At 28.4% G+C, this 41,646-nt stretch carries 42 protein-coding genes, 1 pseudogene and 1 riboswitch; of the genes and pseudogenes, 12 read left to right on the top strand and 31 right to left on the bottom strand.

The features are described from left to right. Window positions 1-55 precede the first annotated feature (55 nt). The gene (gene ppsA / locus AVBRAN9331_RS07825) at window positions 56-2,416 is read right to left on the bottom strand and encodes a phosphoenolpyruvate synthase (RefSeq protein WP_336612751.1); all 2,361 of its coding nucleotides are present in this window, start codon (window positions 2,414-2,416) and stop codon (window positions 56-58) included. 55 nt (window positions 2,417-2,471) lie between these two features. On the opposite strand from ppsA, the gene ppsR reads away from it, so the two are divergent. Continuing rightward, window positions 2,472-3,290 (top strand): posphoenolpyruvate synthetase regulatory kinase/phosphorylase PpsR, encoded by an 819-nt coding sequence (ppsR, locus tag AVBRAN9331_RS07830; RefSeq protein ID WP_214120410.1) that lies wholly within the window; start codon window positions 2,472-2,474, stop codon window positions 3,288-3,290. Window positions 3,291-3,371: 81 nt separating this feature from the next. Here the strand turns inward: ppsR and AVBRAN9331_RS07835 are convergent, their stop codons facing one another. The 5 genes and pseudogenes from AVBRAN9331_RS07835 to AVBRAN9331_RS07855 form a co-directional block, all read right to left on the bottom strand. Then, window positions 3,372-4,544, bottom strand: coding sequence for an NRAMP family divalent metal transporter (locus AVBRAN9331_RS07835; RefSeq protein WP_336612752.1), 1,173 nt, complete (start codon window positions 4,542-4,544; stop codon window positions 3,372-3,374). Further along, entirely contained in the window at window positions 4,544-5,281 is a 738-nt protein-coding gene (locus AVBRAN9331_RS07840; protein WP_214118341.1) for a 5-oxoprolinase subunit PxpA, read from the bottom strand. The genes AVBRAN9331_RS07835 and AVBRAN9331_RS07840 overlap by 1 nt, the downstream gene beginning before the upstream one ends. Beyond that, a complete protein-coding gene (locus AVBRAN9331_RS07845; protein ID WP_214120412.1) occupies window positions 5,271-6,194 on the bottom strand; it encodes a biotin-dependent carboxyltransferase family protein in 924 nt (307 codons plus the stop codon). Before AVBRAN9331_RS07845 ends, AVBRAN9331_RS07840 begins: the two co-directional genes overlap by 11 nt. Then, a complete protein-coding gene (pxpB, locus tag AVBRAN9331_RS07850) occupies window positions 6,191-6,850 on the bottom strand; it encodes a 5-oxoprolinase subunit PxpB (protein ID WP_214120413.1) in 660 nt (219 codons plus the stop codon). Before pxpB ends, AVBRAN9331_RS07845 begins: the two co-directional genes overlap by 4 nt. A gap of 29 nt (window positions 6,851-6,879) precedes the next feature. Next, window positions 6,880-7,656: pseudogene (locus tag AVBRAN9331_RS07855) on the bottom strand (putative hydro-lyase); the annotation flags it as partial. 216 nt (window positions 7,657-7,872) lie between these two features. Continuing rightward, window positions 7,873-7,973, top strand: a riboswitch (TPP riboswitch). Window positions 7,974-8,018: 45 nt separating this feature from the next. Between AVBRAN9331_RS07855 and AVBRAN9331_RS07860 the strand changes: the two are divergent. From AVBRAN9331_RS07860 to thiD, 5 genes are read left to right on the top strand one after another with little or no spacing between them, the layout of a single operon-like run. Then, entirely contained in the window at window positions 8,019-9,152 is a 1,134-nt protein-coding gene (locus AVBRAN9331_RS07860; RefSeq protein ID WP_336612753.1) for a cytosine permease, read from the top strand. Further along, complete coding sequence (gene thiM / locus AVBRAN9331_RS07865) at window positions 9,115-9,909, top strand: hydroxyethylthiazole kinase (RefSeq protein WP_336612754.1); 795 nt, start codon at window positions 9,115-9,117, stop codon at window positions 9,907-9,909. The genes AVBRAN9331_RS07860 and thiM overlap by 38 nt, the downstream gene beginning before the upstream one ends. Next, the gene (locus AVBRAN9331_RS07870; protein ID WP_214150602.1) at window positions 9,893-10,507 is read left to right on the top strand and encodes a thiamine phosphate synthase; all 615 of its coding nucleotides are present in this window, start codon (window positions 9,893-9,895) and stop codon (window positions 10,505-10,507) included. The genes thiM and AVBRAN9331_RS07870 overlap by 17 nt, the downstream gene beginning before the upstream one ends. Next, window positions 10,483-11,037 (top strand): hypothetical protein, encoded by a 555-nt coding sequence (locus AVBRAN9331_RS07875; protein WP_336612755.1) that lies wholly within the window; start codon window positions 10,483-10,485, stop codon window positions 11,035-11,037. The genes AVBRAN9331_RS07870 and AVBRAN9331_RS07875 overlap by 25 nt, the downstream gene beginning before the upstream one ends. Beyond that, window positions 11,006-11,761: a bifunctional hydroxymethylpyrimidine kinase/phosphomethylpyrimidine kinase gene (gene thiD / locus AVBRAN9331_RS07880; RefSeq protein WP_336612756.1), complete on the top strand. Its 756-nt coding sequence runs from the start codon at window positions 11,006-11,008 to the stop codon at window positions 11,759-11,761. Before AVBRAN9331_RS07875 ends, thiD begins: the two co-directional genes overlap by 32 nt. Window positions 11,762-12,049: 288 nt before the next feature. Here the strand turns inward: thiD and motB are convergent, their stop codons facing one another. From motB to polA, 4 genes are read right to left on the bottom strand one after another with little or no spacing between them, the layout of a single operon-like run. Next, a complete protein-coding gene (gene motB / locus AVBRAN9331_RS07885) occupies window positions 12,050-12,778 on the bottom strand; it encodes a flagellar motor protein MotB (RefSeq protein ID WP_214150479.1) in 729 nt (242 codons plus the stop codon). 2 nt (window positions 12,779-12,780) lie between these two features. Continuing rightward, entirely contained in the window at window positions 12,781-13,554 is a 774-nt protein-coding gene (gene motA, locus AVBRAN9331_RS07890) for a flagellar motor stator protein MotA (RefSeq protein WP_214118320.1), read from the bottom strand. A gap of 35 nt (window positions 13,555-13,589) precedes the next feature. After that, a complete protein-coding gene (locus AVBRAN9331_RS07895; protein ID WP_336612757.1) occupies window positions 13,590-14,732 on the bottom strand; it encodes a GGDEF domain-containing protein in 1,143 nt (380 codons plus the stop codon). A gap of 11 nt (window positions 14,733-14,743) precedes the next feature. Next, entirely contained in the window at window positions 14,744-17,350 is a 2,607-nt protein-coding gene (gene polA / locus AVBRAN9331_RS07900) for a DNA polymerase I (protein ID WP_336612758.1), read from the bottom strand. 130 nt (window positions 17,351-17,480) lie between these two features. Here polA and AVBRAN9331_RS07905 point away from each other — a divergent pair, with 130 nt between their 5' ends. Beyond that, a complete protein-coding gene (locus AVBRAN9331_RS07905) occupies window positions 17,481-18,401 on the top strand; it encodes a bile acid:sodium symporter family protein (protein WP_336612759.1) in 921 nt (306 codons plus the stop codon). Window positions 18,402-18,482: 81 nt separating this feature from the next. On the opposite strand, the gene AVBRAN9331_RS07910 is transcribed toward AVBRAN9331_RS07905, so the two are convergent. Genes AVBRAN9331_RS07910 through AVBRAN9331_RS07920 form a run of 3 tightly spaced genes read right to left on the bottom strand, consistent with a single transcriptional unit; the run spans window position 18,483 to window position 19,392 of the window. Beyond that, on the bottom strand, window positions 18,483-18,614 hold the full coding sequence (locus AVBRAN9331_RS07910; RefSeq protein WP_275591981.1) for a hypothetical protein: 132 nt from the start codon (window positions 18,612-18,614) through the stop codon (window positions 18,483-18,485). 46 nt (window positions 18,615-18,660) lie between these two features. Continuing rightward, on the bottom strand, window positions 18,661-18,816 hold the full coding sequence (locus AVBRAN9331_RS07915; protein WP_214120529.1) for a CstA-like transporter-associated (seleno)protein: 156 nt from the start codon (window positions 18,814-18,816) through the stop codon (window positions 18,661-18,663). Window positions 18,817-18,870: 54 nt separating this feature from the next. After that, window positions 18,871-19,392, bottom strand: a complete 522-nt coding sequence (locus AVBRAN9331_RS07920; protein WP_336612760.1) for a thermonuclease family protein — start codon at window positions 19,390-19,392, stop codon at window positions 18,871-18,873. A 54-nt stretch (window positions 19,393-19,446) separates the two neighbouring features. Here AVBRAN9331_RS07920 and AVBRAN9331_RS07925 point away from each other — a divergent pair, with 54 nt between their 5' ends. Continuing rightward, entirely contained in the window at window positions 19,447-20,055 is a 609-nt protein-coding gene (locus AVBRAN9331_RS07925) for a LysE/ArgO family amino acid transporter (RefSeq protein ID WP_239802922.1), read from the top strand. Window positions 20,056-20,235: 180 nt separating this feature from the next. Here AVBRAN9331_RS07925 and AVBRAN9331_RS07930 read toward each other — a convergent pair whose 3' ends face one another. The 10 genes from AVBRAN9331_RS07930 to napA all read right to left on the bottom strand — a co-directional run bounded on the left by AVBRAN9331_RS07930 (window position 20,236) and on the right by napA (window position 29,630). Beyond that, complete coding sequence (locus tag AVBRAN9331_RS07930) at window positions 20,236-20,550, bottom strand: hypothetical protein (RefSeq protein WP_336612761.1); 315 nt, start codon at window positions 20,548-20,550, stop codon at window positions 20,236-20,238. Window positions 20,551-20,731: 181 nt separating this feature from the next. Then, the gene (locus AVBRAN9331_RS07935) at window positions 20,732-21,109 is read right to left on the bottom strand and encodes a TM2 domain-containing protein (protein WP_336607417.1); all 378 of its coding nucleotides are present in this window, start codon (window positions 21,107-21,109) and stop codon (window positions 20,732-20,734) included. A 178-nt stretch (window positions 21,110-21,287) separates the two neighbouring features. Beyond that, window positions 21,288-21,446, bottom strand: coding sequence for a CstA-like transporter-associated (seleno)protein (locus AVBRAN9331_RS07940; RefSeq protein WP_214118306.1), 159 nt, complete (start codon window positions 21,444-21,446; stop codon window positions 21,288-21,290). Next, window positions 21,427-23,511, bottom strand: a complete 2,085-nt coding sequence (locus AVBRAN9331_RS07945) for a carbon starvation CstA family protein (RefSeq protein WP_336608798.1) — start codon at window positions 23,509-23,511, stop codon at window positions 21,427-21,429. Before AVBRAN9331_RS07945 ends, AVBRAN9331_RS07940 begins: the two co-directional genes overlap by 20 nt. Before the next feature lie 133 nt (window positions 23,512-23,644). Continuing rightward, window positions 23,645-23,956, bottom strand: a complete 312-nt coding sequence (locus tag AVBRAN9331_RS07950; RefSeq protein ID WP_214118302.1) for a chaperone NapD — start codon at window positions 23,954-23,956, stop codon at window positions 23,645-23,647. Then, window positions 23,956-24,783: a hypothetical protein gene (locus AVBRAN9331_RS07955; RefSeq protein ID WP_214118300.1), complete on the bottom strand. Its 828-nt coding sequence runs from the start codon at window positions 24,781-24,783 to the stop codon at window positions 23,956-23,958. The genes AVBRAN9331_RS07950 and AVBRAN9331_RS07955 overlap by 1 nt, the downstream gene beginning before the upstream one ends. Beyond that, window positions 24,780-25,301, bottom strand: coding sequence for a nitrate reductase cytochrome c-type subunit (locus tag AVBRAN9331_RS07960; RefSeq protein ID WP_336612762.1), 522 nt, complete (start codon window positions 25,299-25,301; stop codon window positions 24,780-24,782). Before AVBRAN9331_RS07960 ends, AVBRAN9331_RS07955 begins: the two co-directional genes overlap by 4 nt. Next, window positions 25,298-26,101 (bottom strand): quinol dehydrogenase ferredoxin subunit NapH, encoded by an 804-nt coding sequence (gene napH, locus AVBRAN9331_RS07965; RefSeq protein ID WP_336612763.1) that lies wholly within the window; start codon window positions 26,099-26,101, stop codon window positions 25,298-25,300. Before napH ends, AVBRAN9331_RS07960 begins: the two co-directional genes overlap by 4 nt. Beyond that, window positions 26,101-26,853 (bottom strand): ferredoxin-type protein NapG, encoded by a 753-nt coding sequence (napG, locus tag AVBRAN9331_RS07970; RefSeq protein ID WP_214118289.1) that lies wholly within the window; start codon window positions 26,851-26,853, stop codon window positions 26,101-26,103. Before napG ends, napH begins: the two co-directional genes overlap by 1 nt. A gap of 5 nt (window positions 26,854-26,858) precedes the next feature. Then, window positions 26,859-29,630, bottom strand: coding sequence for a periplasmic nitrate reductase subunit alpha (gene napA, locus AVBRAN9331_RS07975; RefSeq protein WP_214118288.1), 2,772 nt, complete (start codon window positions 29,628-29,630; stop codon window positions 26,859-26,861). Between the two features lie 279 nt (window positions 29,631-29,909). Between napA and nrfH the strand changes: the two genes are divergently transcribed. From nrfH to AVBRAN9331_RS07990, 3 genes are all read left to right on the top strand, one after another. Then, a complete protein-coding gene (gene nrfH / locus AVBRAN9331_RS07980) occupies window positions 29,910-30,377 on the top strand; it encodes a cytochrome c nitrite reductase small subunit (protein WP_214118286.1) in 468 nt (155 codons plus the stop codon). Window positions 30,378-30,388: 11 nt separating this feature from the next. Then, window positions 30,389-32,068, top strand: coding sequence for an ammonia-forming cytochrome c nitrite reductase subunit c552 (locus tag AVBRAN9331_RS07985; protein WP_336612764.1), 1,680 nt, complete (start codon window positions 30,389-30,391; stop codon window positions 32,066-32,068). A gap of 406 nt (window positions 32,069-32,474) precedes the next feature. After that, window positions 32,475-32,795, top strand: coding sequence for a hypothetical protein (locus AVBRAN9331_RS07990; RefSeq protein WP_336612765.1), 321 nt, complete (start codon window positions 32,475-32,477; stop codon window positions 32,793-32,795). Between the two features lie 1,320 nt (window positions 32,796-34,115). Here the strand turns inward: AVBRAN9331_RS07990 and hemH are convergent. Genes hemH through AVBRAN9331_RS08025 form a run of 7 tightly spaced genes read right to left on the bottom strand, consistent with a single transcriptional unit; the run spans window position 34,116 to window position 39,991 of the window. Continuing rightward, window positions 34,116-35,045: a ferrochelatase gene (hemH, locus tag AVBRAN9331_RS07995; RefSeq protein ID WP_214118279.1), complete on the bottom strand. Its 930-nt coding sequence runs from the start codon at window positions 35,043-35,045 to the stop codon at window positions 34,116-34,118. Between the two features lie 42 nt (window positions 35,046-35,087). Next, on the bottom strand, window positions 35,088-36,023 hold the full coding sequence (locus tag AVBRAN9331_RS08000) for an acetyl-CoA carboxylase carboxyltransferase subunit alpha (protein ID WP_214118277.1): 936 nt from the start codon (window positions 36,021-36,023) through the stop codon (window positions 35,088-35,090). 5 nt (window positions 36,024-36,028) lie between these two features. Next, window positions 36,029-37,282 carry a beta-ketoacyl-ACP synthase II gene (locus AVBRAN9331_RS08005; RefSeq protein ID WP_214118274.1) on the bottom strand — a complete coding sequence of 418 codons (1,254 nt, stop codon included), beginning with the start codon at window positions 37,280-37,282 and terminating at the stop codon, window positions 36,029-36,031. A gap of 9 nt (window positions 37,283-37,291) precedes the next feature. Beyond that, complete coding sequence (gene acpP, locus AVBRAN9331_RS08010) at window positions 37,292-37,525, bottom strand: acyl carrier protein (RefSeq protein ID WP_214118272.1); 234 nt, start codon at window positions 37,523-37,525, stop codon at window positions 37,292-37,294. A gap of 55 nt (window positions 37,526-37,580) precedes the next feature. Further along, window positions 37,581-38,324 (bottom strand): 3-oxoacyl-ACP reductase FabG, encoded by a 744-nt coding sequence (gene fabG / locus AVBRAN9331_RS08015; RefSeq protein ID WP_214118270.1) that lies wholly within the window; start codon window positions 38,322-38,324, stop codon window positions 37,581-37,583. An 8-nt stretch (window positions 38,325-38,332) separates the two neighbouring features. Continuing rightward, window positions 38,333-39,583, bottom strand: a complete 1,251-nt coding sequence (locus AVBRAN9331_RS08020; RefSeq protein ID WP_214118268.1) for an MFS transporter — start codon at window positions 39,581-39,583, stop codon at window positions 38,333-38,335. A 9-nt stretch (window positions 39,584-39,592) separates the two neighbouring features. After that, window positions 39,593-39,991 carry a MarR family winged helix-turn-helix transcriptional regulator gene (locus AVBRAN9331_RS08025; protein WP_336612766.1) on the bottom strand — a complete coding sequence of 133 codons (399 nt, stop codon included), beginning with the start codon at window positions 39,989-39,991 and terminating at the stop codon, window positions 39,593-39,595. A gap of 112 nt (window positions 39,992-40,103) precedes the next feature. Here AVBRAN9331_RS08025 and AVBRAN9331_RS08030 point away from each other — a divergent pair, with 112 nt between their 5' ends. Further along, entirely contained in the window at window positions 40,104-40,772 is a 669-nt protein-coding gene (locus tag AVBRAN9331_RS08030) for an HAD family hydrolase (protein ID WP_214118264.1), read from the top strand. A gap of 375 nt (window positions 40,773-41,147) precedes the next feature. Here AVBRAN9331_RS08030 and AVBRAN9331_RS08035 read toward each other — a convergent pair whose 3' ends face one another. Next, complete coding sequence (locus AVBRAN9331_RS08035) at window positions 41,148-41,549, bottom strand: putative quinol monooxygenase (protein WP_336612767.1); 402 nt, start codon at window positions 41,547-41,549, stop codon at window positions 41,148-41,150. Window positions 41,550-41,646: the final 97 nt, after the last annotated feature.

Raw genomic sequence — 41,646 nt, forward strand, 5'->3', positions numbered from 1 at the left:
AAAAAAAATAAATTTACATTGCTTTTTTGTTTTTAGCAATGTAAATTAACTATTTTTAAATACTAGCTAGGCGTTTTGAAGTGCTAATAACACTATCAGGATTAAGCGACATTGAGCTAATGCCTTTTTGTTTTAGCCAAACAGCTAAATCTATATGATCACTTGGACCTTGACCACAAATTCCTACATATTTGTTTGCTTTTTTGCAAGCTGTAATTGCTCTTTCTAACATAAATAAAACCGCTTCATCTCTTTCATCAAAATCAGCCACTAAAATATCCATTCCACTATCTCTATCAAGTCCTAAAGTAAGCTGGGTTAAATCATTGCTACCTATACTAAAACCATCAAAATATTCTAAAAACTCATCGCATAAAATAGCATTACTAGGCACTTCGCACATCATAATCACTCTTAAGCCATTTACACCACGCTTTAAGCCATTTTTTGCCAATAGATTTATAACTGAATTTGCTTGTGATAAAGTCCTTACAAAAGGCACCATAATTTCAATATTATTTAGCCCCATTTCATCTCTTGCTATTTTTAAAGCTTCACATTCAAGCTTAAAGCATTCCGCAAAACTAGGAGCTAAATATCTACTTGCACCTCTAAATCCTAGCATAGGGTTTTCTTCGTGCATTTCGTAAAATTCTCCACCTAATAATTTTCTATATTCATTAGTCTTAAAATCACTAAGTCTAATAATCACAGGCTTGGGATAAAAAGCAGCTGCAATTGTAGCTATACCTTCGGCTAATTTTGATACAAAAAATTCTCTTGCATTAGCATAGCCTTTACTAGCTTCATTTATTTTATTTCTTAAATCATCATTTATATTGCCGTAATCTAAAATAGCATTAGGATGAATGCCTATGTGATTATTTATAATAAACTCAAGTCTAGCAAGTCCTACACCATCATTTGGCATTTGTGCGAATTTGAATGCTAATGCAGGATTTCCCACATTCATCATTATTTTTACACCGCAATTTTGCATTTCAAATTCTTCATTTTCAATTACTTCGTATTTTAATGCCCCTTCATAAACCCTACCTTCATCTCCATGAACACAACTAACGCTTACTAAATCTCCATCTTTTAATATAGTTGTAGCATTACTAGTGCCAACAACTGCACCAATTCCTAGCTCTCTTGCAATAATTGCTGCATGACAAGTCCTACCACCCCTATTTGTAACTATTGCTGCGGCTTTTTTCATAACAGGCTCCCAGTTTGGATCGGTCATATCAGTAACTATTACATCTCCAGCATTTACACGAGAAATCTCACTAATATCATTTATAACCTTAACTACCCCAACGCTTATTTTTTGTCCTATTGCTCTACCTGTTATTAGGACTTTTGATTCTTCTTTTAATTTATAGCTTATATCTTTTTTCTTTTGAGATTGAACGGTTTCAGGTCTTGCTTGAAGTATATAAATCTTACCATCTAATCCATCTAATCCCCATTCAATATCCATAGGTCTTTTATAATGCTCTTCTATAATTAAAGCATATCTTGCAAGTTCGTTTATTTGCTCATCATTTAGGCTAAATTTATCTTGCATATTTTTAGCTACATCTACTACTTTTACGGCATTTTCTCCTGCTTTTCTTTCTTCTTTAAATTCCATCTTAATTAACTTTGAGCCAATTTTTCTTGAGATTATTGCTTTATTATTGTTTTTTAGGCAAGTTTTTGATACATAAAACTCATCAGGATTCACCGAGCCTTGAACCACACATTCGCCTAATCCATAAGATGAAGTGATAAATACAACATCTTTAAATCCACTTTCAGTATCAAGGCTAAACATAACCCCGCTACTTCCTTTATCGCTTCTTACCATACGCTGAATACCAGCACTAAGCGATACTTCAAAATGTGAAAAACCCTTATGCACTCTATAAGAAATCGCCCTATCATTATAAAGTGATGCAAAAACCAAACGGATTTTATCCAATACATCATCAATTCCACTAACATTCAAAAAAGTTTCTTGCTGACCAGCAAAAGAAGCATCAGGCAAGTCTTCTGCGGTAGCTGATGAGCGGACAGCAAAAGCGCCTAATCCATCGCTATCTAATTCTTTATAAAACTTAGTGATTTGCTCTAAAAATAAAGGCTGAAAATTAGCTTTAGTTATTAAGCTTCTAATCCTTGCTCCACACTTAGCAAGTGCATCTAAATCATCAGGATTTAGATTTCTTAATTCATTATTAATTATTTCATCTAAATTATTGTATTTTAAAAAATCCCTAAAAGCTTGTGCTGTAGTTGCAAAACCATCAGGCACTCTAACCCCACTACTAGCAAGATTTGAAATCATCTCGCCTAAACTAGCATTTTTACCACCAACTATTTCTACATCGCTCATTCTAAGTTTTGAAAAAGCTAAAACATATTCCATTTTCACACTCCTTTTTGATAGAATTATTTTATTTTAACAAGCAAGGATAACTTAAATGAAACAATTAAATAAAAAAATTGTGTTTTTTATAAGTGATGGAACAGGAATAACCGCTGAAACATTTGCTCACTCGGTATTAGCTCAATTTGAAGATGAATATGTTTTCACACAAATTAGAGAACCTTTTATAAATACTGAAGAAAAGGCGATTAAGGTTGCAAATAAAATTAATGAATTAGCAAAAACCGATATTCCGCTAGCATTTAGCACTTTAATTAATGTAAATATTGCTAATCATATTAAGAATTCTAATTGTGTTTTTATAGATTTATTAGAGCCTTTTGTTAGCTTAATTTCAAATAAATTAAATGTAAAACCAAGCATAAAACAAGGTCTATCTCACTCAAACACTCATAATAAAAATTATCAAAATAGAATAGAAGCTATTAATTTTACTTTAGAGCACGATGATGGGCAATTCATCTACGCACTTGATAATGCTCAAATAATTTTAATAGGGGTTTCAAGATCAGCAAAAACACCAACTAGCCTTTATCTTGCTATGCAATATGGAATTAAGGTAGCAAATTATCCACTAACTCCTGATGATTTTAAGGCTTGTGCTTTGCCTAATGCTTTAAAGCCTTATAAAAACAAGCTTTTTGGTCTTAGCATAGACCCATATCGCCTAAGTGAAATACGCAACGAAAGGCTGCCTAATTCTGAATACGCAAGTATAATTAATTGTAAAAATGAAGTAAAAAATGCAGAATTTTTAATGAAGATAAACAATATCCCATTTTTAAATATCACAAATAAAAGCATAGAAGAAGTAACTTCTACTTTATTAGATATATTTGATATACATAATTAAATAAAATAATTATTTTTAGCTATAGACAATAAGCTAAAGGGGTTTTAGAATTTGAAATATTAATTTCAAATTCTAATTATTTTAAGAGTTTATATATTTCATTAAAGTTACATAGCACAAATACGCCATAGCAATGGTAATTAACCAACCTATTAAAGCAAGTAGTTTAGAGTGTTTATAATCTCCTACTATGTTTTTCTTATAAGCTGCAATTAATATCACACATAAAGCAATAGGCAATATAAAACCATTTAAAGTCCCTACCAAAATTAATACTGCAGTTGGTTTTCCTATAGTTGAAAATACTAAAGTAGAAAATATAATAAAAGCTATTATTATATTGTTTTCATTCTTTTTAAGCCAAGGACTAAAGCTTGATATAAAACTAACTGATGTATAAGCACAACCAACCACTGAAGTAATAGAAGCAGCCCAAATTACAATACCAAAAACAACACTACCAAAATTACCCAAAATATATTCAAAAGGAGTAAGAGCTGGATTGTTAGGATTTAAACTAACGCCTAAAGAAATAACACCTAAAACTGCTAAAAATAAAAATACCCTAATAATACTAGCTATAATTATTCCTGAAACCGAACTTTTACTAACTTCTTTTAGATTTTCAACACCACAAATACCCGCATCAAGTAAGCGATGAGCACCTGAAAAAGTAATATATCCGCCAACCGTTCCGCCTATTAAAGTAACCAAGCTTAAAGCATCAAATTTTGATGGAGCAAATGTCTCAATAGCCACTTCTTTTAAAGGTGGATTTGATTTAAACACAATATAAATTATTATAAGTATTAATATAGTACCTAAAATCTTAGCAAATCTATCCATGTGTGCACCTGCGTCTTTATTAATGAAAATACCTATAGCAATTACTGCACTAATACAAGCTCCTAAAATAGGATTTATCCCAAAAATAGTCTCAAATCCAAGTCCAGCACCTGCAATATTACCTATATTAAATGCAAGTCCACCTAAAATTATCAAAAATGATAATAAATATCCTACACCTGGAAAGACCTTATTAGCAATATCTTGAGCTTTTAATTTACTAACTGCAATAATTCTCCATACATTAAATTGAACCCCAATATCCATTAAAACCGACATTAAAATAATAAAAGCAAAACTAGCCCCTAAGCTTTGCGTAAAGCTAGCAGTTTGAGTTAAAAATCCAGGTCCAACTGCTGAAGTAGCCATTAAAAATGCAGCACCTAATATAGCTTTATTATTTTTCATTAATTACTCCTTATGCTTATATTGTTTTCTTCTAAAGTTTTTTTGATTTTTTGTGCGAATAAAAGTGCTTTTTTGCTATCTCCATGAACGCATAAACTATCAGCTTTTATATTAATTTTTTTACCATTTTCACTGATTACATATGAATGTTTTATCATATTTAATACTTGATTTATTGCTTCATCTTCATTTTCAATTAAAGCATTTTCTTTAGTTCTTGATACTAATAAACCATCATCTGTATATCTTCTATCAGCAAAAACTTCACTAATACTATTAATGCCTACATCATTTGCTGCACTAATTAAACAAGAATTGCTAAGCCCCATTAATGCTATATCTTTGCCTAATTTTGCAACTTCTATTGCAATATTTTTTGCTAAGTCTAAATCAACACAAGCCATATTATATAAAGCTCCGTGCGGTTTAACATAGCTTAATTTTACCCCTACTAATTCGCACATTTGCTTAATCGCACCAAATTGATAAGCAAGTAGTGCTTGTAATAATTCTTTATTTAAATTCTCATTAGTTCTTCCAAAATTTGCCCTATCATTAAAGCTTGGGTGAGCTCCTATTCTTAGCTTATATTCTTTAGCTTTAATTAAAGTATTATATATTTCTTTATATCCGCCAGCGTGAAGCCCACAGCATACATTAACAGAGCTTATTAAAGCTAATATCTCATCATCATTTTGCATACCTTCAGCTAAATCTGAATTAAAATCAATTCTCACTTGCATACTCCTTTATTTGATTTATATGTGAAATTCTTTCTTTTTTTGCCATTAGAGCTTCTTCAATACTTACTAATTCAAAACTAATCTTAGAATTAATTCTACTTTGAGCAAAAAGCCCTAAATCAGCTTCAATTACTTGAGCAATTTTTGGATAACCGCCTGTTGTTTGTGCGTCTTTTAATAAAACTATAGGCTCTCCACTACTTGGCACTTGAATAGTTCCTGCACTAACTCCGTGAGATGGCAAGCTTAATTCATTGATTAAATTAAGTTTAAAATCACTATTTAGCCTATATCCCATTCTATTACTTGAGCTTGATATATTAAATTCTTGATTTAATAAATTATGCTTTGCTTCATCACTAAAAAGCTCCCATTCAGCACCTTTAATTATTCTTATTTTATCTCTTGGTTTTATCCTAGATACTGCTATTTGAGATAAATTCATTCTTGAACCTATGCTTAATTCATCGCCTACTTTTAATGCTCTACCATTAAATCCACCAAAAGATGCGCTAAGATTTGTAGAAGCTGAATTAAGAACAAAATCAGCACTAAAACCACCATAAGCACAAATATAAGCACACATTCCTGACATAGCTCTTATTAATCTAAGAGTTTTTCCTGCTTCAATTCTAATTCTATAATTATTATGAATTGGCTTTTCATCTATGAATGCTTCATAATTTGCCCCTGTGATACAAAAAGTCATTGCCTTATTACAATATATTTCTATCCCACCTAAAATCACTTCAATTGCAGGTGCATTTAAGTCATTTCCTAATAAAGCATTACCTAACATAAAGCTCCACTTATCTAAAGCCCCACTCTCATTTACCCCATAACCTTTATACGAAAACCTACCTAAATCTTGGATAGTTGCAATTGATGATATTTTTGTAATTTTCATAATCTCTCCTTAATGCTATTGATTACAAATTTTAATCTATCACCTGCTTTTAAAAGGCTCGGATTTTCGCTATTTACATCAAATAATTTTGCCTTTGTATTTCCTATGATATTCCATCCACCTGGACTTTGATAAGGATATATTCCTGTTTGAGCTCCACCTATACCAACCGAACCTGCTGGAATTTTAAGTCTTGGGGTGCTAAGCCTTGGAGTGTGTAAAATCTCATTTAATCCACCCAAATATGCAAATCCTGGTTGAAAACCTATAAAATAAACATCATAAATAGGCTCGGCGTGTAATTTAGCAAACTCACTCATACTCATACCTTTAGCCTTTGCAATTACTTTTAAATCAAGTCCTAAATCCCCACCATAATCAACAGGAATTTCAATCAATCTTCCTGATAGCTCTAGTGGTTTAGTGCTAGTAATTAACTCATTTAATTTACTTTGTAAATCTAATAAATCTTTATAATTTAAATCACTTGTTAAGACATAAAGAGTATTCATTCCGACCACTACTTCTTTTATATAAGGCATATCTTTAATTACTAAATTAAGTGCATAGCATAGGCGTTGTTTTTCTATGCTTATTGGAGGCTCAAGATATAAAAGCAATGAAGTTTCGCTTGTAATTTTAAATTTGTTATACATAATCATCCTTTAAATTTATTTTTTTAATACTAAAACACACTATATTCGCTATCTTTTCTATCCGTTACAAACATATATCCAGGAGAATGAGTTATCATAATATCAGGCTTACTAGTAAGTGCTATGCTTTGCGGAGTTACCCCACAAGCCCAAAATACACATTCTTCATCAGGATAAATAGTAGATGCGTCTCCAAAATCAGGATTATTAATATCTTTAATACCTATTACACTAGGATTTCCTATATGAACAGGTGCTCCATGCACGCTAGGATAAAGAGCAGTTGCAGTTGTAGCTTTGATTAAATCTTTATGTTTAATTGGTCGCATTGAAACAACCATTTTTCCATAAAACTTACCAGCACTTGCACAATCAATATTTGTAATATACATAGGCACATTATGATCTTCATCAATATGTCTTAAAGGTATATTATGATTTAATAAAGCTGCTTCAAATGAAAACGAACAACCTATTAAAAAACTCACATAATCATCTTTAAAATGATTAATAATATTACTTGTTTCTTCTACTAATTCGCCTTTTTTATATATTCTATATTTAGGAATACTCGTTCTAATATCTGCATTATTTGCACTTGTTTTTGTAAGATATTCTCCCGCGTCTAAGACTTCAATTAAAGGACAAGGTTTAGGGTTTCTTTGACAAAATAATAAAAAATCATAAGCATCACTTTTAGGCAAAATCGCAAGATTAGCTTGAACATAACCTTTACAAACCCCTGCTGTAGGTTTATTGAATTCATTTTTAGAAATTAAAGCTCTTAACTCTTCTGGTCTCATTTTTTCTCCTTTTTGAAATTGTAGTGTGAAAAAATGTGAAGAAAAGTAAAAATATAAAAAACTTAACTAAAATTGTTACAAAATTACACAATTAATTATATATAAAATAAGTATTAAATATATTGATTATTTATATTAAAAATTAAGAAATTATTGCAATATAACAAATAATTATTGTAATATTTTATATATCTATTTCATAACTAATTTTAATTAGAATAATGATTTTAGGGGAGCGAAAGCTGAGAGTAGGCGTAATAGTCTTGACCCTTTGAACCTGTTTGGGTAATGCCAGCGTAGGGAGATGCAAAATTTTTTCTAATCCTTTCTTAGCATTCCCATAAATTAATTTTATGGAGAGTTGTATGAGTAATTTTTTCTTGTGGCTTGGAGCTAGTATTTCGCTAGCTGAAATTGAAGCCGGTAGTTTATTTTCAGGTCTTATTTTAAGTGATTCTTTATTTGCTATATTTTTTGGACATTTTTTAGGTGGAATTTTATTTTTTGCTATGATGTATATTAGCACTAAACTAAAATACAATGCTATGGGTAGTCTTAAATATTTTTACTCACAAAATGGCAAAATATTCTTTTCATTTTGCAATTTTCTAGCTTTAATTTGCTGGAGTGCAGTTATGATTATGAGTGCAGCAATACTACTAAATGGACTATATCCAAATACAAATTTTAACTTAGTAGCAATTTTGTTATCATCACTTTTAATAATATGGCTATTATTAAAACAAAATTTATTAATGTTAATAAATAATTTTATAGTTTGCATACTTTTTTTGATAGTAATTTATATTTTTTATAACTTAATTAATCTTAATTTAAACCAAATAGAAGTTAATAAAATAAACTTAATAAATGCTATTGAACTAAGTATTGCTATGCCAATTTCTTGGCTTGCATTAGTTGGTGATTATACAAAATATTTTAAAAATCCAATAAAAGATAGTTTAGTAGCTTCAGTTGCGTATTTTCTAGGAAGTTCGCTTATGTATATAATTGGATATTTAACTATGAAATACTATAGCGACCTTTCTAGTTTTTTAATCACTTTAAAATTATCAATGTTAATAATATTTTTGATTATTTTTTCAACAATAACAACAACATATTTAGATATTTTTTCAGCTAATGAAAGTATTAAAAATATAAATAATAAATTTGGTAATAAAATTACAATTTTATTAATAATCTTTATTGCTTTATTAATAGCTATTTTTATACCTTTTTCTTTATATGAAAATTTTTTATATACATTAAGTTCAGTATTTTTACCTATGGCATCGGTTATGGTATGTGTATATTGTTTTAAACTCAAAAATTCAGCTAAATTAAATTTTTTAATTTGGTTTATTGGATTTTTAATTTACCAAATACTGATTTATTTTGATTTTTTAGCATCAATTTTAACTTTTTTAATCATTTTAATTTTAACCTTAGGAGGAGAATATGTATCAAAACATTATGCAAAAAACAAGAAATCATAAAACTTTAGTAGAAAGTATTACAAATTATGTAACGATAAATGACTCAGCTAACGCTATTTTAGCTGTTGGTGGCTCACCTATTATGGGAGATTTTTATGAAGAAGTTGGCGAAATTGTTACAATTAGTAATGCGGTTTTGCTAAATATCGGGCAGTTAAACGACAATCTAATAAAAGCCCATAAAAACGCAGCCTTAAAGGCAAATGAATTAAATATTCCTATTGTTTTTGACCCCGTTGCAGCAGGAGTTAGTAATGCAAGAAATAATTTATGTAAATATTTAATGCAAAATATAAAGTTTTGTGTAATTAAAGGCAATGCAAGCGAGATAAATTATCTAGTAAATAAGACATTAAATACAAGTGGCTGCGATAGTAGTGATGAAATAAATCAAAATGGTTTAGAAAAATACATTGATTTTGCTAAAAAACATAAAACTATTTTGGTAATCACAGGTAAAAATGATTTTATCATCAATAAAACAAATGTTTTTATGCTAAGCAATGGTTCGGCAATGCAGACGAAAATCACAGGTGCAGGTTGTATGCTAGGCAATATCTTAGCCGTTTTTGTAGGGGCAAATGATGATAAATTAAATTCTGTAATCACAGGTATAAGTGCATTTAACATAAGTGCTGAAATAGCCGAAACTAAAGCAAATGGCACTATGTCGTTTAAAATGCACTTAATTGATGAGTTAAGCAAAATTGATGGAACTACCATAAAAGAAAGGATAAAAATTGAAAAACTTAGATGAAATTTTAAGATTTTATGCAATTAGTGATGATATATACACTAAAGAAGATGAATTATTAGATATTTGTGAGATTTTATTTGATTATGTAACTTGCTTTCAAGTAAGAAATAAAGCGAACAATTATAGCCTTAATACACTTTTAAAATTAAAAAATCTTTGTGAAATAAAAAAAGTAGCTTTAATAATAAACGATGATTTAGAACTTGCAATTAAGCTAAATGCTGATGGTATTCATCTAGGACAAAGTGATATAAACAAAAATCTAAAAATACCAAAAAATATGTTTTTAGGAATAAGTGCAAGTAATTATGAAGAAGCGTTAAAGGGCTTAAAATTAGGAGCAAATTATCTAGGCATTGGAGCAATTTATGAGAGCAATACTAAAAAAGATGCAAAAATGCTAAGCAAAAATGACCTAATAAAAATAGTGCAAGAAATAAACATTCCTAAAGTGGCAATAGGAGGATTAAATTATCAAAATATAGACAATTTAAAAGAATTTAAAATAAAAAATATAGCTTGTATAAGTGCGATTTATGAAAATCAAAATTATAAAGCAAATTGCGAAAAATTATGGAAAAAGATTTCTCTTTTATAATTGACCTTGATGGCGTAATCATTGATAGCGTTGGCTTTTGGCAAGAATTAGCTAATGGATATAATTTAGATGATTTAAGTTTTTATGATGGGCTTAAAAAAATTGATGAATTAAACAAAACTAAATTAAGTAAAAAAATCATTAAAACTTGCATTGATTTTTATAGCAAAGAAGCTAATTTATGTATAGGTGTAAATGAGTTTTTAGCCAAATTTAAAGCTTATAAAAAGTGTATTTATACAGCTAGTCCATTTGCAAAACTTGTTTTAAAAAGATTTGATATTTTAGATAAATTTGTTTTCATTCAAGATGAAAGAAAATATTTAAAAACTACTCAAATAGCTTTAAAAACTTGTATGAATAAGCTAAATACTAATAAATTTATTTTAATTGATGATAGCTCTAAAATAATTGATTTAGCTAATAAAAACGACATTTTTAGCATTGGAATCAATTGCAAAAATGCAACAATAAATATTAAAAACATAGGAGAATTAAATGAAAAAGATATTAAGTATAGCTGGAAGTGACCCGTCTGGTGGGGCTGGGTTGCAAGCTGATATAAAGACAATTCAAGCTCATAAAATGTATGCAATGAGTGTAATTACAGCTCTAACTGCTCAAAATACTAGCGGAGTTTTTGGCATTTTAAGAGTTGATGCAGATTTTATAAAAGCTCAAATAAAAGCTTGTTTTGATGAATGCGAAATAGATTTTATAAAAATCGGAATGCTTTATGATGAAGAAATTATAAATTGTGTTAAAAATACTCTAAATGGATATAGTAAAATCGTATTAGATCCAGTAATGGTATCTACAAGTGGTGCGAGATTGCTTGATGAAAGGGCAATTAATGCTATAAAAGGTTTTGCAAAAAATGTTTATTTGATTACTCCAAATTTATATGAAGCTGAAGTTTTGTTAGGCGAAAAAATCACAAATGAAAAAGATGCAATAAATGCAGCAAAAAGTCTAGAAAAAACTCTAAATTGTAAGGTTTTGTTAAAAGGTGGACATTTAAAAGCAAGTGATTTTTTAAGCGAAAATGGTGAAATTACGATTTTTAAAGGCAAAAAAATAAAAAATATTGTAACTCACGGCACGGGTTGCACTCTAAGCTCTGCAATTGCTTGTAATTTAGCTTTAAACGAAGATATTAAAACAGCTTGTAAAAATGCAAAAGATTATGTAAGTAATGCTTTAAAAAATAGCTTTAACTTTAATTACAAAGTAAAATTATTAAATCATTTTTAGCATTATAGTTTTAAGCTTTAATTTTAAAATATGTTTTTTGAAATTAAAGCTCTTAACTCTTCTGGTCTCATTTTTTCTCCTTTTTGAAAATGTAGTGTGAAAAAAATGTGAAGAAAAGTAAAAATATAAAAACTTAACTAAAATTGTTACAAAATTACACAATTAATTATATGTAAAATAAGTATAAAGTTTTTATTATTAATTTATAAAAGATAAAAATGGTAAAAATGTAATATTTAAAGCTTTAAAAGAATTTGAAATTCCTTAAAACTTTAAATATATATAAAATTATTTAACTTTTTCTACTGCATCAAGTATTGTTTTTTGAGATTTTATATCGTTTATATCAGTTTTAAAATATAATTCAACTCTATTATTTTTGATAGATTCTAAACTATTATTATCAAATCTAGGATTGTTTGCTCCATAGCTTTTGATACTAAGTTTTGATGAATCAACCCCGCTTTTAATAAGTATCTCAAGGACTTCTCTAGCTCTTGCAGTCGCTAAATCAAAACTTGTTAAATAACTATCATCATTATCGCTAAATCCACGAATTTCAAGCTGAACCCCATCTCCTAAGCCTTGCATAATCATTTTAATTCTTTTAAGATATAAAATATCATCACTATTTGCAACTCTAGTTTCATCTTTATTAAATAACAATATTGAAGGAAGTTCCATATAAAATTGGTTTTCTCTTTGATCTAAGATAGCTTTTAGTTTTTCTATACTTTCTTGCTGATTTATATTTTGAGCTTGTAAAGCACGAGATTCTTCGTTATTTGATGGACTATGTTTGCCATCTGTTTTACTCTCTTTTTCTACCACCTGCGTGCTTGGAAAATCAAAAATCTTTACAAATTCTTTAGTTAAAGCCTTTGCTTTATCAGTATTTACCGAAGCAATAGCGTAAAGTGCAATAAATAACGCTAGTAATAATGAGAAAAAGTCTGCTAAAGGAACAGCCCATTTCTCGCATGCTGGTATTGGTGGGCACTTTTTTTTCTTAGACATTATTATTCACCAAATTGTGATTTAGGCACTAAACCATGTGGGAAATATAAAAATAGCTTTTGCTCTAAATCTCTTGGATTTGCACCTTCTGCTATACCAACTACCCCAGCCATCATAAGCTCTTTTTCTACTATTAAATCATGTCCGTTACCTTTGATTTTGTTTCCCCAAGGCACAAACACTCCATAACAACAATAAATCCCTGTAACCGTAGCCGTAAATGCACCCGCAATACCCATCGCCATTGCTTGCGGATTATCAAGTAATTGAAGTGCTAGCATAAGACCGCACACCGCTCCAACAAGTCCGAATGTAGGACAAGACTCACCTACACGACAAAAGAATTCCCTACACTCATCATAATAAGTTTCTGAATGAGAAATATCAAGCTCCATACTTTCTTTTATCTCTTCAACATCTTTACCATCAACCATCATCATCATTGCTGATTTTAAGTAGTGATTATCTATTTCAGCTACTTTTGGTTCAAGTGCTAAAAGCCCATCTTTTCTAGCAATAGAAGCAAATTCTATTAACTGATCGGTTCTTGCTTGAAAATTAACCCCACTACCTTTAAAAACTATTTTAAGCTCTTTAAAAGCTCCTTTTATAAAATATTTATTCGTTCCAACCATAGTAGAGAAAAATGCTGTTGGTAAAACGATTAAAACCGATGAAATATGAATAAGGTGTAATGGGTTACCACCTTCTAAAATATCCCCTACGCAAATAGATGTAAGAGCTAAAACCATTCCTAAGACCGTTGTTAAATCCACATTTTTTCCTTTATTTAAATCTTAAAATATTACATTCATTTAGTTAAAATTTCTTCATTATATACTTTTATGCAATTTTTGCCAGCATTTTTAGCAGCATACACTGCTAAATCGGTTTTTTTCATAAAATCATTAGAATTTGTAATAGTAGTAGGTAAAATTGTAGCCACTCCTATACTAATACTACTTTTCCATCTATCATCTAGCTTATTTCCTACTTGAATATTTAAACTTCTAGTAACATTTAAAAGTGTTTTTGCTAATAACATAGCACCATCAATATCTGTATTTGGTAATAAAACAAAAAACTCATCTCCACCAAGTCTTGCTAAAACATCATCAGTTCTAATAGTTTCTTTGATTGTTTGCGAAAACTCTCTTAATACCTTATCGCCCATTTCGTGTCCATAAGTGTCATTTACTTCTTTAAAATTATCTAAATCAATCATTAAACCACTTGTAATTAATGAATTTTCTTTAGCTTCATTTAAAATAACTTCTAAAACTTCAAATAAATGTCTTCTATTTGGCAAATTTGTTAATACATCTGTTAAAGCTATACTTCTTAAAGTTTGATTTGTTGCTGCTAATTCTCTTGTTTTCTCTTTCACTTTTAATTCAAGATTTCTTTTAAGTTCTAATAATTCACTATTTTTCTTAACTACAACATTTAAAAGATTACTAAGAGCTTTTACTAAAGGTGCTGTTTGCTTATTTTCATTTTGAACTACTATCTCATAAGCTTCTTTAGCTTCAAGACCTTGATTAATTAATTCTATTTGTTTTGCCATATTTTGGTCAATCCCTAAAATATGAAAAGCAAGCCAAGAAATCAAAAACTCTAACAAACTCTTAACAGCTTCTTTATTAGTGCCATCTCCAACATCATCATATAATTGCTTAGTTTGTTCTATAAACATTTTATGACTTAATTTATGCTCTTGAAAAAAATCACTAAAAATATTTACATTTTGCATTAGCGTTTCTTCTTCTAAAAAATGCTCTTTAGCATAGTTTAAAATACCATTAAAAGCTTCATCTAACTCATTTTTATTTAAATTCTTTTCGCTTAATTTTAAAGCTAGTTCATTGATTAATTGCACTAAATAATAATGCTGCTTATCAACATTATCAATATTTGTTTCATAGTCTTTATTCCAAGCAAATATTATTTCCATAACCTTTCCCTTTATTTTAATTTATCCCAACTTTTCCCAACACTCAAACTCGTTTTTAGTTTAACTTTTAAACCATAAGCATTTTCCATTATATTTTGAGCTATTTTTGAAAATTCTAATACATATTCATCTTTTACTTCAAAAATTAACTCATCGTGAATTTGCAATATCAATTTTGCATTTTCACTCAAATATGGATAAATCTTAATCATAGCTAATTTAATTAAATCTGCTGCCGAACCTTGCAAAATGCTATTTATACATTCTCTATCGTTTGCATTATTTATCTTAATATCATTTGTATATTTGAAAAATCTTTTCCTACCTAAAAGCGTTTTGATATAACCTAAATCTTTTGTTTGTTTTTTTGTATTTTCAAAATATTCTTTAATCAAACTAAAAGAAGCAAAATATTTTTTAATATAATCACTAGCATCACTATATGGTATTTTTAACTCTTCACTAAGTCTTCTAGCACCCATTCCATAAATTAGACCAAAATTTATGCTTTTTGCATAATTTCTTTTATCTTTATCGCTCGTGCCAAAAATCTCAATAGCAGTTCTTGTATGAATGTCTTCATCAAATAAAAATGCTTTTAATAAATTTTCATCTTGGCTAAAATGAGCCAACATTCTAAGCTCAATTTGAGAATAATCAAGACTAATAAATGAATAACCTTTTTGCGGGATAAAAGCTTCTTTTAGAAAACTTGCGTATTTGCTTCTAGCAGGGATATTTTGTAGATTTGGATTATTTGAGCTAAGCCTTCCTGTTGCTGTGCCTGTTTGTAAAAAGTTTGAACGCACTTTAAAATTCTCTTGATTATCTACATTTAACTCAAGCAATGGTAAAACATAGGTGCTAAGGACTTTGCTAGCGGTTCTATATTCTAAAATCAATTCAGCAATAGGATGCTCTATGCTTTGTAAGGCTGCTTCATTAGTTGAGCCTTTATAATTATCAGGTAGTTTTAATTTATCATATAAAATCTCTTTAAGTTGCTTTGGAGAATTTAAATTAAAGCTTAAGCCAACCATATTAAATATCTGATTTTCTAATTCTTTTAAATTAAGCTCTAATATATTTTGAAGATTTAATAATTTTTCTTTATTTAGTGTAATTCCATTATTTTCTAAAGAAATTAAAACTTTAATAAACTCACATTCAAAATCAAATTCTTTTTTGCGTTCATCATCTAAGTTTTTAAAAGCGTGTTCATAAATTGCTTTAGTTATAAACGCATCTTCGCTTGCATATTCACAAGCTAATTTGGTATCAATATCGCTAAAATTTTCGCCCTTTTTAACTACTTCTTCATAAGCTAAACAAGTATAATCAAAATACTCCTTAGCAAGATAATCAAGTGAGTATTTAGAACTTGAATCAAGTAGCCAAGCAGCTATCATACTATCTTTAAATTTCTTTGGATATGAAATACCTAAGTCATTTTTCAGCATTTTTAAATCAAATTTTAAATTATGACCTATTATTACTTTTTCAAATATCTTATTTATAGCTTTTATAGCATCTTCTTTAGCAATATTTTTTGCATTTTTATGTAGTATTGGAACATAATAGCTTTTATCTTGATTACAAAACGAAAATCCAACTATCTTATCATCATAATTAAGCCCTGTTGTTTCGGTATCAAACCCAACCTCATCACCTAAATTATCTATAATCTTAAATAATTCTTCTTTATCATCTAATAAGGTTTTTGTATATTTTAAGCTTACTTGTTTTTCTTCTTTTATCTCGTTTTGTTTATCTATAAATTTTAAGAATTTAAATAATTCAAATTCTCTTAATTCATCTTCAATATTATTAAATATATTAATACTTGGCTTACTAGCCTTGCTTAGAAAATCTCCTAAAGGCAAATCATCAACTAATTTTGCTAATTTTTTAGATAAAACCGCATCATCTTTATGTTCGGCTAATTTTTTTTGAGAACTTTTATTGCCTAATACATTTAGATTTTTATATACATTATCAAGGCTATCGTATTCGTTTAATAGTTTTTTAGCAGCAACTGGTCCAATACCAGGAATACCTTTAAAGTTATCAGCACTATCGCCTACTAAGGTTAAATAATCAAGCATTTGATAAGGCTTAACGCCAAATTTCTCAATACAAGCTAACTCGTTTATAATCTCATAATTCTTACCAATTAACTCGGTATTATTATCATCAAGCAATTGATAAAGGTCTTTATCGGTTGAATAAATGCTAGTAAATAAGCCTTGTTGCTTAGCAAACTTACTAACACTAGCAATAATATCATCAGCTTCGTAATTAGGAATTTCTATTGATAAAAATCCTGATTTTTTAATAAGCTCGATACATACTGGAATTTGCTCTTTTAATTCAGGCTCTAATTCTTTTCTATTAGCCTTATAATCAGGCAAAAGCTCTTTTCTAAATGACCCGCCCGAGCTATCTAGTGCAAAAACTACATAATCACATTCAATTTCTTCAACAATTTTTAACATAAAATTTAATAAACCAAATATCATTCCTATTGGTTTTTCATCTTTTGCACTTTTTAAATTCCTCATCGCATAATAAGAGCGAAATAGCACATTTAAAGTATCTACTACTATTATTTTTTTCATATTTTCTACCTTTGATTTTGCCTTTATGTTATCAAAAGAATAATTAATAAAACTAATAAAAACTAATTTTCATTTTTAATTTACTTTAAAGTTTAATTTAATAAATTTCGTGTTTTTTAAAGGAGATTTTATGAAAAAAATTAGCGATTTTATTTCAAAAAATTTAGCTATTTTGGTTTTAGTTTGCACTACTTTTGCTTTGTTTTATCCAAGTATTTCTAATATTATTAAGACAAGTTATGTTAATTATTTGCTTGGAATTATTATGTTTGGAATGGGGCTTAGCGTTAGAGCTAGTGATTTTAAGGAATTATTTTTAAGACCTAAAGATGTGATTATAGGTATTTTTGCACAATTTATAATAATGCCTTTTATAGCTTTTGTTTTGATTTTTGTTTTCAAACTTGATAGTGCTTTAGCAATAGGTGTTGCTTTAGTTGGTGCTTGTCCTGGTGGAACTAGCTCAAATGTAATTAGCTACCTAGCAAAAGCTGATGTTGCTTTATCAGTTAGCATTACAAGCTGCACTACGATTTTAGCTCCGATAATTACTCCATTTATTACTTATTTATTAGTTGGAAAAAGCATTGATATTAACGCTATTTCAATGTTTATTAGCATTATTCAAGTGATTATTATTCCTATTTTATTAGGTGTTTTAGCTCATAAATTTTTACCTAAAATTACTGAAAAATTACAAGATATTTTGCCACTTATTTCAACCTTTGGAATTGTAGCTATAGTAATGAGTGTAGTTGGTGCAAATGCAACAAAAATCTTAGATAATTTAGGCATTATTTTAGTAGTTGTAATGCTTCATAATGTCTTAGGCTATCTTTTAGGCTTTTTTGCGGGAAAAATCTTTAAACTAGAATTAGCAAAACAAAAAACTCTAGCAATAGAAGTAGGAATGCAAAACTCAGGCTTAGCTGCTTCACTAGCAACTACTCATTTTGCTGCTTATCCTTTAGCTGCTGTTGTGGCTGCTTTATTTAGCGTGTGGCACAATATTTCAGGTGGGATTTTAGCAACAATTTTTAGAAGATTTTAATATTTGAAATTCCTATTTTAATTTTAAAATAGGAATTATTTTAAATTAACTTGTAAAACTAAACTAGCTTCTTTTAAATAATCAACAACTTTTTTTAATCGTTTTAAATTCTTCTTCGCTTTTTGGCTTTTCGCCTGTTTTTTCACATTCAGCTAAGTATTTTTCATAGCTTTGAGTTTTTGTTTTAAAAAATGCTTTAAGCTTTTTAAACATTGCTTGTCCTTAATCTTGTATAAGCAAACTTGCTTCTTAATTAACCTCAAGCACAATTAGAATTTAAACGCTCTTTCTCACGCTTTAAAAATTCTTCTTTGCTTAAAGGCTCTTCATTTGGGTATTTTTCCTTATGCTCTTTTAAATAAGCTTCATAATCAGGAATACCACAAGCTGCTTTGAGTTTATCAAAAAATCCCATAGCTTTCTCCTTAAGTTAAAATAAAATCTAAAGATAACATAAAAGATTTGCTAATCAATCTCTTTTATGCTCTAATCTAAATTCTCTTGGATTTTGTGGATTTTTACCTTGCCATAATCCTAATTTATTGGCTCTTGCGTATTTTTCATCATCTACATATTTTTTCGTATAGTTTTGATACGACCACGCACAACCATTTCTTACCATTGCTTTATTTATATCTTCGCCATTAGCATAGACAATACCTACAACCCGTCCATATTTATCTTTGTCTTTAATCTCTAACTTAATATCTTTATTTTTAAGAAAATCACTTAGCATATTTTTACAAAATTGCCCGTATTCTTGAGCGCTTTCAGGTGCGTCTATACCATAAAATCTCACTTTGATTTTTTCTCCTTTGCTAAGCAAAACTATAGTATCTCCATCACTTACTTTTTCTAGTGAATACTCTTTAGTAAAAGAAGTAAAATAAGAAAAATTTGCAACTACTAAAAAAACAATTAAAGCAATTATTTGATATTTAAATGGTAATTTTTTAATTAATTGCATTTGTGCTTTTGTTGGTTTTTTCATATTAATCCTTAAAATTATTTTTTTATATAATATTATTTTTAAAAGGATTTTACAATGGTTTTTATAAAAGGTTTTATATTAATATTATCATTAATTGTTGCTATCGGAGCTCAAAATATGTTTGTAATAAAACAAGCAATATTAAAAAATCATATAATTTTAATATGCAGTATTTGTTTTATTTGCGATGCTATTTTACTTGCTTGTGGAGTATTTGGAGTTGGTAAAGTATTATTAAAAAACGAAACAATGAGTTTAATAGTTACAATTTTAGGTATGTTATTTTTAATCACTTATGCGATGATTTCACTAAAATCAGCCTTTATGAACACTAATTGTGATTTTCAAAATGATAATGAAAAATTAAGTGTAAAAAAAGCAATAACTTTAACCTTAGCAATTACTTTACTAAACCCACATGTTTATTTAGATACCATATTTTTAGTTGGAGCAAACGCTATAAATATTCAACAAAATGAAAGGATATTATTTTTCTTAGGTGGTGTATGTGCTTCTTTTTTGTGGTTTTTTTCTTTAGGATTAGGAGTTAGTAAAATTAGTAAAATACTTTTAAATAAAAAAATATATTTTTTTATAGAAATATTAACTAGCCTAATAATGATTTATATAGCTTATGATTTATTAAAAATTTTAATCAATTAGCCGTAAAATAGCTTTTTCGTTATTATTTTACGCTTTTTAATTTTAACTTCTTGATGATTTTAAATTCTAGTATTTAAAAAATTAGTCTAATCATAATTTTAATTTTTATTTATACATTAAGCTTTATTATAAAAATAACAGAGCTTAATGTTTTTATAACTTTAAGATAAAAATATTAAATCAGTTTTGTATTTTATTTTTATTCTTAGCTTTTTGCACAAAATATAATGCTATTAACGCTATTGCAAATCCTAAGATAAAAGTTAAACCATAAGAAGCATATAGTTCTAATGCCAAACGCTCTTGCGATATAAATTTATCAAATTCCCCTACACTTTTTACTAAGTTAATTGTTGCTTCAATATTTTTCAACGAGTTATAAGGGTTATTAGGATTCTTTAAATACAACATAAAAGCAAATACCTTAGTGCTAAATAAACTAGCAGCTATTAAACCTACAATAACACCAATACCGATATTTTTCTTTTTTTTCATTTTTTTCCTTTAATTTTATTTTCTTTATTTTTAAATTTAAAATGGATTAAAGGCAAAATATAGGCAAAATAACTTTGCAATATTTAATCTTACAAATTATTTAGCTTTTAATAATTCTGTTATATGCTATTATCTTTTGCACTAATTTTGCCGTTATTTGGTATTGACAACCAATTATTACTTAGCCTATAGCCTGTAAAATTTTTTGGTAATTACTTTGTTGAATTGCTTTATATACAAAATAAATATCTATTAAAACATAAATATATAAAGCCCATAAAATAAATATCCCTATAAAAAGAAGCATACTAATTAAGCCTATTAAAAATATTCCTAATTTTAAAAAACCTAAAGACCTATTACCTTGATAAAACCTATCAATACCTAATATCCCGAAGAAAAACCCTAAATTCATTGCCAATATAGGGTGTTTGTAATTAATACAAGAAAGATTTTTAAATTTTTCTTCACTTAAGCTGTCAAGTTTATTGCTTAGCATAAACTTTTGCTCGCTTGATATTTTATTATCAAGCAACATTAAATAAGAACTTTTGTCCATAATGACTCCTTTGATTAAATAAAAGAGCTATTGTAATACCCCCCCCCGCTAACAAGAAGTTAATGGATTAAAATTATTTAATAATTATTCAAGATTTTTAAAAATAAAATTATAAAAAAAGATAAAAATATTTGCTAATAAAGATAATTTGTATTAGCTAACTAGCTACTTATCTTTATCAGCATTTTGTTTTACGCTTGCTTGTTTGTTCTATGAAAAACTCCTTTTTAGTTAAAGGAGTTTTATCAGGGTGCATTTTCTTAAAATGCTCTAAATATTTTTCATAATCAGGTGCTCCAAGCATTGCGTAAAAAAACTCACGAAGCTGCTTTTTCATAAACCACTTCTTTAAGTGGAATGCTAAACCTATTAGAATAACTTTCTTTCCAAATTAGAACGAATTTAATTCCAACTATTATGGTAACTAATAAGAAGAAAATCGTTAAAATAGCATTTACCACATTAGAATGTGCTACTTGTTTAGCTTTATTAAATTCTTTTAAAGTCGCTTCACTATTATCTCCTGCATTAATTTTTACTAATAATTCATCAGCTTTAGCAAAATTAATTTGAGCTGTTGCTACGTGAGAAATTGAGTTTGCGATTTTGCTTTCACTTTGTGGTAATACCTTTGCAATACCTGCTGTAAATGTAGTTGAGATTACAAAAAGCGCAGGTAAAACAATAGCTAAGATATACTTTCTTTTTCCCATTTTAATAAATACAGAGCCACATAAAAACATAGCAACTACTGCTAAAAGTTGATTTGATACACCAAAAAGCGACCAAAGTGAATAAATTCCGCCAAGTGGGTCAATCGCACCACCATATAAGAACCAGCCCCATCCAGCAACACAAATTAAAGTAGCGAATATATTTGCTCCTAAATTACTTGTGTTTGCAAGTGGCTTATAAACATTTCCTAACATATCTTGAACCATAAATCTACAAGTTCTAGTTCCCGCATCAACTGCTGTTAAGATAAATAATGCTTCAAATAAAATAGCGAAGTGATACCAAAATGCCATCATTTCCTTTCCACCGATTAGCTCGTGAATAATTAATGATAAGCCTATTGCAAATGTAGGTGCTCCACCTGTTCTACTTAATATAGTGCTCTCGCCTATATCATTAGCAAGTGTTTGAATATCAGCAGGAGTTACGCTAAATCCCCAAGCACTAATAGCTGCACTCGCACTCTCAAGTGTCGTGCCTATAATTGCTGGTGCTGAATTTATTGCAAAATATACTCCAGGTTGAAGTATGCAAGCAGCAATTAAAGCCATAATAGCAACCGCACTCTCCATTAGCATTGAACCATAGCCTACCATTTTTGCTTGTGTTTCATTTTCTAGCATTTTTGGACTTGTTCCACTAGAAATTAATGCGTGAAAGCCTGAAATCGCCCCACAAGCAATATTTATGAATAAAAATGGAAATAATCCACCTGCAAACACAGGACCTGTGCCATCTATAAAATGTGTAACTTTTGCCATTTTAATTTCAGGAGAAACTAAAACAACACAAATAGCCATTATCAAAATTACACCGATTTTTAAAAATGTTGAAAGATAATCTCTTGGCGCAAGTAAAAACCAAACCGGTAAAATCGCAGCTATCATTCCATAGCCCATCATTATAAAGCTAAGTTCAAGAACGCTAAAATCAAAATGTCTTGCTAAATCAGGGTCGTTTGCTACAACTTTTCCTAAATATAAAGCTATCATAAGTAAAACAAAGCCAATTATACTAGCTTCTCCGACTGCACCTGGGCGAATAAATCTCATATAAATTCCCATAAAAATAGCAATAGGAATTGTTGAAGCTATTGTGAATGTCCCCCAAGGAGAATGCGCTAAAGCTTTTACAACAACCATAGCTAAAATAGCAATTATAATTAGCATAATAAGAAAAATTCCTATCATAGAAACAACACCAACGAAATTCCCCATCTCGTCTTTAATCATTTCACCAAGACTTTTTCCACCGCGTCTGCTTGATACAAAAAGCACAACAAAATCATGCACGCTACCAACTAAAACGCCACCAATTAATATCCATAATACACTAGGCAAATATCCCATTTGAGCTGCTAGGATTGGTCCAACAAGTGGTCCTGCACCTGCAATTGCAGCGAAGTGATGGCCAAATAAAACATATTTGTTTGTAGGAACAAAGTCTTTTCCATCATTAAGTGCTACAGCAGGAGTAATCTTAGTAGCATCAACGCCGCAAAGCTTAGTTTCTATAAACAAAGCATAAAATCTATAGCCGATTGTATAAATACAAACAGCAGCTACAACTATCCAAGCAGCATTTATTGTTTCGCCATTATTTAAAGCAATAACGCCCATACAAAATGCTCCAAGAATAGCAACAACTATCCATAAAAGCTTATTCATAGCTTCTCCTTAAAAATAAATTAATTTTTTAATCTAATTAAAAATGTGAGTAAGTATTATAATCTAAAATTATAATACTTATAAGAATTTTATATTAAAAGATAAAAATATAAAAAAATTACGAGTTAAATTATTAATATTTATTATAAATGTTTCCATAATACTCAATATTCTCTGCATTGCCTAAAGCATTTACTTTATCTGCTATTTTTTGAGCGTTAATTTCTAAATCAAATTCACTAGCTTCACTAAAAGCCATATTAACATCTATAACACTATCTAATCGCTTAATGGCATTAAAAGTTGCTAAAGTATTGTCAAAATCACTAGCTTCAATTAAAACGATAAATTTTTTATCAATTACTTGCTCTATGTTGGCATCTTTTATATTTTTTATTTCGTTTTCAAATTCTTCATTTGCAATAACTACTAAAGATGAAATCATTAAAAATCCTTTTTGTATAAAATTTTTGAATAAGCATTGAGCTTTAATGTATTTTTATCAAATAATATTGAATTAAGATATAAATTACCTATATTTATTTTATCCTTACCTATACAAATATTATTTTCTAAATCGCAAGAATAAGCAAAATTTAAATTATCACTTAAAGCGCAATTATAAACTAAATTATCACTTTCTATATTAGTAATTTCATTTAATTTATCATCATTAATTATAACTTTTCTATCAGTTGAGCAAGAAATAATATTATCTTTTTTATAATCTACATTATAAATATTATCTTTATGAACTTCCTTGCTTATAAAATCATTAGAATTTAAATCATAAACAACTATTTTTCCACTTTCAAATCCTAAAGCAATTTTTGCCTTTTCTTTATTAATACTTGCAGCATTTATGCTTGCATTTGAAAAATGAACTTTTTTTATTAAGTTAAATGATAAATCTCTTATGATTAGTTCGCTTCCTAAAGAAGTAAGAATTATTTTATCTTTGTATAAAAATGCCTTATTAATATCGCTTGAGATTTTAAATTTCAATAATTTATTATCTTTATAAATGTTTAAAGTCTTTAACCCATCTTTTGAGCTAATTGCTAAAATGCTACTATCGTAATCATCAATAAAAATAATATTATCATCAAGGCTTAAAACCTTATCATTATTTTTATAAATATCATTGCCACACGCTACAAATTCATTATTGATATAATTTATATAGCAATCATATTCTAAATATTCTAATTCATTTAGGTTTAGCTCACTTGCTAAACCTAAACTAGCTATAAATAATAGCAATTTTTTCACTTTAATCCTTCATTTATTACATCAAGTAAATTTGAACGATGTTTGCCTAATTCATCATTTCTAAAATCAGGCTTAAATGTGTTTTTGATTCCACTATCAATATTTGCTTGTGGTGCGTGGCATTGAACGCAGTTATATCTTGCTTGAGATATAGAATCAAGTTTTTTCTCATTTCTTAAATCATAATAATGGCTTGCTGGCATAGGAGTTGCTTCTTCAATACTAAGCTTTACACGCTCATTATCAACACCTAAATCATGACAGCTAAGACACATATTATTATCTTGAGTAATTGGTAAAAAATCTTCTACATTGTGTGGAATTTGTGGTGGAGCATTTAAATAAGCTCTTTCAAAACGCTCTGCTTCTCCAGCTTCTTTTTCAGAGTATGTAAAATTCTTGATTTCTAATTTTGTTTCATCGTTTAGTGAATGTTTTCTTAAACCAATTTCAGTATCACTCACACTAGCAGCAATCAACAAACTACTAGCAGCTAAACTTAAAAATATTTTTTTCATTTTTTTCCTTTCAAAAAATTAATTAAATTAAAATTAAGTGCATCATCATCGCATACTTCAATACATCTAGCACACTTAATGCACTCACTATTGCTAACATTACCACTATATTTTGTAATAAGTGATAATACTTGAGCTTCTGGACAAATCATTTTGCATTTCATACATTTAGTGCATTTATTTAAATCATAACTTACTTTTAACATAGCAAATTTTGAAATTAAACTATAAAAAGCACCTAATGGACAAAGATGCGAACAAACTAAATTCCTTTGCACAAATAAATCAAGTAAAAATATAATAATTGCAACAAATATAGCCGAAGTTTGCATAAAAATTATTCCCCTAGTAATTATTCCTATATGAGAATACTTTTCAAATACTGGCTCATTTGCTATCAAACACAAAATCAAAATACTAAATAATATAAAATATCTAGTGTTTTGTTTAAAATTAGTCAGCTTAGAGCTTTTAAAACTTGTGTTTTGCTTGATAAAATCTGCTAAATTTGTAATCAAATTAACAGGACAAACAAAAGAACAAAATGCACGACCCAAAAATAAAGCATAAATAATAAAAACTAAAAATGCAGATATAAATAATCCCACATTAAGAGTAAAAGTTGCTAAAAATATTTGCAAATACGCAAAAGGGTCGCTTAAGCTAATACTATTAAATAATAGCGAAGAGCTAAGATTTCCTTTTAAAATAAAATCAGCACTAGGTAATACAAATAAAGCTAAAAGTCCTAATTGGATAAATCTTCTTAAAATCAAATATTTATTTTTTAATATCTTCATTAAAATTCTCCATCATTTAGGTAATTTATAGCTTTTTTCTCATCGTGTTTTTTGCTAGTATCTATGTGTTTTAATCTTTCATCATCACCACTAACCCAGCCTTTAACATAATTATCATTTCTCTCACCCAATATAAAACTAGTAGGCAAAATAACAATAGCTGGCTTTTTAGTAATACAAACTTTTTCACATAAACCACAACCCACACAATAATCATAATCAACCTTAGGCACTAACATTGCATGTTTTTTAGTTCGCTCATTTCTTTTATATTCAAGCTTTAAAGCTTTATCTATAAAAGGACACGCCCTATAGCAAGCATCACATTGAATTCCAAAATGAGCTACACAAGAGCTTTCATCTACTATTGCACGACCAATATTTACTAAAGAAATTTTATTAATACTTTTATCTAGCGCATCTGTCGGACAAGCCTTAATACAAGGCAAATCATCGCATAAATAGCAAGGAATTTCATTTGCACTAAATTTAGGAGTTCCTAAACTAGCAAATTCCCCTATCTTAGCTAAACTTAAAGTATTATAAGGGCAAGCTTTTACACATTTAGCACAACGAATGCAATTAGCTAAAAAATGTTTTTCACTAACAACTCCTGGTGGGCGTAGAAAAAAACTCTTTTTAAGTTCAATTTTGCTTTCACTTTTTGGTGTATCGTTTAGTTTGAATATGCTAAAAGTTCCAACACCAACTGCTAAAATCTTTATAGTATTTGTAAAAAATTGCCTTCTCATAAATATTACGCCTTAGTTATTTTTACTGCACACTTTTTAAAATCAGTTTGTTTTGAAATTGGACAAGTTGCATCTAATGTAACTTTATTAATATAAACATTCTCATCAAACCAAGGAACATAAACAAGACCTCTTGGTGGTTTGTTTCTTCCACGCATATCAATACGAGCTTTAACTTTTCCACGGCGAGATTCTATCCATACTAATTCTCTTTGCTCAACTCCTAAAGCTTTAGCATCTTCTGGATGAATATAGCACATAGCTTCAGGAACTGCACGGAATAATTCAGGAACTCTCATTGTCATTGTTCCACTATGCCAATGCTCTAAAACCCTACCAGTACATAACCAGAATGGATATTCTTCAGATGGTCTTTCAGGTGCTTTCATAAATGGTCTAAAGAAAATCTTAGCTTTATTTGTAATTGCTGTTGCTTCTTCACTTGTTGGTTTTACTAAATCACCACTTTTAATTGATTTATCAAAATCCCCATAGAATGCAAAATCACCTTCAGGATTTGCTTTTTTAGCATATACATCGTATTTTGTATTAAATCTCCATTGAGTTTCTTTACCATCAACAACAGGCCATCTTAAGCCCCTTACCTTATGATAAGTTTCAAAACTAGCTAAATCGTGTCCGTGACCAGCTCCGAATTTTCTATATTCTTCCCATAAATATTTTTGAATAAAGAAATTATAGCCTTTAAATACATTGCCATCACTACCTTTTACATTTCTACTATCGCCTTTAACTTCGCTATTTAACCAATCTTTTAAGCTTTCACTATCATCTAATGAAATTTCTTTACATTCTTTATTAGCAAATAAAACATCATATAAAGTATCATCTTCTTTATATCCCATTTCTTTAGCTTTTTCTAATACGCTTGGTAATGTTGTCTTTTCATCAATTTTTACTTCATTCCAAACTTCGCTTAATTTAAAGCGTTTGCTAAGCTCTAATAATTGCCATAAATCACTCATAGCTTCGCCAACTGGCAATACTTGTTGTCTCCAATGTTGAGTTCTTCTTTCTGCGTTTCCGTAAGCTCCCCATTTTTCATAAATCATAGCTGTAGGTAAAATTAAATCCGCAACTTTTGCACTAATTCCAGGATAGCAATCACTTACTACTATAAAATTATCTTTTTCTCTAGCAGCTTTTATCCAGTGATTTGCATTTGCAGTATTTTGCCAAGGATTATTTACCATAACCCATGCAAATTTTTGCTTTCCATCTTCAAGATTTCTCATCATTTGCATAAAGTGATTTCCTTGAACACCATTAATTGTTCCTTCAGGAACTTTCCAAAGTTCTTCACTTTTAGCTCTATGTTTAGGATTTGCTACAACCCAATCAGCAGGTAAGCGGTGTGCAAAAGTTCCAACTTCTCTTGCTGTTCCACAAGCACTTGGCTGACCTGTTAAAGAGAATGCTCCATCACCTGGTTTTGCTTGTTTTCCTACTAATAAATGCACAGTGTATGCAAGTTCATTTACCCAACTACCACGAGTATGTTGGTTAAAGCCCATAGTCCAAAAGCTTACTACCTTTCTACTTTTTTCAATATATAAATCAGCTAATGCTTTTAATTTTTTCTTAAATTCTTCTATATCTTCATCAGGATTTCCTTTAGCTACGCTTGCAACATAATCTAATGTATAAGGTTCAAGTGCTTTTTTGAAATCTTCAAATTGAATTTGCCAGTTAAGTGCTGCTTGAGCTTGATGTTTCATTTCAAATTTTTCGCCATCTTTTACACCTAAATGACTTAACGCTATTGCTTCATCTTTATCTAAAGTGATTGCATTTTCTTTAGCTACGGTATCTTTTTCAGCTTCGCTAAAGCTTGGATGATTTGGATTATTTCTCATTCCATATCCAATATCAGCAAATCCTGTTGTAAATACACAATGATTTTTTACAAATTCCCAATCAATTGCTTTTGGATTGTTATATACAATTTCTCTAGCAATATAATTCCATATTGCAATATCAGAACTTGGAGTAAATATAAGTTCCATATCAGCAATGTCGCTAGTTCTTGTTGTATAGGTTGAAAGATTTACAATTTTTACTTTTTCAGGGTCTCTTAATTTTCTATCACTTACACGGCTCCATAAAATTGGGTGCATTTCAGCCATATTTGAACCCCAACAAATAATAGTATCAGTAAGTTCAATATCATCATAGCAACCTGCAGGCTCATCAATACCAAATGTTTGCATAAAACCAATAACAGCACTTGCCATACAATGTCTAGCATTTGGGTCTATATTATTGCTTCTAAAACCAGCTTTAAATAATTTTGAAGCAGCATATCCTTCTTGAATAGTATGTTGACCACTTGCAAACATTCCTATACCATTTACACCTTGTTCTTTTAAAGCTTTTTTCATATGTTTTTCCATCTCATCAAAAGCTCTTTTCCAAGATACTGGAGCAAATTTTCCGTTCTTATCAAATTCACCCTTAGCATTTACTCTTAATAAAGGCGTTACAAGTCTGTCTTCTCCATACATAATTTTTGCATTAAAATATCCTTTAATACAATTTAAACCACGATTTACAGGTGCTTCAGGGTCGCCCTTAGTAGCTACAATTTTGCCATTTTTAGTAGCAACCATAATACCACAGCCAGTTCCACAAAATCTACAAACTGCTTTATCCCAAGTCCATTCACTTGTTTCGTCTTTTGCTAAAGCAATAGTAGGATTTATGCAAGCTGCTGCACTTGCAACTGCTGTGCTCTTTAAAAAATCTCGTCTTTGCATTTATTCTCCTTATAATAATAATGTAAAAATAGATTAGATTATTTGCTTTAAAATCTTATTGATTAAGATTAATATTTTTTTTAAAGTAAAGCACATAAATATTATCAACATTAAATTAACTTAAAATTCTTAATTCAATAAAAATTGAAAAAACATTCATAAAATAATATAAAATATTTAAAAATTAAATTAAATTTAAAAAAATATATTAATTACCATCAATTATTTTTAAGCTTTTTTATATTAAAGTAGTGTTTCAAATTTTCACAAGGTGTATAAATGAAAAAACCAACAAACAAACTTTTATTAGCCCTTTGCATAGTAATTGGGATTTTTATTGGTGGTGGAATTTATACTTTTATAATAGCAGATGGCTTTTTAATGATGACTTCTAAACCTGAAGCCTGTAGCAAATGTCATATTATGACAGATGTTTATGATAGCTGGGCAAAAGGTGAGCATTCAAGCAATGCAGGTTGCGTAGATTGTCATTTACCTCAAGGTGATGTGGTAGCTTATTGGACTAAAAAAGCTTATCACGGATTAAAACACGGCTATTATTTTACAGTAGGAGGAAATCCACCTAATTTAGAACCTACCGAAATGACACACGAAGATGTTAATCGCAATTGTGCGACTTGTCATAAAGACTACGCACATAATGCAATCAATGCAACGACAAAATTAAATAGCGAGCCACTTGATTGCCTTAGCTGTCATAGAACAATAGGTCATTTACATAATTAAAAGGAGAAAATATGTCAAAATCAGTTTATGTTGCGGCTATTGTGGTAGCTGCTTTAGGTGGTGCAGGCTTATTTGCACTTAATACAAACATTGCAGAACATAAAGGTGAAAGTAAAACTCAACCATTAAAAACTTTTGAAATTAGTGATGAAGAACCAGATTTTGCAAAATGGGGTAGAAATTTCCCAGCTCAATTAGATGGTTATTTACAAATGAAAGATGAATATATTGAAACACCATTTGGCGGAAGCTTACCTTATAGTAAGATTATTCGCTGGCCGGCTGCGACAACATTTTGGAATGGATATGCTTTTGCGGTTGATTATTCTAAACCAAGAACTCACTATTACTCACAAATTGACCAAATGGAAACAAAAAGAAACAATAAAGAATATCTAAATGCTCACGGATTACCTGCATTTAAAGGTCAGCCTGGTGCTTGTGTAAATTGCCATACTGGATTTTTAACTGCTATTTATAAAAGTGATAAATTAAGCCCAAGTTTTATGCTGGGTAAAACTGAAGTAATGGGTGCAAAGAAAATGGGATTTTTTGACGCATTTGGTGAAAAAGGCGAAGCTATGAAAGAAGCTTGGACAAATATGAATAAAATGCCTTATTTTGATGTTATGAAAAAAGTAGAAGAAAAATACGGAGATGGAATTCACGGCTCTCATATGGGATCAACCTGTGCGGATTGTCATAACCCAGATGATATGAGCCTTCGTGTAACTCGCCCTGCTTTTGTTAATGCTATGGTTTTAAGAGGCTATGAAGCAGACGCTAAAAGTGGTATCAAAGCTAGTAGAAAAGAAATGAGAAATTATGTTTGTATGCAATGCCATGTTGAGTATTATTTTGAAGGTAAAGATAGCACTTTAACATTCCCATGGACAAAATGGAAAAAAGATGAAGCATTTAAAATAGAGAATTTTGATGAATACTATGATGAAAAATTTGCAAATGGTGAATTCCCATATGATTACATTCAAAAAGATACAAAAACAAAAATAATTAAAATGCAACACCCAGAAGCTGAAATGTATTCAAGCTCTTTACATTATAGAAGTGGTGTAACTTGTGCAGATTGCCATATGCCATACAAAAGAGATGGAGCAAACAAAGTAACTAATCACAATATACTATCTCCATTAGCTGATATAAATGCAGCTTGTAAAACTTGCCATCCACAAAGCGAACAAGTATTAAAAGATAGAATTAGCTTTATTCAAAATCGCCACGCTTATGAGCTTAGAGGTTGTGAAAATAACTTATTAGCATTAATTGCTGATATAAAAACAGCTCGTGAAGAATTAGCAAAACTTCCTGAATTTGCAAGTCTTGAAGATAAAGCAAGAGATGATGCTATTTCAAAAGTTATAGAAAAAGCACAATATGCTCATAGAAAAGCACATATTAGATGGGACGTATCATTTAGTGAAAATAGCTATGGCTTCCACTCACCACAAGAATTTATGAGAATTATAGGTCAATGTAAAGAAGTAGCTAGAGAAGGACAAGCAGAGTTAGCAAATGCGTTAGCTCCTTATGGAATTAAAATTGAATTAACAAAAACAGCAACAATTCCAGCAGCACCTCTAAAACTAGACCACAAACCACCAACAGGTGCTCTACCAACAGAAGCTATGAAAAAAGTTGATGAGGATGTAAAAAATCTAAACTTTAAATAAAAAATTGCGAGATTTTCTCGCAATTTACTCATTAATTAAAGCCCAATTTTAATAGCATAAAAATTAAAACATTATATAATTGAAAATAAGAATTTAGTTTAAATATATTTTAATTAGTGTTAAAGCTAACTAATTTAATTGCTAAAATAATGTAATCTTAAATTATCAAAAAAAGGCTTATATTATGCAAAATGATAAAGAAATAATTCTGATAGTAAAACTTAAAAAAAGCATATTATTTTCTATATATAAATTACTATTTTTATTACTTCCTAATGTTTTCGTATGCTTGTATATCATTATAATTTTTGCTTGTATTTTGTATTTTAATGATGGTTATTTGTTGGCATTGTTACTTACTTTTCTTATCTTTCCTCACCATTTTCGTTTTGTGCTTTTTCCACTTATGATAAGAAAAATTATCTGTTATGATGAATATTTTGAAATCATTAGACTTTTTAGTAAAACAAGGATATATTATGATGATTTAAAAGAATATTATTTCGAATATTTAAAAATTAGATTTTCATCACACAAGAATTTGCATCTATCTTATAAAAACAAATTCTTTAGCAGCATTATAAACACCGAATTGCTTAATCCAGAAGATTTAGAAAAATTCATAGAATTATTAAACGCAAAAGGCATTAACAAACAAGTTTCAATCATAGATGATAAAATATTTTATAATGTTTTTAGCATTATAGATAAAATCTTTAAAATTTAAATCTAAGTTATTAAGAGTTTTAAAGGTATTACAGCTAATAAAAATAACATAAATATAATCTGTATTAAAAAATCAAATTCTCATTTTAAATTCTAAATTTTAAAACTAAACTTATTTGTAAAATCTAAAATATTAGAATTTAAAACATACGCAATTAATAGTATTTTAAATAGCTTTTATTAGTGATTTTTTATATTAAATTATGGAATTTAAATTATGAAATTTCAAATACAAATTCTTATTTTAAATTCCATAATATTTAACATCAAAATAAATGAAATAACAACTAAAATATAAAAACTGCTGTTAAGAAACCTACCTTGATTTTTATAAATGTAAGTAAGTATAAAGGTTAGAAAAACCTAGATTATGTTAAAACAAAGATAATGACTAATTATGTAATAAGGATACGAGAATAACTAAATGAAGTTTGTGTCCATCCCCTTCTAAGTAAAAATAAATCAGAATAAGTTTTTGAATAGAAAAAATCTATTAATTTTTAAATTTATTAAATGAAAACAGAAAAAATTACAAAGCAAATATTTGCCTTGTAAATCCACATTCTCAACCATTGCAACATTTTAAAATTGTGATAACAAAAACTTACTATTAGCTTTAAATTATAGATAAAAATATTTAAAGCCAAGAACTTTTTTTACTCGCTAAAGTTAGATGAATTTTTATGGAATATATTGCTTAAGCTTGACTTAATATTATTTTTAAAAACTCAAACTACATAAAATATCATTAAAATATGATTTTAAGGACTTAGCAAGATTAATTTAATTTTGCCTATTTTGTAAAATTTAATAACGATTATACATATTTTTCGTGCATTAGTTTTTATACTTTAAAAGCTCTTTAAATTCCATTATAAAACTTTAAGCGATATTACAATCAAGTATTTTAAAAATTCGCCACATTTTGTATATGATATATATTTACTACTTACATTTTTTAATGTTATTTTTACAATTTTAATTATAATTTTATTTGCTTTGCTAATAAGAAACACTTAAAACTCTAATCTTTTATATTTTTAAAATTAGTTTAAAATTTAATAAAATATATATCTTAACTTAAAAACTATGGAATTTAAAATAAAAGTTTATTTTTTAAATCTAATTTTAGCCAAACTACTATTTTATACTCTAAATAAATCTATTTATAAATACCATAAAATCTAAAAAATTAAAATAAGAATTTCAAAACTTAATATAAATTGTAAAGAATAAATAAGATACCAAATATAAACAAGTAAAATTATTGAAATTCTTTTGATAAGTTATTTATATTAGTTATAAAAAAATCATTTTAAACTTAAATTTTATTTTGACTTTCATAATTTAAATTAGTATTTGCAAATTCCAATTTGCTTAAGATATATTTAGCAAAATCTTCACTATCATTTGGACATTTACACACATTATAATCACCTTTATACTGATGTCTATATTCAATATCTAATTCTAAAATAGTTTCAGAACAATCAATACAAAATGATAGTGGATATATTAAAACACTTTTATTGCCTAATTTATCTAATTCATCACTAAGTGCAGGTTCTAACCATTTTACAGGTCCTAATTTCGACTGATAAGCTAATTTAATTTCTTTAAAATCGTTTTGTAATTTATCCTTTAATATAGCAAAATGTTCTTTTATATGCTCTTCGTAAATATCACCCTTTTCTATAGTTTTTATCGGTAAAGAATGTGCTGATATTATCAAGCAATCAATATTTTTATATTTTTGTATCTCATTTAAAATAATATTATTATAAAGCTCATCTTGGTAAAAATAAGGTATTTCTTTTATATTGATTTTTTTATCAAAATTTTTATAAAAATCTTGCAAAGATGATGTGGTAGTGGTTATAGAATGATGTGGATATAAAGGAAATAGTATTATTTCATCATTATCTTTAAAATCATATTTAGCTAAGACTTCTTTAGCAAAAGGCGGAACATAAGTTGATATAAAATCAAAATGAAAATCTTTTTGCAAAGAATTTAATTTATCACAAAGAGATTTTTGGATTTTAGTTAAAGGACTTTTACCACCTATTTTATTATAATTTTCTTTCATAGATTTAATACGAAATTTTCTTATCATAAACGCTACAAGACTTCTTAAAAAATCTGATTTTATTCCCAAAATATTAGGGTCATTAAACATATTTTTTAAAAATACTTCACATTCATCAATTTGATTTACGCCACCCATATTGAGTAAAAAAACATATTTCATATACAAACCTAAAATTATCCAAGTAAGGTACTTGGATAAATATTATTTGTCTTCATTAAAAGAACCCAATTTGAGAATTTTTTGCATTCTTTTTGCAACCAATTCATCAAGATTTAATGGTTTTAGTTCTTCTATTTTTTCTAAAACATAATTTTGTATATTATTTGCAGTAATCTCTTTGTTTCTATGAGCAATGCCTTCTTCTATAATATCATCTATTAATCCTTGCTCATATAAATCATCAGCACTTATTTTCATAGCCTTTGTTGCAGCTTCACTTTTACTTGGGTCATTCCATAATATAGCAGCACAACCTTCAGGAGATATTACAGAAAACACTGAATTTTTAAGCATAGCTAATTTATCAGCTACACCTAAAGCTAAAGCTCCACCACTTCCGCCTTCTCCAATTACTATAGAAATAATTATTGTTTTTAAAGCGCTTAATTCATATAAATTTGTAGCAATTGCCTCACTTTGACCACGCTCTTCAGCTCCTACTCCAGGATAAGCACCTGGAGTATCTACTAAAAATACAATAGGTATTTTAAATTTTTCAGCCATTTTAGCAAATCTTAAAACCTTACGATAACCCTCTGGATGTGGCATACCGAAATTTCTATGTAATTTATATTTTGTTCCACGACCTTTTTGTTCGCCTATTAACATTACTTTTTGCTCGCCAATATAACCAGCAAAACAAACTATAGCAGGGTCATCTCTAAATGCTCTATCTCCATGTAATTCATGGGCATTTTTTAAAATTATTCTCACATAATCAAGAGAATATGGTCTATCAGGATGTCTTGCTAGCTGTAGCTTTTGAAAATCACTTAAATTTTTATAGGTTTTTGTTAATTCTTTTTCTAAATTCTTTTTTAAAATCTTAACTGCTTCTATATCGCCTTTAATATTAGCATTAATAATATCTTCATCTAATTGTTGAATATTTTTCTCAAAATCTAAATAAGCTGCCATCTTAATTAATCCAATTTTCTAAAAATCACTGAAGCATTCGTTCCACCAAAACCAAACGAATTACTCATAGCTGTTTTAATTGTATGCTTTCTAGCCACATTAGGCACATAATCTAAATCACAATCAGGGTCAGGGTTTTTATAATTTATTGTAGGTGGAACTATACTATCTCTCATAGCCATTAAACAAATTACTGCTTCAATAGCACCAGCAGCACCTAAACAATGTCCTGTTTGACCTTTTGTAGAACTTACTAAAGGCATATCATCTTTAAACAATTCTTTCATTGCTGCTGTTTCATTTTTATCATTAGCTGGAGTTGATGTTCCGTGTGCGTTAATATAATCAATTTTAATTTTATTAGCAGAGCAATCAAATCCCTTTGCCATACATAAAGCTTTTTTCATAGCTCTTAATGGACCATCTAAAGCTGGAGAAGTTATATGATTTGCATCTGCACTTTCACCAAACCCTATAACTTCAGCATATATTCTAGCGCCTCTTTTTTTAGCATCTTCATAATCTTCTAAAACAAGAGCAGCTGCACCTTCTCCCATAACAAAGCCATCTCTACTAGCGTCAAATGGACTACTAGCTGTTTCTGGAGTATCATTTTTAGTAGATAAAGCTTTCATTGAAGCAAATCCACCTATACCTACTGCACAAATAGCTGATTCAGCTCCAATTACTAACATTTTATTTGCTTGATTGCAAACTATTGTTTTATAAGCTTCGCCAATTGCGTGAGTTCCTGCTGCACAAGCAGTTACACAAGATAAATTTGGACCTTTCAATTTATAATCAATTGAAGCCATTCCCCCTAGCATATTAACTAGAGCTGAAGGTATGAAAAAAGGCGAAATCCTGCTTGCGCCCTTTTGCAAACATACATTAGAATTTTTCTCAATATTAGGTAAGCCACCAATTCCTGCTGCACTTACTACTCCAAATTCATCTAAATCAACTTCACTAATCACGCCATCAACCATTTTAAAATTAGCATCACTTATAGCTTCTTTTGCAGCGTGTAATCCAAGTTGAATAAATCTATCAGCTTTTTTAACATCTTTTGCATTTAATACTGTTAAAGGATCGAAATCCTTAACTTCTGCGGCAATTTTAACACTTAAATCACTGGTATCAAAAAGAGTAATTTCTCCAACACCGCTTTTTCCATCACAAATCGCCTTAAACGAACTTTCTTTATCAAGCCCAAGGGCATTTATCATTCCAATGCCAGTTACTACTACTCTTCTCAATTTAAATCCTTATTGTTTTTTTGCTTCTATGTATTTTACTATATCATTAACTGTTGCGATTTTTTGACCATCTTCATCAGGAATAGAAATATCAAATTTTTCTTCTAAAGCCATAATTAATTCAACTACATCAAGTGAATCTGCACCTAAATCTTCAATAATTTTAGCATCAGGTGTAATACTAGCTTCATCAGCTCCTAATTCTTCTACAATAACTTTTTTAACATCTTCAAAAATAGACATTTTTTTCTCCTAAAATAAAATTAAACTCGTATTCTTACAAAAAAGTGTAAATAAATTACACATACATTCCGCCATTAACTTTTAAAATCTCACCTGTAATATAACTAGAATAATCACTTAATAAAAACGCAACTGCATTTGCAACTTCGCTAGGTTTACCAAATCTAGCAAGTGGAATTGCTTTATAATAAGTTTGTTTAATTTCATCGCTTAATACATCTGTCATATCACTTTCTATAAATCCTGGAGTAATTGCGTTATAACGAACTTCTCTACTAGCTGCTTCTTTAGCAAAAGACTTAGTCATAGCAATAACTCCACCTTTACTAGCAGAATAATTTACTTGACCTGCATTTCCCATCTCACCAACAACTGAACTAATATTTACAACACTACCAAAACGCTTTTTACTCATCACTTTAAATGCTTCTTTACAACCTATAAAAGTTGAATTTAAATTAGCCTTTATAACATCATCAAAATCAGCTTCGCTCATTCTTAAAACTAATTTGTCTTTTGTAATTCCTGCATTATTTACTAAATAACTTAATTCTCCATCGCAATCAATTATTGTTTTAATAGCATTTGTAAAATCACTTTCACAACTTGCATCAAAACAAATAATTGCTGCTTTACCACCATTTTTTTCAATTTCTTGTTTCAAATTCTCTGCAAGTTCAGGTTTTGAACGATAATTAATCCATACTTTTAGACCAAATCCTGCTAAAACTCTAGCTATTTCAGCACCAATGCCTTTAGATGCACCTGTAATTAATACATTTTTTCCACTAAATTTCATATTTTCTCCTAGTCTTTAATGATAATATCCGAGTGATTTTTTTCTAAAAAATTATCTTCATAATCTTTTAAATCTTTTTTAAAATCTTTTGATTTTCTCATAACAAAGGCATAATACAATATTAAAGAAAACAAAATTATCCCCGCACATATTTCATAAATCCTAGAATGCCCGTAACTAGGCTCAATCAAACCTAACAAATAAGGACTAATACCCATTCCAACATCTAAAGCTATAAAAAATGTTGAATTTGCTAAGCCCATTTTCTCTTTAGGAGATAATTTTATAGCAAGTGATTGAAGACTTGAAGTAGCGTTTCCATATCCTAAAGCACAAAAAATAGCCGATAAATACATCATTAAAGAATTGTTTGTATAAGCTAAAATTATTAAACTTGCTACATAAAACAAAATAGAAGGAACTATTACATAATCCGCACCTATTTTATCAAATACTTTACCTGAAATTGGTCTTGAAAACACACTAATACAAGCATAAAATACAAAAAATAATGAACCTGCTTCAATTAAATTAAGCTCTTTTGAATAAGAACTTATAAAAGCAATAATTGCTCCATAAACAAAACCCATACAAAATACAACATAAGCAACACCCAAAACCGATTTTTCAATATAATTAAAAATTGAAAAAGATTTTTTAACATGATTTATCTTATGTTTTCTAAATCTTTTAACTTTTATTACTACACTTGAAATTAATGCTATTAATATACTAATTAAAGAAATTATAAAACATAAATTAAAATTATTTTTACCCACTAAATATACTGCTAAAAATGGTCCAATAGCAGAGCTTAATACAACACTAACCGCATAATATCCTATACCAATTCCTCTTTTATTGCTAGGCACTAGTCTAGCTACTGCAGCACCACAAGCACAAGAGCATGCACCATAACACATACCAGCAAGCAATCTTGATAATATTAATTCAAAATTAGTTGATAAAAACAAGTAATATAAATTAGGTATAAAATACAAAACTAAACTAATAATCATAACTTTTTTTATGTTTATATTATCAATAATTGAGCCAAAATAAAGTCTTGACAATAGTGCTCCAATTACAAAAATACCATTAGCAAGACCTGCTATTGCTGTGCTAGATTGTAATATAGTTTTTGCAAAATCTGTAGAAGCAATCGTAGTGATAAAAAACACTAAACAAATAACAAAATTAATAATAAAAACACAAATAAAATTCTTATTCCAAATATTATACTTTTTGGATAATCCCATAAAAACTCCTTATAATTTTTTATTGATTTTATCAAGCATATTAATGAACAATCCAAATTCAGCATAGTCTAAATCATCACAAATTTGCTTTTCGTAATTAGAAATTAAAATATTTGCATCAAAAAACAATTCCTTGCCTTTTAAACTAAGTGAAATGATTTTTTCTCTTTTATCATTTGAGCTTGAAATTTCTAAATAATTTGCTTTTTCTAGTTTCTTACAAATCCTAGACGCAATAGCCTTATCCATCTGATAAAACTCGCAAACCTCACTTAAACTAGCACTTTTTGTTGAGCTAAGATAATAAAACACTCTCCAATCAGTCGCATTAATATTAAATGGCTTTAAAATTTCATTTACTTTACTGATGATTTTTCTATTTGCATAGGTAATTTTTTTAAAAAACATGTTATTCCTAATAGTTGATAAAGTCAATTAAATTAGATTTTATAATTAAATTTGTAAATTGTCAATAAATTAGCTTTATTTTGCTAAGCTTAAAATAAAAAAAAGGATACAAATGATTATATTTTTTGATTTAGATGGAACTTTAATCGATTCTACCCAGCCAATAATTACTAGTCTTAGAAAAGCCTTAGAAAGTTATAATTTTAATTTAAGTGATGAATATATAAAAACATTAATTGGAATGTCTACTGAAGGAATGTTTGAAACAATAGGAGTGCCAAAAGAGCAAGTTGCTGATATAGTTAAATTATATAGACAAAATTATAAAATATATTATAAAGACGGAACTAGTCTTTTAAATGGGGCAAAAGAAGCAGTAAAACTTGCTAGTAAAAATGCTAAAGTAGGGTTAGTAACTACAAAATCTGTTTATTTTGCTAAAGAAATTTTAAAAGATTTTGATATTTTAGATGATTTTAGCGTAGTTGTGGGTGGTGATGAAGTAAAATACTGCAAACCAAATCCAGAACCAATTTATAAAGCACTAAGTCGTTTAAAAGGCTCTGAAATGCTTGAAATTAACGAACTTAAAAAAGAATTTGACTTTAGTAAAATTTATATGATAGGAGATACTTTAAACGATACAGAAGCTGCTAAAGCTGCTGGAGTGAATGCTTATGTAACTTTATTTGAATACACAGATATGAATACTCTCAAGCAAAGTTGCGATAAAATATTTAAAACCCCACTTGAATGCGTTCAAGATATTTTAAAAAAATAAATATTGTAAAGTAAAACTAATTTAATAAAAAATTAGTTTTACTTATATCAATAAATTATAATGGAATTTAAAAAACTAATAAATATATTTATTTTAATTTTAGCTATAAAAATATTCATTATTACCACTTAATTAAACCTATTGTTTAATAAGGACTATTATATCTATATAAAATATAATATTTTGATATTTATAATATATTTTAGTGCAATTAAGTATCCATACATACATTAAAAATACTATAAAAATTACTGCTATAATTAATTAAGATAATAATTACTAATTAAATTAATTGATATTAAAATAAATTATTATACTCCTTGTCTATAAAACACACAATCTATTTAATACTTTTAATTAAAAAACATATAGAAATTATTGTCTTTTAAAAATTGCTTTAAAATTTTTATCGCTTAATTGATAAGAATCAAGCAACTCAAGAGATTTTACCATATGCAATGTGCCTTTTTTATATTTTTGAAAATGTTCGGAATTAATATGTTTATTATAAGATTCTTGGTCTTTATAAATTTCTAAAATATTAATTATATTATTATTTTTTACAAGCATCATTGGATAAATAGATATTACACCCTTTTCTTTTTCAATTGAAGCTTCAGCAACTTCTTTTGCAATAACAAGGTATTCATAAAGATACTCTGGATAAACTTCAACAACAGAAATTCTAACCAACATTTTATTATTAATATTATCATCAGCATAAATATTAGAAGATAATCCAAGTAGTGATAAAATTAAAGCTAATATTTTTTTCATTTTTCAACCTTTCAATTTTTTAAACCAAACAATATACTATAAATACATAAACTATTCCCCACCATAAACCACCAATCCATTAAATACTAAAACACCA

The organism is Campylobacter sp. RM9331 (assembly GCF_020137685.1).
Classification (GTDB): Bacteria; Campylobacterota; Campylobacteria; order Campylobacterales; family Campylobacteraceae; genus Campylobacter_E.

What these genes read in the sequence shown, in the direction of transcription:
- acpP (WP_214118272.1), bottom strand. Translation starts at nt 37,525, where the DNA reads ATGTCTATTTTTGAAGATGTTAAAAAAGTTATTGTAGAAGAATTAGGA.
- AVBRAN9331_RS08030 (WP_214118264.1), top strand. Translation starts at nt 40,104, where the DNA reads ATGATTATATTTTTTGATTTAGATGGAACTTTAATCGATTCTACCCAG.
- ppsA (WP_336612751.1), bottom strand. Translation starts at nt 2,416, where the DNA reads ATGGAATATGTTTTAGCTTTTTCAAAACTTAGAATGAGCGATGTAGAA.
- AVBRAN9331_RS07960 (WP_336612762.1), bottom strand. Translation starts at nt 25,301, where the DNA reads ATGAAAAAAATATTTTTAAGTTTAGCTGCTAGTAGTTTGTTGATTGCT.
- AVBRAN9331_RS07950 (WP_214118302.1), bottom strand. Translation starts at nt 23,956, where the DNA reads ATGATTTCATCTTTAGTAGTTATTGCAAATGAAGAATTTGAAAACGAA.
- AVBRAN9331_RS07875 (WP_336612755.1), top strand. Translation starts at nt 10,483, where the DNA reads ATGGAAAAAGATTTCTCTTTTATAATTGACCTTGATGGCGTAATCATT.
- AVBRAN9331_RS07990 (WP_336612765.1), top strand. Translation starts at nt 32,475, where the DNA reads ATGATAAGAAAAATTATCTGTTATGATGAATATTTTGAAATCATTAGA.
- AVBRAN9331_RS07940 (WP_214118306.1), bottom strand. Translation starts at nt 21,446, where the DNA reads ATGAAAAAGCAGCTTCGTGAGTTTTTTTACGCAATGCTTGGAGCACCT.
- AVBRAN9331_RS07985 (WP_336612764.1), top strand. Translation starts at nt 30,389, where the DNA reads ATGTCAAAATCAGTTTATGTTGCGGCTATTGTGGTAGCTGCTTTAGGT.
- motB (WP_214150479.1), bottom strand. Translation starts at nt 12,778, where the DNA reads ATGTCTAAGAAAAAAAAGTGCCCACCAATACCAGCATGCGAGAAATGG.
- ppsR (WP_214120410.1), top strand. Translation starts at nt 2,472, where the DNA reads ATGAAACAATTAAATAAAAAAATTGTGTTTTTTATAAGTGATGGAACA.
- nrfH (WP_214118286.1), top strand. Translation starts at nt 29,910, where the DNA reads ATGAAAAAACCAACAAACAAACTTTTATTAGCCCTTTGCATAGTAATT.
- AVBRAN9331_RS07910 (WP_275591981.1), bottom strand. Translation starts at nt 18,614, where the DNA reads ATGTTTAAAAAGCTTAAAGCATTTTTTAAAACAAAAACTCAAAGCTAT.
- AVBRAN9331_RS07920 (WP_336612760.1), bottom strand. Translation starts at nt 19,392, where the DNA reads ATGAAAAAACCAACAAAAGCACAAATGCAATTAATTAAAAAATTACCA.
- hemH (WP_214118279.1), bottom strand. Translation starts at nt 35,045, where the DNA reads ATGAAATATGTTTTTTTACTCAATATGGGTGGCGTAAATCAAATTGAT.
- AVBRAN9331_RS07860 (WP_336612753.1), top strand. Translation starts at nt 8,019, where the DNA reads ATGAGTAATTTTTTCTTGTGGCTTGGAGCTAGTATTTCGCTAGCTGAA.
- napG (WP_214118289.1), bottom strand. Translation starts at nt 26,853, where the DNA reads ATGAGAAGGCAATTTTTTACAAATACTATAAAGATTTTAGCAGTTGGT.
- AVBRAN9331_RS07845 (WP_214120412.1), bottom strand. Translation starts at nt 6,194, where the DNA reads ATGAAAATTACAAAAATATCATCAATTGCAACTATCCAAGATTTAGGT.
- AVBRAN9331_RS08035 (WP_336612767.1), bottom strand. Translation starts at nt 41,549, where the DNA reads ATGAAAAAAATATTAGCTTTAATTTTATCACTACTTGGATTATCTTCT.
- AVBRAN9331_RS08025 (WP_336612766.1), bottom strand. Translation starts at nt 39,991, where the DNA reads ATGTTTTTTAAAAAAATTACCTATGCAAATAGAAAAATCATCAGTAAA.
- AVBRAN9331_RS07930 (WP_336612761.1), bottom strand. Translation starts at nt 20,550, where the DNA reads ATGAAAAAAAAGAAAAATATCGGTATTGGTGTTATTGTAGGTTTAATA.
- polA (WP_336612758.1), bottom strand. Translation starts at nt 17,350, where the DNA reads ATGAAAAAAATAATAGTAGTAGATACTTTAAATGTGCTATTTCGCTCT.
- AVBRAN9331_RS08000 (WP_214118277.1), bottom strand. Translation starts at nt 36,023, where the DNA reads ATGGCAGCTTATTTAGATTTTGAGAAAAATATTCAACAATTAGATGAA.
- AVBRAN9331_RS07945 (WP_336608798.1), bottom strand. Translation starts at nt 23,511, where the DNA reads ATGAATAAGCTTTTATGGATAGTTGTTGCTATTCTTGGAGCATTTTGT.
- AVBRAN9331_RS07835 (WP_336612752.1), bottom strand. Translation starts at nt 4,544, where the DNA reads ATGAAAAATAATAAAGCTATATTAGGTGCTGCATTTTTAATGGCTACT.
- AVBRAN9331_RS07895 (WP_336612757.1), bottom strand. Translation starts at nt 14,732, where the DNA reads ATGGAAATAATATTTGCTTGGAATAAAGACTATGAAACAAATATTGAT.
- pxpB (WP_214120413.1), bottom strand. Translation starts at nt 6,850, where the DNA reads ATGTATAACAAATTTAAAATTACAAGCGAAACTTCATTGCTTTTATAT.
- fabG (WP_214118270.1), bottom strand. Translation starts at nt 38,324, where the DNA reads ATGAAATTTAGTGGAAAAAATGTATTAATTACAGGTGCATCTAAAGGC.
- AVBRAN9331_RS07935 (WP_336607417.1), bottom strand. Translation starts at nt 21,109, where the DNA reads ATGGACAAAAGTTCTTATTTAATGTTGCTTGATAATAAAATATCAAGC.
- thiM (WP_336612754.1), top strand. Translation starts at nt 9,115, where the DNA reads ATGTATCAAAACATTATGCAAAAAACAAGAAATCATAAAACTTTAGTA.
- napA (WP_214118288.1), bottom strand. Translation starts at nt 29,630, where the DNA reads ATGCAAAGACGAGATTTTTTAAAGAGCACAGCAGTTGCAAGTGCAGCA.
- AVBRAN9331_RS07915 (WP_214120529.1), bottom strand. Translation starts at nt 18,816, where the DNA reads ATGGGATTTTTTGATAAACTCAAAGCAGCTTGTGGTATTCCTGATTAT.
- napH (WP_336612763.1), bottom strand. Translation starts at nt 26,101, where the DNA reads ATGAAGATATTAAAAAATAAATATTTGATTTTAAGAAGATTTATCCAA.
- AVBRAN9331_RS08020 (WP_214118268.1), bottom strand. Translation starts at nt 39,583, where the DNA reads ATGGGATTATCCAAAAAGTATAATATTTGGAATAAGAATTTTATTTGT.
- AVBRAN9331_RS07925 (WP_239802922.1), top strand. Translation starts at nt 19,447, where the DNA reads ATGGTTTTTATAAAAGGTTTTATATTAATATTATCATTAATTGTTGCT.
- AVBRAN9331_RS07905 (WP_336612759.1), top strand. Translation starts at nt 17,481, where the DNA reads ATGAAAAAAATTAGCGATTTTATTTCAAAAAATTTAGCTATTTTGGTT.
- thiD (WP_336612756.1), top strand. Translation starts at nt 11,006, where the DNA reads ATGAAAAAGATATTAAGTATAGCTGGAAGTGACCCGTCTGGTGGGGCT.